Annotated in this window: 39 protein-coding genes, 1 tRNA gene and 1 pseudogene (1 of these 41 running past the window's edge); 18 read left to right on the top strand and 23 right to left on the bottom strand. The window is 71.5% G+C overall.

Going from position 1 to position 46,826, the window contains the following annotated elements; translation table 11 throughout:
- Window positions 1-138: 138 nt before the first annotated feature.
- The 7 genes from Sfr03f_RS26275 to Sfr03f_RS26245 all read right to left on the bottom strand — a co-directional run bounded on the left by Sfr03f_RS26275 (window position 139) and on the right by Sfr03f_RS26245 (window position 6,985).
- Entirely contained in the window at window positions 139-555 is a 417-nt protein-coding gene (locus Sfr03f_RS26275) for a DUF2752 domain-containing protein (RefSeq protein ID WP_245967759.1), read from the bottom strand.
- A gap of 34 nt (window positions 556-589) precedes the next feature.
- Window positions 590-1,612 carry a class II fructose-bisphosphate aldolase gene (gene fbaA / locus Sfr03f_RS26270; protein ID WP_108956632.1) on the bottom strand — a complete coding sequence of 341 codons (1,023 nt, stop codon included), beginning with the start codon at window positions 1,610-1,612 and terminating at the stop codon, window positions 590-592.
- A gap of 197 nt (window positions 1,613-1,809) precedes the next feature.
- Window positions 1,810-2,358 carry an orotate phosphoribosyltransferase gene (gene pyrE, locus Sfr03f_RS26265; RefSeq protein ID WP_108956631.1) on the bottom strand — a complete coding sequence of 183 codons (549 nt, stop codon included), beginning with the start codon at window positions 2,356-2,358 and terminating at the stop codon, window positions 1,810-1,812.
- A 34-nt stretch (window positions 2,359-2,392) separates the two neighbouring features.
- A complete protein-coding gene (locus tag Sfr03f_RS26260; protein WP_108956630.1) occupies window positions 2,393-3,202 on the bottom strand; it encodes an aldose epimerase family protein in 810 nt (269 codons plus the stop codon).
- A gap of 39 nt (window positions 3,203-3,241) precedes the next feature.
- A complete protein-coding gene (locus Sfr03f_RS30415) occupies window positions 3,242-4,504 on the bottom strand; it encodes a hypothetical protein (RefSeq protein ID WP_159105737.1) in 1,263 nt (420 codons plus the stop codon).
- 103 nt (window positions 4,505-4,607) lie between these two features.
- Window positions 4,608-6,290, bottom strand: a complete 1,683-nt coding sequence (locus tag Sfr03f_RS26250) for a polyamine aminopropyltransferase (RefSeq protein WP_245967758.1) — start codon at window positions 6,288-6,290, stop codon at window positions 4,608-4,610.
- A gap of 137 nt (window positions 6,291-6,427) precedes the next feature.
- The gene (locus Sfr03f_RS26245; protein ID WP_108956628.1) at window positions 6,428-6,985 is read right to left on the bottom strand and encodes a DUF2617 family protein; all 558 of its coding nucleotides are present in this window, start codon (window positions 6,983-6,985) and stop codon (window positions 6,428-6,430) included.
- 254 nt (window positions 6,986-7,239) lie between these two features.
- Between Sfr03f_RS26245 and Sfr03f_RS30410 the strand changes: the two genes are divergently transcribed.
- The 3 genes from Sfr03f_RS30410 to Sfr03f_RS26230 all read left to right on the top strand — a co-directional run bounded on the left by Sfr03f_RS30410 (window position 7,240) and on the right by Sfr03f_RS26230 (window position 10,445).
- On the top strand, window positions 7,240-7,551 hold the full coding sequence (locus Sfr03f_RS30410; RefSeq protein WP_159105736.1) for a hypothetical protein: 312 nt from the start codon (window positions 7,240-7,242) through the stop codon (window positions 7,549-7,551).
- Between the two features lie 264 nt (window positions 7,552-7,815).
- Complete coding sequence (locus tag Sfr03f_RS26235) at window positions 7,816-9,021, top strand: pyridoxal phosphate-dependent aminotransferase (protein ID WP_108956627.1); 1,206 nt, start codon at window positions 7,816-7,818, stop codon at window positions 9,019-9,021.
- 182 nt (window positions 9,022-9,203) lie between these two features.
- Entirely contained in the window at window positions 9,204-10,445 is a 1,242-nt protein-coding gene (locus tag Sfr03f_RS26230; protein ID WP_245967772.1) for a hypothetical protein, read from the top strand.
- Window positions 10,446-10,483: 38 nt separating this feature from the next.
- On the opposite strand, the gene Sfr03f_RS26225 is transcribed toward Sfr03f_RS26230, so the two are convergent.
- A complete protein-coding gene (locus Sfr03f_RS26225; protein WP_108956626.1) occupies window positions 10,484-11,014 on the bottom strand; it encodes a type III secretion system chaperone family protein in 531 nt (176 codons plus the stop codon).
- Between the two features lie 140 nt (window positions 11,015-11,154).
- Between Sfr03f_RS26225 and Sfr03f_RS26220 the strand changes: the two genes are divergently transcribed.
- Window positions 11,155-11,649, top strand: a complete 495-nt coding sequence (locus tag Sfr03f_RS26220; protein WP_108956625.1) for a hypothetical protein — start codon at window positions 11,155-11,157, stop codon at window positions 11,647-11,649.
- A 77-nt stretch (window positions 11,650-11,726) separates the two neighbouring features.
- Here Sfr03f_RS26220 and clpB read toward each other — a convergent pair whose 3' ends face one another.
- The 3 genes from clpB to Sfr03f_RS26205 form a co-directional block, all read right to left on the bottom strand.
- Window positions 11,727-14,321, bottom strand: a complete 2,595-nt coding sequence (gene clpB / locus Sfr03f_RS26215) for an ATP-dependent chaperone ClpB (RefSeq protein WP_108956624.1) — start codon at window positions 14,319-14,321, stop codon at window positions 11,727-11,729.
- A 238-nt stretch (window positions 14,322-14,559) separates the two neighbouring features.
- Window positions 14,560-14,892, bottom strand: coding sequence for a Rieske (2Fe-2S) protein (locus Sfr03f_RS26210; protein WP_108956623.1), 333 nt, complete (start codon window positions 14,890-14,892; stop codon window positions 14,560-14,562).
- Window positions 14,889-15,089, bottom strand: a complete 201-nt coding sequence (locus tag Sfr03f_RS26205; protein ID WP_108956622.1) for a hypothetical protein — start codon at window positions 15,087-15,089, stop codon at window positions 14,889-14,891. The genes Sfr03f_RS26210 and Sfr03f_RS26205 overlap by 4 nt, the downstream gene beginning before the upstream one ends.
- Before the next feature lie 168 nt (window positions 15,090-15,257).
- On the opposite strand from Sfr03f_RS26205, the gene Sfr03f_RS26200 reads away from it, so the two are divergent.
- Window positions 15,258-16,217, top strand: a complete 960-nt coding sequence (locus Sfr03f_RS26200) for a helix-turn-helix transcriptional regulator (RefSeq protein ID WP_108956621.1) — start codon at window positions 15,258-15,260, stop codon at window positions 16,215-16,217.
- A 42-nt stretch (window positions 16,218-16,259) separates the two neighbouring features.
- Here the strand turns inward: Sfr03f_RS26200 and Sfr03f_RS26195 are convergent, their stop codons facing one another.
- Entirely contained in the window at window positions 16,260-17,294 is a 1,035-nt protein-coding gene (locus Sfr03f_RS26195) for a helix-turn-helix transcriptional regulator (RefSeq protein WP_108956620.1), read from the bottom strand.
- Window positions 17,295-17,414: 120 nt separating this feature from the next.
- The gene (locus Sfr03f_RS26190; protein ID WP_245967757.1) at window positions 17,415-18,476 is read right to left on the bottom strand and encodes a sugar ABC transporter substrate-binding protein; all 1,062 of its coding nucleotides are present in this window, start codon (window positions 18,474-18,476) and stop codon (window positions 17,415-17,417) included.
- Between the two features lie 344 nt (window positions 18,477-18,820).
- Here Sfr03f_RS26190 and Sfr03f_RS26185 point away from each other — a divergent pair, with 344 nt between their 5' ends.
- Entirely contained in the window at window positions 18,821-20,818 is a 1,998-nt protein-coding gene (locus Sfr03f_RS26185; RefSeq protein WP_245967756.1) for a fibronectin type III domain-containing protein, read from the top strand.
- A gap of 87 nt (window positions 20,819-20,905) precedes the next feature.
- Here the strand turns inward: Sfr03f_RS26185 and Sfr03f_RS26180 are convergent, their stop codons facing one another.
- From Sfr03f_RS26180 to dnaK, 4 genes are read right to left on the bottom strand one after another with little or no spacing between them, the layout of a single operon-like run.
- The gene (locus tag Sfr03f_RS26180; protein ID WP_108956618.1) at window positions 20,906-21,352 is read right to left on the bottom strand and encodes a heat shock protein transcriptional repressor HspR; all 447 of its coding nucleotides are present in this window, start codon (window positions 21,350-21,352) and stop codon (window positions 20,906-20,908) included.
- A gap of 4 nt (window positions 21,353-21,356) precedes the next feature.
- A complete protein-coding gene (dnaJ, locus tag Sfr03f_RS26175) occupies window positions 21,357-22,550 on the bottom strand; it encodes a molecular chaperone DnaJ (protein ID WP_108956617.1) in 1,194 nt (397 codons plus the stop codon).
- Between the two features lie 60 nt (window positions 22,551-22,610).
- Complete coding sequence (gene grpE / locus Sfr03f_RS26170) at window positions 22,611-23,312, bottom strand: nucleotide exchange factor GrpE (RefSeq protein WP_108956616.1); 702 nt, start codon at window positions 23,310-23,312, stop codon at window positions 22,611-22,613.
- Window positions 23,309-25,156: a molecular chaperone DnaK gene (gene dnaK / locus Sfr03f_RS26165; protein WP_108956615.1), complete on the bottom strand. Its 1,848-nt coding sequence runs from the start codon at window positions 25,154-25,156 to the stop codon at window positions 23,309-23,311. The genes grpE and dnaK overlap by 4 nt, the downstream gene beginning before the upstream one ends.
- Window positions 25,157-25,515: 359 nt before the next feature.
- On the opposite strand from dnaK, the gene Sfr03f_RS26160 reads away from it, so the two are divergent.
- From Sfr03f_RS26160 to Sfr03f_RS26125, 8 genes and pseudogenes are all read left to right on the top strand, one after another.
- Complete coding sequence (locus Sfr03f_RS26160; protein ID WP_108956614.1) at window positions 25,516-27,798, top strand: (Fe-S)-binding protein; 2,283 nt, start codon at window positions 25,516-25,518, stop codon at window positions 27,796-27,798.
- Window positions 27,799-28,235: 437 nt separating this feature from the next.
- Window positions 28,236-29,693 (top strand): FG-GAP-like repeat-containing protein, encoded by a 1,458-nt coding sequence (locus tag Sfr03f_RS26155; protein ID WP_108956613.1) that lies wholly within the window; start codon window positions 28,236-28,238, stop codon window positions 29,691-29,693.
- Window positions 29,694-29,892: 199 nt separating this feature from the next.
- Window positions 29,893-31,368: an FG-GAP-like repeat-containing protein gene (locus Sfr03f_RS26150; RefSeq protein WP_108956612.1), complete on the top strand. Its 1,476-nt coding sequence runs from the start codon at window positions 29,893-29,895 to the stop codon at window positions 31,366-31,368.
- A 190-nt stretch (window positions 31,369-31,558) separates the two neighbouring features.
- Window positions 31,559-33,028: pseudogene (locus tag Sfr03f_RS26145) on the top strand (FG-GAP-like repeat-containing protein).
- Window positions 33,029-33,235: 207 nt separating this feature from the next.
- Entirely contained in the window at window positions 33,236-34,723 is a 1,488-nt protein-coding gene (locus Sfr03f_RS26140) for an FG-GAP and VCBS repeat-containing protein (protein WP_108956611.1), read from the top strand.
- Between the two features lie 353 nt (window positions 34,724-35,076).
- Window positions 35,077-36,576 carry an FG-GAP and VCBS repeat-containing protein gene (locus Sfr03f_RS26135; RefSeq protein ID WP_245967755.1) on the top strand — a complete coding sequence of 500 codons (1,500 nt, stop codon included), beginning with the start codon at window positions 35,077-35,079 and terminating at the stop codon, window positions 36,574-36,576.
- A 185-nt stretch (window positions 36,577-36,761) separates the two neighbouring features.
- Window positions 36,762-38,249, top strand: a complete 1,488-nt coding sequence (locus tag Sfr03f_RS26130; RefSeq protein ID WP_108956609.1) for an FG-GAP and VCBS repeat-containing protein — start codon at window positions 36,762-36,764, stop codon at window positions 38,247-38,249.
- A 144-nt stretch (window positions 38,250-38,393) separates the two neighbouring features.
- Entirely contained in the window at window positions 38,394-39,422 is a 1,029-nt protein-coding gene (locus Sfr03f_RS26125) for a Yip1 family protein (RefSeq protein ID WP_108956608.1), read from the top strand.
- Window positions 39,423-39,542: 120 nt separating this feature from the next.
- Here the strand turns inward: Sfr03f_RS26125 and Sfr03f_RS26120 are convergent, their stop codons facing one another.
- From Sfr03f_RS26120 to Sfr03f_RS26110, 3 genes are all read right to left on the bottom strand, one after another.
- Window positions 39,543-40,049, bottom strand: coding sequence for a phosphoribosyltransferase (locus tag Sfr03f_RS26120; RefSeq protein ID WP_108956607.1), 507 nt, complete (start codon window positions 40,047-40,049; stop codon window positions 39,543-39,545).
- A 19-nt stretch (window positions 40,050-40,068) separates the two neighbouring features.
- Entirely contained in the window at window positions 40,069-40,644 is a 576-nt protein-coding gene (dcd, locus tag Sfr03f_RS26115; protein WP_108956606.1) for a dCTP deaminase, read from the bottom strand.
- Between the two features lie 71 nt (window positions 40,645-40,715).
- On the bottom strand, window positions 40,716-40,895 hold the full coding sequence (locus tag Sfr03f_RS26110; RefSeq protein WP_174721647.1) for a hypothetical protein: 180 nt from the start codon (window positions 40,893-40,895) through the stop codon (window positions 40,716-40,718).
- A gap of 306 nt (window positions 40,896-41,201) precedes the next feature.
- On the opposite strand from Sfr03f_RS26110, the gene Sfr03f_RS26105 reads away from it, so the two are divergent.
- Window positions 41,202-41,275 (top strand) — tRNA-Gly (locus Sfr03f_RS26105).
- A 662-nt stretch (window positions 41,276-41,937) separates the two neighbouring features.
- On the opposite strand, the gene Sfr03f_RS26100 is transcribed toward Sfr03f_RS26105, so the two are convergent.
- Together Sfr03f_RS26100 and Sfr03f_RS26095 are read right to left on the bottom strand one after the other, a co-directional pair.
- Window positions 41,938-42,288, bottom strand: coding sequence for a helix-turn-helix domain-containing protein (locus tag Sfr03f_RS26100; protein ID WP_108956665.1), 351 nt, complete (start codon window positions 42,286-42,288; stop codon window positions 41,938-41,940).
- Between the two features lie 9 nt (window positions 42,289-42,297).
- Window positions 42,298-42,660, bottom strand: a complete 363-nt coding sequence (locus Sfr03f_RS26095; RefSeq protein WP_170145159.1) for a type II toxin-antitoxin system RelE/ParE family toxin — start codon at window positions 42,658-42,660, stop codon at window positions 42,298-42,300.
- A 1,158-nt stretch (window positions 42,661-43,818) separates the two neighbouring features.
- On the opposite strand from Sfr03f_RS26095, the gene Sfr03f_RS26090 reads away from it, so the two are divergent.
- From Sfr03f_RS26090 to Sfr03f_RS26080, 3 genes are all read left to right on the top strand, one after another.
- Window positions 43,819-45,291 carry an endo-1,4-beta-xylanase gene (locus Sfr03f_RS26090; protein ID WP_108956603.1) on the top strand — a complete coding sequence of 491 codons (1,473 nt, stop codon included), beginning with the start codon at window positions 43,819-43,821 and terminating at the stop codon, window positions 45,289-45,291.
- A gap of 293 nt (window positions 45,292-45,584) precedes the next feature.
- A complete protein-coding gene (locus Sfr03f_RS26085; RefSeq protein WP_108956602.1) occupies window positions 45,585-46,193 on the top strand; it encodes an SUKH-4 family immunity protein in 609 nt (202 codons plus the stop codon).
- Between the two features lie 228 nt (window positions 46,194-46,421).
- Window positions 46,422-46,625 (top strand): cold-shock protein, encoded by a 204-nt coding sequence (locus tag Sfr03f_RS26080; protein WP_028799214.1) that lies wholly within the window; start codon window positions 46,422-46,424, stop codon window positions 46,623-46,625.
- 169 nt (window positions 46,626-46,794) lie between these two features.
- Here Sfr03f_RS26080 and Sfr03f_RS26075 read toward each other — a convergent pair whose 3' ends face one another.
- On the bottom strand, window positions 46,795-46,826 hold the 3' portion of the coding sequence (locus Sfr03f_RS26075; RefSeq protein WP_108956664.1) for a GvpU-like protein. The gene runs 343 nt beyond the window's last position; only the last 32 of its 375 coding nucleotides appear in the window; its start codon lies off the right edge, out of view; it ends in the stop codon at window positions 46,795-46,797.

The raw sequence follows: 46,826 nt of genomic DNA, 5'->3' as shown, positions 1-46,826 counted from the left end.
CCCCCCCCCCCCCCCCCCCCCCCCGGGACCACGAAGCCTAGGTCCCGGCCCGCCCGCTGGGTACACGCTGGAGTGAACGTGTCAAATTCGTGATCGGACCGAGATTCTGACGGCGCTTCAGGACCGGTTCAGGGGGCATCAGAACAGGTTGCGGACCACCGTCCAGGCGACCGCCGTCAGCAGGACGGCCGCCTGCGCCCGCCTGCTCAGCTTCGGCCGCCAGCGGCGCCCGCGCAGTCCTTCGACGGCCCAGCGGCCCAGCATCACCAGCGCGAGGGGCGCGACGAGCAGCAGCACCCGGTTGTCCAGCCAGGCCTGCGCGAGGTGACCGTGCATCAGGTCGTAGACCATGCGGCTGGCCCCGCAGGCGGGGCAGAGCAGCCCGGTGACCCAGTTGAAGGGGCAGCGCGGCAGGAACTGGCCGGCCTGGTGCGGGTCGGTGACGTAGAGGTACGCGGCCCCGACGGCACCGGCGGCGAGCACCGCGAGGGGTGCCGCCGCCGGACGCCGCAACAGGCGGGCGACCCGGTCCACGGGGGAAGACGGTCCGCTCACGACTCCCCGGACCTTCGCACGCCGCCCCGGACCCTTACTTGATCTTCGTGCCCGCCGAGCGCAGGGCCTGGCAGGCCTCGACGATGCGGGCGGCCATGCCGGCCTCGGCCAGCTTGCCCCAGGTGCGCGGGTCGTAGGTCTTCTTGTTGCCGACCTCGCCGTCCACCTTCAGCACGCCGTCGTAGTTGCGGAACATGTGGTCCGCCACCGGACGGGTGAACGCGTACTGGGTGTCGGTGTCGATGTTCATCTTGACGACGCCGTTGTCCAGCGCGGTGGCGATCTCCTCGGCGGTGGAGCCGGAGCCTCCGTGGAAGACGAAGTCGAACGGGTCGGCCTTGCCGTAGCGGGAGCCGACGCCCTCCGCGAGCTCCTTCAGCAGCTCGGGACGGAGCACCACGTTGCCCGGCTTGTAGACGCCGTGCACGTTGCCGAAGGAGGCGGCCAGCAGGTAGCGGCCCTTCTCGCCCAGGCCCAGCGCCTCCGCGGTGCGGATCGCGTCGTCGACCGTGGTGTAGAGGGAGTCGTTGATCTCGTGCGTGACGCCGTCCTCCTCGCCACCGGTCGGGGTGATCTCGACCTCGAGGATGATCTTCGCGGCGCGGGCGCGCTCCAGCAGCTCCTCGGCGATGGCCAGGTTGTCGGAGAGGGTCTCCGCCGAACCGTCCCACATGTGCGACTGGAAGAGCGGGTGGCGGCCGGCCTTCACGCGCTCCTCGGAGACCGCCAGCAGCGGACGCACGTAGCCGTCCAGCTTGTCCTTGGGGCAGTGGTCCGTGTGCAGGGCGACGGTGATGTCGTACTTCGCCGCCACGATGTGCGCGAACTCGGCCAGGGCGACGGCGCCGGTGACCATGTCCTTGTTGTGCTGGCCACCCGCGAACTCGGCGCCGCCGGTGGAGATCTGGACGATGCCGTCGCTCTCCGCCTCGGCGAAGCCGCGCAGGGCCGCGTGCAGGGTCTGGGAGGAGGTCACGTTGATGGCCGGGTAGGCGAACTTGCCTGCCTTCGCCCGGTCGAGCATCTCGTTGTAGACCTCGGGGGTTGCGATGGGCATCCTGTCCGCTCCTTGGTGGTTCTGCGGGTTTTGTCCTTGCCAGCCCTGACCTTGGTGACGTCGTCGTCGGGGCCCATCTTTCCAGACGCGGGCGCCGGCCCGGACGCGCGTCTCGGACAGTGGCACCCGCGCCGGGCGTACCGGGCGTTTCCCGGCGGAGCGGCCCGCCCCGGGAGGCCGGGGCGGCCGGGGCGGCCCTAGTCCAGGCCGAGGTCGTCCTTGGAGTAGGCGAAGCGGTAGGGGACGCCGGCCTTGTCCTGGATGATCTCCGCGGCCCCGGTGGCGCGGTCGACGATCGTCACGACGGCGACGACCTCGGCGCCGGCCTCCCGGACCGCCTCGACGGCGGTCAGCGGCGAGCCGCCGGTGGTGGACGTGTCCTCGACGACCAGCACGCGGCGGCCGGCGATGTCCGGGCCCTCGACCCGCTTCTGCAGACCGTGCGCCTTGGCCGCCTTGCGGACCACGAACGCGTCCACGGTCCGGCCGCGCGCGGCGGCCGCGTGCAGCATCGCGGCGGCCACCGGGTCGGCGCCCATGGTCAGGCCGCCGACCGCGTCGAACTCCAGGTCCTCGGTGAGGTCCAGCAGCACCTGGCCGACCAGCGGGGCCGCCGTGCCGTCCAGGGTGATGCGGCGGAGGTCGATGTAGTAGTCGGCCTCCAGCCCGGAGGAGAGGGTCACCTTGCCGTGCACCACGGCCTTGTCCTTGATCTGCTGCAGCAGCTCGCCGCGAACGTCGCTCATGCCCGCCAGCCTAGTTCGCCCGGCCGAGCGGCCCTCACAGCCGCCGCCACCGCCAGGTGGTGGTGGCCTCCAGCGGTTCCAGCGGCGTCACCAGGCGGGGAGCGGTGTTGAGACCGTTGGGCGGGCCGGTCTGCGGCTCGACGCACAGGGCGGCGTCCTGCTCGTCGTAGAGCACCACCCACTTCTCCGGGCTGGTCACCCGCAGCTCCAGCCGCTCGGGCCAGACGACGGCGACGTCCACGCCCCCGGGCATGCCGAAGCAGTCGTCCCACGGGCCGGGCAGCGGCTTCTCCAGGCGGCGGCCGGTGGGGAGGTGGTCCTCGCCGCGCTCCTCCTGCCAGGCGGCGTCGAACTCCAGCCGCGCGCCCTCGCCGCCGCCGAGGGGACCCTCCAGTGTCCGGTTGAACCAGGGGTGCCAGCCGAGCTGCGCCGGGAAGGAGGACCCGTGGGTCTCGATCGCGAGGGTGAGGGTCAGCGACTCCTCGGTGAGGGCGACCACCTGGGTCAGGCGGGCCGGGTAGGGCCACGGGTCGGCGAGGTCGAGGGTGATCACCGCCTCGTCCGCCCCCTTGCGCGCGGTGCGCCAGGCGTGGTCGCGGGCGGTGCCGTGGATGGCGTGCGGCGGGGCGTTCAGCGGCATCTGCTGCGTGGTGCCGCCGTCGAGGAACCGCCCTTCGCGGATCCGGCCGCACCAGGGAGCCATCGGGAAGCAGCCGTACCGCTCCCCCTGGCGCAGGAGTTCGACGCCGCCGATGCGCAGGCTGGTGATCCGTCCGCCGTTGCGGGGGCTGACGGTCGCCTCCGCGTCGCCGGTGGTCAGGGTGAAGTCGTCATGGGTGCTCACGGCCCACGACCCTACTGGGGACGCGCCCCGGTCGCGCGATCACCGCTGACGGCGCAGCGCCCGGGTGACGGCGATCGCGCCGGCGGCCACGGCGAGCGCCGCGGCGGCGGGGGCCGCCCACCGCAGGGTCCGGTCCGCCACGCCGGACTGCGGGGCCGGCACCGGGGCGTACCGTCCGCGCGGCGGGGCGTGGTCGACCTCCTCGGCGCTGCGGCCGATCATCGTCCGCCGGGCCTGCGCGGGGTCGGCCATGGCGTCGCCGTCGGGGTCCTCGGGGAACAGCGCGGCGTCGTCGAGGCCGTCACCGTCCGTTTCGTCCTCGTCCGCTTCGTCCTCGTCGAAGTCCGCCCCGGGGTCCAGCGACGGCGGCGGCACCGGCACGTCGAACACCGTCCCCCGGGGCCCCGCCCCGGCCCCCTCGTCCGTGCCGGCGTCCTCGCCGCCCTCGTCCGCGCCCTCGGCCTCCGCGCCCTCGCCCGCATCCGGTGCCTCGGCGCGGGCGGCCTCCGCACCGCCCTCCGCACCCTCGGTGTCCTCGGCCTCCGCCTCGTCGTCCGCGCCCGGCTGCCGGGCCTCGGACTCCGCACCGGTCCCGCGGGCCTGCGGCTCGGCCCCGGCCCCGGTCCCACCGGCCTCGGGGACCTCTTCCCCGGCCTCGCCCGCGTCCGCGTCGTCGCGCGCGGTGGGGGTCTCCTCGGTCGTGCCGGTGGCCGCTTCGGCGGGGGACGCGTCGTCGGCGTCGGGGCGGGCGTCGAAGTCGCCGTCCGCGCCGGGGGCGAACTCGGGGACCAGGGGCTCACCCGCGCCGGGGATGACCTCCTCGTGGCCGTCGCTCGTCACCGCCGCGCTCCCCTCCGCCGGGCCGTCCGCGTCCTCTCCCCCCTGCCCCGGGAGGTCCTCGGCGAACCGTTCCAGCAGACGGGTCAGCGCCCCGTGCACGGCGTCCGGCTCGAAGTCGGTGATGCGCCCGGTCGCGGTGGCGGAGGCGTCGAAGTGCAGCACCGTCCCGTCGGACCGGGGGCGCAGGGTCAGGCGGACGGTGGCGCGGACCGTGCCGTCGCCGCGGGACTCACCGCCCTCCGCCTCGGCGACGAAGACGCCGTCGTCCTGCCGGGTGACGTCCAGGGAACCGCGGTACGTCACGCTGCTGCCCGCGACCCGCAGCTTGAGCCGGCCGACGAGGCCCTCGGCCGCCGCGGCGTCCCGCTGCAGGCCGTGGACGGCCCGGGCGACCCGCTCGCGGTCGGCGAGCGCGGCGGCCAGGCGGCCGGCGGGGACCGGAACGAACACCTCATGCTCCATGTCTCCCGACACTACCGAGGGGAACGCGAACCGCACCCCGGCCGGAAGCCGTTCGGCACAGCTTTTCCATGCCCACGGAGCGCTTCGCGGGCCGTCCGCGCCGTCAGTAGCGCGGGTGCGCCAGCGTGGAGGCCGGGAGCCCGGCGACCCTCGTGCGCCCGGCGGCCCGCTCCGCCGCCATGAGGGAACCTTCCTTCAGGGTGCGCGGCCGCGGTCCCCCGGGCGCCAGCCCGAGCCGCGGCGCGGCCGGCCCGCCCGAGGCGAGGAACAGTCCCCACTCCCGGCCGGCCGCCCCGGTGACCCGGTACGCCGCCGCCCGCAGGCCCGCCGCCCGCAGGGTCGCCCCGACCGTCCAGTACGCCCGGGGGCTGCCCGCCGCGGACCCGGCGTGGACCGCCAGCCGCCCGTGCGGCGCCATCACCCGCCGCGCCAGCCCGTAGAACTCACGCGAGTACAGCTTGGCGCTCGCGGTGTTCCCCGGGTCGGGGAGGTCGGCGATCACCACGTCGTACGGCCCGCCCCGCCCCGCCCTCAGCCACTGGAAGGCGTCCGCGGCGCCGACCCGCACCCTGGGGTCGTCGTACGCGTGCCCGTTGAGCGCGGCGAGCCCCGGATCGGTGCGCGCCAGCCGGACCAGCCGCGGGTCGGCGTCGACCACCTGGACCTCCCGCACCCCCCGGTGACGCAGCACCTCCCGCAGGGCCAGGCCGTCCCCGCCGCCCAGCACCAGCACCCGCTCCGCCGGGCCGTTCATCGCCGGGTGCACCAGCGCCTCGTGGTACCGCCGCTCGTCCCGCCCGTCGACCCGCAGCCTGCCGTCCAGGTAGAGGCCCAGCGGCCGCCCCGGCCCGCCCCCGGTGAGCGCGACCACCTGCCCGTCGGTGCGCAGGGACACCCGCAGGCCGTCGCCGTACAGCGCCCGCCCCGCCGCCCGCTCGAAGTCGTCGGCGAGCACGGCCGCCGTACCGAGCAGGGCCAGCACCAGCACGTTGGCGACCAGCAGCGTCCGCCGCGCCCGGCGGCCGAGGTCCCGGCCGAACAGCCCCAGCACCAGCGCCGCCCCCACCACCGCGTTGACCCCGCCGGTGAGCAGCGCCCCGGTGAGCTGCCCGAATCGTGGCAGGAGCAGGAACGGGAAGGCGAGGCCGCCGACCAGGGCGCCCACGTAGTCGGCGGCGAACAGGTCGGCGACCGCCCCGCCCGGGTCCTGCCGCCGGATCCGCTGGATCAGCTCCATCAGCAGCGGCACCTCGACGCCGATCAGCAGCCCTGTCGCCAGACAGACCGCGACCAGCACCACGCTGGGGCCGTCCCGCCACAGACCGCCCCAGGCGCCGGTCCAGGCGAAGACCGCGTACAGCGCCATGGCGCTGCACCCGCCGACCAGCGCGAGGGCGGCCTCCACCGCCCCGAAGGCCGCCGCGGCACGGCGACGCAGCCGCTTGGCGGCCAGCGAGCCCAGGCCCATGGCGAAGACCATCACCGACAGCACCACGGACGCCTGGGTGACCGAGTCGCCCATCAGGTACGAGGCCATGGCGACCAGTTCGAGCTCGTACACCAGCCCGCAGGCGGCGCAGACGAACACGCCCGCGAGCACCAGGAACCGCGCCGTCCCGGGGGGCAGCGGCAGCCGCGCCGCACACCCCTGACCGCCACCGCCGCCCCGGGCCGCACGGTCCGGTCCCTGCCGCGGGCCGCGGCCGTGGTCGTCGCCGGTCCGCCCCTCAGCCCTCTTCTCAGGTCGGTGGGCCGGTGGTGCGGGTGGGGCGTGCGGTTCGATCACATGACGACCGTACGTCATCGATCGAACACCCATCGTCACCCACCCGGGTGGTACTGGCGCACTCGCGGCGCGTTGGCTCCGACCACGCGCCCACCGCGTGCGCAACGGTCGTACGGGCCGGCGCGGGGCGTGCCGGGTCAGCGCAGGGCGCCCACCGGCAGCCGGCCCATCCCGGTGACCGTCTCGGCGCCGACCCCGAGGCCGACCGTGGTGCGGGTCGCCACCAGCTGTCCGTCCTGCGGATAGGCGTGCCAGGTGCGCCAGACGGTCTCCCCCTGGGTGCGCTGCGCGAGCAGCGCGGTGAAGGCGTGGGGACTGCCGGGGAAGACGCCCACCAGCCCGTTCGGATGGTCGGACACCAGGGCGATCAGCTCCTGGGCCCGCCCCGCGAACGCCCCCGGGGAGAGCACCTCCACCCGGGCCGCGAACTGGTACTCCCAGCCGCTCACCCGCTTGGCCACGCCCAGCGGCAGCGGCGTGCTGGAGCCGGGGATGCAGGCGACCGTCTCCGAGCAGGCGCCGTCCTCCCGCTCGAGGATCACCTGGTGGGAGGCGCCGAGCAGCCTCAACTGGATTCGCACGTCGGTGAGATCGAGGTCGAGCGCGGCCAGGGCGGGCAGCGGTTCACGCCCGAGCGCCCAGGCCAGGTCGGACGCACGCGTGTCGCTGTACGGGGTGTTCAGGGTCGTGAGCATGGGTCGGCTCCGCTAGCGCGCAGAAGGGGATGAAGGACCGGCGCCCCTGGGGCCGGCACCAGGGGAGGACGGCTCTGCCCCGGCCGGGAAGGCGGCCGCTTCAGGTGGCGCGGCCGTCCGCGGGGCTGCGTCGGCGAGTAGAGAAAAGCACGAACGTCGGTGACGCCACAGCGTTTTTACCCAACTTCGTCGGCTTTCCATCCTTCGGTGGGTTCTTCAGCTCAACTGTTCAACGACGAACCCTGATCGCCCAGTTGTCCGAATCCACGACGACGTCCGCCGCGGCTTCGCACCCCGGCGGACGTCCACGACCCGCGACGGCTCAGCTTCCGCCGCCGCACCCGCCGCCGCCCCCGCAGGAGGAGCTGCTCCCGCACGACGAGGAGCTGCTCCCGCACGACGACGAACCGCTTCCGCAGGACGACCTGGAGGAGTCGCCGGAGTCGCCGGACGACGACCCGCTGTCGGCGGCCCACCAGCCGCCGGCGCCGGCGTCGGCTCCCGAGTGCGAGGAGCTCGAGCTCGAGGACCTCGACCGCGAGGACGACCCCGACACGCGGCCGTGACGGACGCTCCCCACCCTCCGGTCGACGACGGCGGCGGCCCGCCTGTTCACGGCGATCGCGAACCCCACGAGAAGAACCACCGGCACGATCACCACGAACACCACGATCACGCCCACACCGACGGCACTGAACACAGTTCCGCCCTCCTTCCACGCTCCCCCGAAGCGCCCCCCGTGGGCCCCTCTCTCCGCAGCGTGTCCCGGTGATGCCCGACGCCGCAACGGCTCAACACAGAGTTGAGCAAGGCCAGAGGTTGGGCGCAGGATGGCCGCCATGAGCATCCCCGACCGGGCGGTCCGCCCCCTCCTCAACCGCCGTCTCGCCGAGTTCGGGACGACTGTCTTCGCCGAGATGTCCGCCCTGGCGGCGTCCACCGGCTCCATCAACCTGGGCCAGGGCTTCCCCGACACCGACGGCCCGGAGGAGGTCCGCGAGGCGGCGGTGCGGGCCCTGCGGGACGGCCGGGGCAACCAGTACCCGCCCGGTCCCGGCGTCCCCGAGCTGCGCCGGGCGGTGTCCGAGCACCAGCGGCGGCGCTACGGCCTCGCCGTCGACCCGGACACCGAGGTGCTGGTGACCGCCGGGGCCACCGAGGCGATCGCCGCGGCCATGCTCGCCCTGGTGGAGCCGGGCGACGAGGTGGTCGCCCTGGAGCCGTACTACGACTCGTACGCCGCCTGTGTGGCGATGGCCGGAGGCCGCAGGGTCCCGGTGACGCTGCGGCCCCACGAGGGGACGTTCCGCCTCGACCTCGACGAGCTGCGCGACGCCGTCACCGACCGGACCCGTCTGCTGCTGGTCAACACCCCGCACAACCCCACCGGCACGGTCCTCACCCGCGAGGAACTGGCGGCCGTGGCCCGGCTCGCCGTCGAGCGCGACCTGCTGGTGGTCACCGACGAGGTGTACGAGCACCTGGTCTTCGACGACGCCGAGCACGTGCCGCTCGCCTCCTTCCCCGGCATGCGGGAGCGCACGGTCACCATCTCCTCCGCGGGCAAGACGTTCTCCTTCACGGGCTGGAAGGTCGGCTGGATCACCGGCTCGCCGGAGCTGGTCACGGCGGTCCGCTCGGCCAAGCAGTTCCTCACCTACGTCTCGGCCGGGCCGTTCCAGTACGCGGTGGCCGAGGCGCTGGCCCTGCCGGACTCCTACTTCGACGGCCTGCGCGCCGGCCTCACCGCCAAGCGGGACCTGCTGACGGCCGGGCTGGAGGAGGCGGGCTTCGGCGTCTTCCGCCCGTCCGGCACCTACTTCGTCACCACCGACATCCGCCCGCTCGGCGAGAGCGACGGCGTCGCCTTCTGCCGCGAACTGCCCAAGCGGGCGGGCGTGGTGGCCATCCCCACCGCCGTCTTCTACGACGACCGGGAGGCGGGCGCGCCGTTCGTCCGGTTCGCCTTCTGCAAGAAGGACGAGGTCCTGCGGGAGGCGGCCACCCGCCTGGCCTCCCTCGCCGACCGACGCTGACGGGCTGCGCCGGCACCGCCCGGCGCCGACGACGCCCGCCCTGACGCCCGGCGCGGTACCGGCGACGGCTCGGCCACGCGGCGCCGGCGCTGAGGGACGCACGGGCGGGAACCCCGGCGGCACCCGGCGTGCCGTGACCGTTTTCGGGCGAATCGCCCTGCATCGTGCGTGGTGTGAACCCGATGCTCGCCGCCCTCGTACCGTCGCCCGCCCGCCGGAGGACCACCCAGGCGGAGCCGCCCGAGCCGCCCGGGTCGCCGGAACCCCCGGTGTCCGGCGGGCGGGCACGCCGCGCCGTCCCCACCGTGGTCACCGCGGTGGGGCTGTTCGCCGCCGCCCGGCTCACCGGCGTCCTGGTCCTCACCCTGCTGGCACACGCCCACGGCAAGGACGCCACCACGCTGCTCGGTCGCACCTGGGACTCGCTCTGGTACATCGGCATCGCCGCCGACGGCTACGGCGAGGTCCGCCAGTACACCCGGCTGGTCCTCGACGACCTGGCGTTCTTCCCGCTCTATCCCTGGCTGATCCGGGCGGTGACCGCCGTGCTGCCGATCAGCGGCGGCGCGGCCGGGGTGCTGCTGTCCTGGGGCGCGGCGGCCGTGGCGGCGGCCGGGATCTACCTGGTCGGCCGCCGGGTGCACGGCCGTGGGGCCGGCGTCCTGCTGGTGCTGCTGTGGGGGCTGACGCCGCACTCGGTGGTGCTGGGCCTGGCCTACACCGAGCCGCTGCTGACCGCCCTGGCCGCCTGGGCGCTGTACGCCACGATGACGCGGCGCTGGCTGTGGGCCGGCGCGCTGGCCTGCCTGGCCGGGCTCTCCCGGCCCAACGGCCTGGCCGTCGCGGCGGCGGTGGCGGCGACCGCCGCGTGGCAGGTGGCCGTGCTGGCGCGCCGGCGGAGCCTGTCCGTCCACACCCTGTGGAAACCGGTGGCGGGGACGGCTCTCGCTCCCCTCGGGTGGGTGGGCTTCTTCCTCTGGGTGGGCCTGCGGCGGGGCGATCCGCTGGGCGGCTACTTCGAGGTCCAGCGCAAGTGGGGGTCCGCCTTCGACCTCGGCCGGGGGAACCTGGAGTTCGTCGGTCACCTGCTGCGCCACCCGGACAAGCTGGTGTTCACGGTGGCGCTGGTGATCGTGCTGCTGGCGGTGCTGCTCCTCGGGCTGCTGATCGCGGACCGGGCGCCGCTGCCGCTGATCGTGTACAGCGCGGTCCTGCTGCTGATCGCACTCGGCGGGTCCGGCTACTTCGCGTCCAAGCCGCGGCTCCTGCTGCCCGCCTTCCCGCTGCTGCTGCCGCTCGCCGCGGCGCTGACGCGGACGGCGCGAGCCCGGCCCCGGCACGCGACGCTGGTGGTCGCGGCCCTGGCCGGGCTCTCGTTCGCCTACGGGGCGTACCTCGTCGTCATGGCGACGTCGCCCCTGTGAGGCCGCCGGGCGGGACGTCGCCCGCGCGCGGCGGACGCTCAGGCCTCGTCGTCCGGCTTCTCGGACTCGTTGACGTCCTGCTCCAGGCCCAGCTGCTCCACCAGCCACTTGTCGAACTCGATGGCGGCGCGGACCCAGCTGACCGTGGAGGACACGAAGTGCTCCAGGCTGACGCCCATGCCGATCAGCATCTGCGCCTCGCCGATGAGGCGGACGGTGCCGTCGTCGTGGGTGTGGGTGTAGACCTTGGGCCACAGGGTGCGGCGGTTCCAGTCGTCGATGGACTCCAGGAGCTGCGGCTTGGCCTCGATCTCGTGCGGGCGGTCGTAGAACGTCCGCACCGAGAAGATCGCCTGTTCGTTCTCGCCACGGAACATGAAGTACGTGCGGAAGCTCTCCCACGGGGCGGCGAGGTCACCCTCGTCGTCCACCACGTACTTCAGCTCCATCTGCTCGAGAAGCTGCTTCACCAGGTCCTGATCCGGGACAACGGGGCCCGCCGGTCCCTGGGGCTGCGGCTCGGGCTGCTGGCCCCCGAAGTTCGGAATCGAGGACGGGTCGATGCTCACCGTAATTTTCCCTTCGTATGGATCTCCGGCCAGTCTCCCCCACGGGGGGAGGGGGGCTGCAACCCCTGGGCCGCGCGGGACGTCGTGTATGGCGTGATCCGACCCGGTTGGCGGTCGGCGCGACACGGGAGGGGGCCGGCGTGGCGGACGCCCGCGGACGGAAGACCTGGCGGGTGGTCCTGATCGCCCTCGCCGCGGCGCTCGGGTGCGCGGCCCTGGCGGCCGCCTGGTACGCGGGGGCCGCGGCCGACGCCCCGGACGACCGGGACGCCCGGGACGCCCGGGACGCCCGGGACCAGCGGGGTGCCACCGCCCAGGAGGCCCCCTGCGCCGAGGCGCTCGCCTTCGCCGGCGGCACGCTCCCCTCCGGCGCCACCGACGCCAGGTGCACGGTGCAGACGTGGTTGGACACCCACTACCGGGCCGACTTCCGGATGCCGCGTGCGGAGGTGGCCGACTGGACGGCCCGGAACTGGCCCGCGATCGAGACCCGCACCGAGTTCTGCCATCCGGAGTCCGCCGCGCTGTGCGCCTCGACGGACAGCACCGGCGGCCGGGCACACGCCCTGAACGTCACGGTCACCTACGAGGACGCCGGCACCGCCCGGGTCCGCCTCGAGGCGTTCACCACCTGACCGGGCCGGAGCCCGCTCCGCGACGAGGGCCGTGCCCCCGCGCGTACGGCGGAGGCACGGCCCTGGGGCTCGGTCCGTCAGCCCGCGGTGACCGTGAGGCCGGCGCCGGGCTCGGGGGCGCGGTCGACGCGGACGGTGTCGCCGTCCTTGATCTCCCCGGAGATGATCTCCTTCGCCAGGGTGTCGCCGATCGCCGTCTGGATCAGGCGGCGCAGCGGACGGGCGCCGTACGCCGGGTCGAGGCCCTTCTCGGCGAGCCAGGCCAGCGCGGGCGGGGTGATGTCCAGCGTGAGGCGGCGCTCCGCGAGCCGCTTGGACAGGCGGCCGATCTGGAGCTCGGCGATCCGCTCCAGCTCCGCCTTGGTGAGGGCGGAGAACACCACCAGGTCGTCCAGCCGGTTGAGGAACTCCGGCTTGAAGGACGCCCGCACGACCTCCAGCACCTGCTCCCGCTTGGTCTCCTCGCTGCTCAGCGGGTCCACCAGGAACTGGCTGCCCAGGTTGGAGGTGAGGATCAGGATGGTGTTGCGGAAGTCGACCGTGCGGCCCTGGCCGTCGGTGAGGCGGCCGTCGTCGAGGACCTGGAGCAGGATGTCGAAGACCTCCGGGTGGGCCTTCTCCACCTCGTCCAGCAGCACCACGCTGTACGGCCGCCGCCGTACCGCCTCGGTGAGCTGGCCGCCCTCCTCGTAGCCGACGTAGCCGGGGGGCGCGCCGACCAGCCGGGCCACGCTGTGCTTCTCGCTGTACTCCGACATGTCGATGCGGACCATCGCCCGCTCGTCGTCGAAGAGGAAGTCGGCGAGCGCCTTGGCGAGTTCGGTCTTGCCGACGCCCGTCGGGCCGAGGAAGAGGAAGGAGCCGGTCGGCCGGTCCGGGTCGGCGATGCCGGCCCGGGTGCGACGCACGGCGTCGGAGACGGCGGCGACGGCCTGCTTCTGGCCGATGAGCCGGCGCCCCAGCTCGTCCTCCATCCGCAGCAGCTTGTGCGTCTCGCCCTCCAGCAGGCGCCCGGCGGGGATGCCCGTCCAGGAGCCGACCACGTCCGCGATGTCGTCCGGGCCGACCTCCTCCTTGACCATGGTGTCGTCGCGGGAGGCCTCCGCCTCCGCCTCGGAGGCGGCCTCCAGTTCCCGCTCGAGGGTCGGGATCTCGCCGTAGAGGAGCTTGGAGGCGGTGTCGAAGTCGCCGTCGCGCTGGGCGCGTTCGGCCTGGCCGCGCAGCTCGTCCAGCTTCTCCTTCAGCTCGCCGACCCGGTTGAGGGACTGCTTCTCCTTCTCCCAGCGGGCGTTGAGGCCGCGCAGCTCCTCCTCCTTGTCGGCGAGGTCGCGCCGCAGCCGCTCCAGGCGCTCCTTGGAGGCCTGGTCGGTCTCCTTGGACAGGGCCAGCTCCTCCATCCGCAGCCGGTCGACGGAGCGCTGCAGCTCGTCGATCTCCACCGGGGAGGAGTCGATCTCCATGCGCAGCCGGGAGGCGGCCTCGTCGACCAGGTCGATGGCCTTGTCCGGCAGGAACCGGGAGGTGATGTAGCGGTCGGACAGGGTGGCCGCGGCGACCAGGGCGCTGTCGTTGATCTGCACCTTGTGGTGGGCCTCGTAGCGGCCCTTGAGGCCGCGCAGGATGGCGATGGTGTCCTCGACCGACGGCTCGGCCACCAGCACCTGCTGGAAGCGCCGCTCCAGGGCCGGGTCCTTCTCGATCCGCTCGCGGTACTCGTCGAGCGTGGTCGCGCCGACCATCCGCAGCTCGCCACGGGCCAGCATCGGCTTGAGCATGTTGCCCGCGTCCATCGCCGAGTCGCCGCCGGCGCCCGCGCCGACCACGGTGTGCAGCTCGTCGATGAAGGTGATGATCTGCCCGTCCGAGTCCTTGATCTCGGCGAGCACCGTCTTGAGGCGCTCCTCGAACTCGCCGCGGTACTTGGCGCCCGCGACCATCGCGCCGAGGTCCAGCGACACCAGCCGCTTGTTCTTCAGCGACTCGGGCACGTCCCCCTTCACGATCCGCTGGGCGAGGCCCTCGACCACGGCGGTCTTGCCCACGCCGGGCTCGCCGATGAGGACCGGGTTGTTCTTGGTGCGGCGCGACAGCACCTGCACCACGCGGCGGATCTCGTGGTCCCGGCCGATGACCGGGTCGAGCTTGCCCTCGCGCGCGGCGGCGGTGAAGTCGGTGCCGAACTTCTCGAGTGCCTTGTACTGACCCTCCGGGTCCGGGGTCGTCACCCGGCGTCCTCCCCTGATCTTCTTGAACGCGTCCAGCAGCTTCTTCGCGTCGGCTCCCTGCCGGGACAGCACGTCCCCGGCCGCACCGCCCTTGGCGGCGACGCCGATCAGCAGGTGTTCGGTCGAGACGTACTCGTCGCCCAGCTCCTTCGCCCGCTGCCCGGCGTCGGCCACCACCGCGAGCAGGTCGCGGCTGGGCTGCGGGGGCGCGACCGTCGAGCCGGTCACGCTGGGCAGGCCCGCGAGCACCTTCTCGGCGCCCTGCCGCACGGCCGCGAGGTCGGCCTCGACGGCGGCCAGCAGGTCCAGGATGTTCTCGTTGTCGGCACCCTCCAGCAGGGCCAGCAGGAGATGTGCGGGCGTCAGGTCCGGATGTCCCTCGGTCACCGCGCGGCTGCTCGCCGCGTTGAGTGCCTCCCGGCTCCTGTTGGTCAGCTCGGCGTCCACGTCCGGTTCTCCTCCCTTGCCCGCCCGTACGGCCCGTGCGGATGTCACGACGCATCCAGACGTCGGTTACCCGCTCTGACGCGGCCAACGTCCACAAACTTGAGTCTATTCCACTCAAGGCGGTGGGAGGCGGAGGAGTTCCCGGGCACACGACAGCGGCGCCACCGTGTTCAGGTCACGGTGGCGCCGCTGCCGGGGGGAAGCACCTGAGGCGATCTTTGACGTTGGGGGTATCGCGTCAGGCGCTGCGGGGGGTGGCTGTCGAGACGTCCGGGAGTTCGTGGGGGGCGAACTCCCGATGGTCCCTTTGGTCCAGGTTCACGAAGATCATTCCATATCGGATCGCGCAGCGGACCGGCTGCGGCGCTCCGCGGGGGCGGCGCAGGCACCGGAACGCCCGCACGTCCTCCTCCTCGTCGCGCGTCACCACGACCGGCTCCCCGAAGACGGTGACCATCAGGGAGTCACCGGCGTGGGGGAGCGCGGTGACGAGGTCGACGAAGTGCCAGCCGGACCGGTAGGCCACGGCCATCTCCCGGCGGAACGAGCGGTCGTCCGGCGGCGTGCTCATGCTTCCGTGCCCGCCTGGACGGCGCCTCCGGCGGGGCTGGCCTCGACCCGGTCCCAGACCACGTCCCCCGCGTGCACAGATGTGCCGCGGCCGACGGACGGGCCGTCCCAGACGACGTCCGTCAGGGAGGCGGCACCGATGATCGCGCCCGCCGAGAAGGCCACAGCAAGCGCCGAGTGAAGCAATCTCTTGCACATGGTGGACTTCGTCCTCACTTCCCAAATTCGGTCCCTCGCCGCATCAGACGATGACCCATACCGGCACACGATGGCCAGTTCGAAGATGCATCATGTTCCTGCACGTTCATGACCCTGGGGGGCGGAGATATGGAACATACCGACATAACAAGGACACATCCCCACGGGATGGAGGCAATGTGCGAGGACGGCAGGCGGCTCTACGCCGATGCCCTCAGCCGCGGCCGCATCCAGCGCTCCGAGGCCGAAACCGCACCGTGCCTGCTCGAGTTCGCCCTCCTCCAGCCCGACCCCGACGACTCCGCCTGGCTCAGGCCGCTGCCGCCGGCGACCGCCCTGTCCCAGCGGCTGCTGCCGCTGGAGCGGGAGATCCAGCGGCACCGGGAGCAGGCCGTCCAGCTCACCCACGCCTTCGAGCCGTTCCTCTCCATCGCCGCGCACAGCCGGCCCACCCACGCGATCAACGTGCTGGAGGGCGTGGACCGGATCAACGAGGCGATCCAGGTGGCGCAGGCCAACTGCCGCTCGGAGATCCTCTCCGTCCAGCCCGGCGGCGGGCGCAGCGAGCCCACGCTCACCACGGCGTTCCGGCTCGGCCAGGACGTGCTGGAGCGCGGTCTGTCGATGCGGGTGCTCTACCAGCACACGGCCCGCCACAGCCCCGGCACGCTCACCTACGCACGGCTGATGAGTGACGCGCACGTCGAGTTCCGCACCGCGCGGGAACTGGTGGACCGGCTGACGATCTTCGACCGGTCGGTGGCCTTCATCCCCGCCCAGGACGACCGCAAGGTGGCCCTGGAGCTGCGCCACCCGGGCCTGGTCGACTACCTGATCAAGGTCTTCGACCAGCAGTGGCGCAGCGCCGTCCCGCTCTTCCAGGAGAGGCCCGACGAGGCCTCCGTCGACGGCATCACCGAGGTCCAGCGGACCATCGCCCGGCTGCTGATCGAAGGTCAGGTGGACGAGGCCATCGCGCGCCGTCTCGGCATGAACGTCCGCACCTGCCGCGCCCACATAGCCAAACTGGCCGCCGCCCTCGGCAGCGGCAGCCGGGCCCAGCTCGGCTACCTCATCGCCCGCTCCGGGCTCCTGGACGACGACGCAGCGCCGCCCGACGCCGGCTGAGGCCGCAGGAGGCCTCCACGGCCCCTAGGGCCCCTACGGCCCCTACGGCAGCCCGTCCGCCCCCGGCGGGCGGTCCAGCCCCGCATGGGCGATCCGGACGCCGAGCTGGGTCCGGCTGGTGGCCCCCAGCCGCTCGCTCAGGCGGGCGATGTGCGCCCGGCAGGTGCGCACGCTGATGCCGAGCCGCTCGGCGATGGCGGCGTCCTGGTGGCCCTCGGCGAGGAGCGCGGCGATCGACCGCTCGCGGTGGGAGACCCCCACCCCGCCGTCCTCCGGCGCCGGTACGGGCGAGCCGACCGGGACGGCCAGTCGCCACAGCCGCTCGAAGACGGTGGCCAGGTAGTCCACCAGGGCGGGGTGCCGCAGTTCCAGGGCCACCGAGCGGCGGGTGTTGGCCGGGACGAAGGCGACCGTGCGATCGAAAAGAATCAGCCGTTCCGGCACCTCGTCGAGGGTGCGGGCCTCCACCGCGTCACCCATCAGTTCCAGATAGCCCAGCAGCCCCTGTCCGTGCCGGGCGACGTGCGTGTACAGGTCCCGCATCCGCACGCCGCGGTGCCGCAGCTCCATGGCGCGCGGCAGGCCCTCGCTCAGCTCGTGCTCGGGGCGGATGCCGCCCGGCTGCACCGTGAGCACCTCGGTGACGCAGGCGGCGGAGGCCTCGTCGATGGCCGTCTGGATCCTCGGCAGCCCGTCCAGCACCCGCAGCGACGCCTCGCTGCCCAGCGGCCCCGCCCCGCCCGCCGGGCGCAGCCGGCTGCCGAGGCCCGCGTAGCGGTCGGCCGCCGAGAGCGCCGAGTCCATCCGCCGGTGGGCGTCGCCCATCTCGGCGCACAGCTCGCGCAGCAGCCGGGTCATGACCTCCTGCGGCGCCGTCGGCACCAGCCAGTCCATGTCGTCCGGGTCGGGGTGCAGCAGGCCGAGGTCCAGCAGGCAGGGCACCGCCTCGGAATCGCGGCGCGGCACCCGCCCCCGCCGGACGGCACGGGCGTACACCCGGTCGCCCTCCTCGCACAGGCGCTCGGGACCGTGCGGATGCTCCTGGGCCGCACGGACCGCGGCAGCCTCACCGGACATTCAGTTCTCCACCCCCGGTAGCGCCGCCTGTTCGCAGCGCCACTATGCGTGGCCGCGGACCCGCGCCGCAATACGCCACCGGCCCCGAGGGGGCTCGGGGCCGGCCGGTGCGTCAGGACGTCAGAGCAGCTTGGCGGCCTTGCAGGCCTCGCGAATTTCAGCCACGCAGATGTCGTCGACCTTGTGGATGCCGTCGGCGACGACGGTGTCCTTGATGTTGTCCCGGGTCAGTTCGATCACGGGGACGAGCGCCGCCGGAATGTCCTTCTTGGTCGGGCTGTCCACCGAGTCACGGGTCAGCGCGTCGAACTGGATGTCGTGGCTGCGGACCTTGGCGACGGCCATCTCCGCGGCGGCCTCGGCCTCGTTCGGGTACGGCTTGTAGACCGTCATGTACTGCTCACCGGTGACGATGCGCCGGACGGCCTCGATGTCCGCGTCCTGGCCGGTGATGGGCGGCATGTCGGTGACACCCGCCTCCTTGAGAGCCTCGACCACGCCGCCGGCCATGCCGTCGTTGGCGGAGAGCACGCCGTCGATCTTGGACACGCCCAGTGCCTCGATCGCGTCCTTCATGTGCTTCTTGGCCTTCTCCGGGTCCCACCCCTCGGTGTCGTACTCCTTGACGGACTGGCCGTTCAGCTCGATCCGTGCGCCGTCCCGGAACATCTTGGCGTTGGGGTCGGTGGGCGAGCCGTTGATCATCACGATGCTGCCACCGGGGACGGCCTCGGCCAGGGACCGGCCCTGGACCTCGCCGACCACCGTGTTGTTGAACGACACGTACGCGTCGACCGGACCCTCGGCCAGGCGGTCGTAGGCGATGACCGGGACGCCCGCCTCCTTGGCGTACTTGACCTCGGGGGCCACCGCCGCCGCGTCCACCGCGTCCACGACGATCACGTCGACCTTGGCGTCGACCATCGAGCGCATCTGCCGGTTCTGCGTGTCCTGGTCGCCGTCGGCGTTGGCGTAGCGGACCACGCCCTGGCCGTCGGTGAGCTCTTCGACCTTGTCCTTGAAGATCGGGAAGTCGAAGGCCTCGTACCGGGAGATCTTCTTCTCCGGCATCAGCAGACCGATCGTGATGTCGTTCAGGTCGGACGGAGCGGCGTCGTCGCCGTCCTTCCCCTGAGCACCCCCGCACGCGGCGAGCGAGAAGGACAGCGTGACGGCGGCCATGGATATGGCATAACGACGCATTCGAAAGCCCACTTCTGCGTTCGGTTAAGGGCGGGGCGTCCCACCACGATCCGGGCCGACGACGGCGTCACGGGCGGAACGGCACGAAGGGGAATCGGCCGTTGCCGTGACCGGGACGATGTTCTGCGGCTCGTGTGAAGACAGAGCGGAATCATAGCCAGTGTGCCTTCACACGTCTCCCTGGGTGTCCCGCGCATATCTGCGGTGATCACACACAGTAGGCACGGGCCGGCGTACAACCTCGTCCGTCCCCGGTGAGTCATGGTTCACGGCCGTACCCCGCGAACGGCCTTCTTCACGGACCCTCCAGGAGTTCCCCGATCGTGAACCGCATCTCCACGGCACGCGCCGCCACCGCCACCGCGGTGGTCCTCGCCACCACCGGTGGCCTGATCGGCGTGGCCGCCTCCACCTCCTCCGCGGCGGTGACCTGTGCGTCCCCGGTGTTCAAGCGGCAGTTCTTCGCGAACACCTCGTTCTCCGGCACGCCGAAGAAGACCGACTGCGACAGCGCCATCGACCAGAACTGGGGGACGGGCGCGCCGGCTTCCGGTCTGCCCTCCAACTACTTCGGCGTCCGCTGGTCCGTCACCCGCGACTTCGGCTCCGGCGGTCCGTTCGCCTTCACCGCGTCCTCGCGCGACGGCATCCGCGTCTACCTCGACGGCGTCCGCAAGGTCGACCTCTGGAAGAACGTCTCCACCACGGTCTCCAAAACGGTCAACCTCACCATCCCCCAAGGCAAGCACTCCCTGCGGATCGACTTCGTCAACTGGACCGGCTCCGCCGACGTCAAGTTCGCGTACGCGCCGCGCACCTCCGCGACGGTCGACACGGTCAAGCCGCTCACGCCCGGCGGTGCGGCCCTGACCTACAGCACCAGCACCTACAAGTCCAAGCTGTCCTGGACCAGGAGCCCCGAGATGGACCTCGCGGGCTACCAGGTCTACCGCCGCGTCTCCGGCGGCTCGTACCCGGTGAAGCCGCTCGCCGTCGCCACGGCGTCGGCGACCTCGTACACCGACACCCCGCCGATGGACGGCAAGCTCTACTACTACGAGGTCCGCGCCTACGACAAGGCCGGCAACACCTCCGCCGGCACCGCCGACAAGGGCGTCACGACGACCAAGGTCGCCACCCCGGCCGGCGTCACCGCCACCGCCACGGACACCGCCGTCGGGGTGCGGTGGAACCCGGTGCCCGGTGCCTCCGCCTACAAGCTGTACCGCAACGGCACCACGCTGACGACGGTCAAGGGCGCCACGGCGTACAGCGACACCGCCGTGGCCCGTTCGGTGTCCGCCTCCTACCGGGTGGCCGCCGTCGACACGACCGGGACCGTCGTCTCGCCCCTCTCCACCGCCTCGGCGGCCGTGCGCCGCCCGGTGGCCGCGCCGCGGTCGCTCACCGCGACGCCCGGTCTGGTGAAGGCCTCCCTGAAGTGGTCTGTCCCCGCCGACGGGGGCTCCTACGCCGGGTTCCACGTCTACCGCTCCACCTCGGTGACCGTGGACACCACCGGCGAGCCGCTGGACTGCACGGTCAAGGGTCCGGTGACCGAGGGGGACCAGCGGTACTGGACCTGCGTGGACAACACCGCCGAGGGCGGCGTCACCTACCACTACGTGGTGAAGGGGTACGACAGCGCCGGCACCGAGTCCGCCGCCTCCGGCGCCGTCCAGGTCACGCCCGAGAGCCGCGACCTCACCGCGCCGGCGGCCCCGACCGGGCTCACCGTCACCCCCACCGAGTACGGCTTCACCCTCGACTGGGACGACAACACCGAGGCGGACCTGCACCGTTACGGCATCTACAAGGGCTCGCTGTACGACGACGGCGACGGCGGTCAGGTCTGCCTCGCCCACCTCGTCGACCACACCTTCGCCGACACCTCGGAGCTCGAGTACCGGGCGGCGGCCGACGGCGAAGAGGTCTGCTTCCTGGTCAGCGCGATCGACACCGCCTGGAACGACAGCTTCAGGTCCACCGGGGAGGGCAAGGTCGTCCAGGTGCGGGAACTCGACCTGAGGCCCTCGGAGGAGACGCCCGCATCCGGTTCGCCGGTCGACGTCACCGTGGTCGACGACGGCGGCGAGATCTCCCTGAGCTGGTACGGCGGCGAGGACGCCACCGGGTACCGGGTCCACCGCTGGGACGGCACGTCCTACGTGCTGGTCCACACGCTGGACGGCGGGGGCCGGGTGTCGTGGACCGACCCGTCGGCACCGCGGGGCACCACGTCCTTCTACCGGGTGACCGCCGTCCTCGCGGACGGCACGGAGACCGCACCGGCCGGCGTGGCCGTCGCGCTGCTGCCCTGATCCGGGGACGGCGCCGCGACCGGTGGTGACGCCGAAGGGCCGGGAGACCGTGCGGTCTCCCGGCCCTTCGGGCACGTCGAGGCGCTGTCACTGCCCCCGCGCCGGCGGGCGCCACACCACCAGGGCGCTGGTGCGGGTCGCCTCCTGGTACGGGACCAGGTCCCGGCGGTAGGAGGCGTGCACCGCCGCCTCGCGGGCCCGGATCGTCGCCGCCGCGCCCTCGACCGCGGACTGCAGCTCCGCGACGCGGGACTGGAGGGCGGCGACCTGGTTCTCCAGCTCGATGATCCGCTTGATGCCGGCCAGGTTGATGCCCTCGTCCTGCGACAGCTGCTGCACCTGGCGGAGCAGCTGGATGTCGCGGGCCGAGTAGCGCCGGCCCCGCCCGGCCGTGCGGTCCGGGGAGACCAGGCCGAGGCGGTCGTACTGGCGCAGTGTCTGCGGGTGCAGGCCGGAGAGCTGGGCCGCAACCGAGATGACGTAGACCGGGGTGTCCTCGGTCAGTTCGTACGGGTTGCGCCGACGGCCGTCCATCTCGTCATGCTCCCTTCGCGGCTTCGAACAGCTCCGCTCGCGGGTCCTCCCCCGCGGTCGCCTCGCGGTACGCCTCGAGGGCGTCCCGGGCCTTCCCCGACAGGTCCTTGGGAACGCTCACCTCGACGGTGACCAGGAGGTCGCCGCGGGTGCCGTCCTTGCGGACCGCGCCCTTGCCCCGGGCGCGCATGGTGCGCCCGTTGGGCGTGCCGGGAGGCAGTTTCAGGGTGACCGGCGGTCCGCCCAGCGTTGGCACCCGGATCTCGCCGCCGAGGGCGGCCTCCGTGTACGTCACCGGCACGGTCACCGTCAGGTTGTCGCCCTTGCGGCCGAAGACCGGGTGGTCGTCCACGTGGACGACCACGTACAGGTCGCCGGCCGGTCCGCCCCGCTCGCCGGGGGCGCCCTTGCCGCGCAGCCTGATCCGCTGGCCGTCGCTCACGCCGGCCGGGATGCGGACCTGCATGGTGCGCGAGGACTTGGCCCGACCGGAGCCCTTGCAGACGTCGCAGGGGTTCTCGGCGATGAGGCCGCGGCCCTTGCAGTCGGGGCACGGGTCGGTCAGCGAGAAACCGCCGCCCGAACCGCGGGCCACCTGCCCGGTGCCGACGCAGGTCGGACACACGCGGGGCGTGCCGTTCTTGTCGCCGGTGCCCGAACAGGCCTTGCACGCCTGCTGGCTGGACATCCGCAGCGGCACCGTGGCGCCGTCCACCGCCTCGGTGAAGCTGAGCGTCACCTCGGACTCGATGTCCTGACCGCGCCGCGGCTGGGTGCGGGCGCCACCCGGCGCGCCGCCCCGGTTGCCGAACAGGCCGCCGAAGACGTCGCCGAGGCCGCCGCCCCCGCCGAAGCCGCCGCCCCCGCCGCCGGCGCCGCCCTGAGTGCCTCCGAAGAGGTCGCCCAGGTCGAAGTTGAACGTTCCTCCGGCACCCGGGCCCGGACGGAAGCCGCCACCGTTGCCGAACAGCGCGCGGGCGTCGTCGTACTCCTTGCGCCGCTTGGGGTCGCCGAGCACGTCGTTGGCCTCGGAGATCTCCTTGAAGCGCTCCTCGGCCGCCGCGTTGCCCTTGTTGGCGTCCGGGTGGAACTCGCGGGCGAGTTTCCGGTACGCCTTCTTGATCTCGGCCTCGGTGGCGTCCTTCGGGACGCCGAGAACCTTGTAGTAGTCCTTCTCGATGAAGTCCTTGGTACTCATCCCCGACGTCCCTCCTTCCGTCCGTCACCGGCGCGCCGGTTACCGGCGCGCCGCCTCACGTCAGCCCTCGTCCGGGCCACCGTTCTCCTTGTGCTCGACGTGCTCGGCGTTCTCGGTGCCGGCGGCACCGTCGGACGCCTTCTCGCCCTCGGCCGCGGACTCCTCGGCCTCCGCCTGCGCACCCGGCTGCGGTTCGGCCACGGCCACCCGCGCGGGGCGGATGATCCGGTCGCCGATCTTGTACCCGGGCTGCAGAATGCCCACGCAGGTGGTCTCGGTGACGTCCGGCGCGTAGCTGTGCATCAGCGCCTCGTGGATCGTCGGGTCGAAGGGCTCGCCCTCCTTGGCGTACTGCTGCAGCCCCATCTTGGCCGCGACCGTCTCCAGCGACTCGGCCACCGACTTGAAGCCGCCGACCAGTTCACCGTGCTCACGGGCGCGCCCGATGTCGTCGAGCACCGGCAGGAGCTCGGTCAGGAGGTTCGCCACGGCGATCTCCCGGACCGCGATCCGGTCGCGCTCGACCCGGCGGCGGTAGTTCTGGAACTCCGCCTGGAGCCGCTGCAGGTCCGCGGTGCGCTCGGAGAGCGCGGTGCGGGCCTGGTCGAGCTGCGCCGTCAGGCCTGCGGTCTGTGCCGCGTCCCCGGCCGGGGCCGCCGGCTCCTCCTGGGAGGAGTCGGCGGCCTGCGGCTCGGCGTCTTCGGAACCGCTGCCGGAAGGGACGTCGGGCTTCTCGTCAAAACCCGGGGTCTCCTCCGTCACGCGGCACCGTCCTTGCGCTCGTCGTCGACGATCTCGGCGTCGACCACGTCGTCCTCGGGAGCACCGGAGGGGGCGTCACCGGCGGAGGCGCCGCCGGCGGCCTGGGCGCCCTGGGCGTCGGCGTACATGGCCTGGCCGAGCTTCTGGGAGACGGCCGCGACCTTCTCGGTGGCGGTGCGGATCTCCGCGATGTCCTCGCCCTTGAGCTTCTCCTTCAGCTCGGCGATCGCACCCTCGACCTCGGTCTTGACGTCGCCCGGGACCTTGTCCTCGTTGTCCTTGAGGAACTTCTCGGTCTGGTAGACGAGCTGCTCGCCCTGGTTGCGGGTCTCGGCGGCCTCGCGACGCTTGTGGTCCTCCTCCGCGTAGCGCTCGGCCTCCTCACGCATGCGGTCGACCTCGTCCTTCGGCAGCGAGGAGCCGCCGGTGACGGTCATCTTCTGCTCCTTGCCCGTGCCCAGGTCCTTCGCGGTCACGTGCATGATGCCGTTGGCGTCGATGTCGAAGGAGACCTCGATCTGCGGGACGCCGCGCGGGGCCGGCGGGAGGCCGGTCAGCTCGAACATGCCGAGCTTCTTGTTGTACGCCGCGATCTCGCGCTCACCCTGGTAGACCTGGATCTGCACGGACGGCTGGTTGTCCTCGGCCGTCGTGAAGATCTCGGAGCGCTTGGTCGGGATCGTGGTGTTGCGCTCGATCAGCTTGGTCATGATGCCGCCCTTGGTCTCGATGCCGAGGGACAGCGGGGTGACGTCGAGGAGCAGGACGTCCTTGACCTCGCCCTTGAGGACACCGGCCTGGAGCGAGGCGCCGATGGCGACGACCTCGTCCGGGTTGACGCCCTTGTTGGCCTCCTTGCCGCCGGTCAGCTCCTTGACGAGCTCGGCGACGGCGGGCATGCGGGTCGAGCCGCCGACGAGGACGACGTGGTCGATCTCGCTGAGCTGGATGCCGGCGTCCTTGATGACGTTGTGGAACGGCACCTTGCAACGCTCGAGCAGGTCGGAGGTGAGCTGCTGGAACTGGGCGCGGGTGAGCTTCTCGTCCAGGTGCAGCGGGCCCTCGGCGGAGGCCGTGATGTAGGGCAGGTTGATCGAGGTCTCGGTGGACGAGGACAGCTCGATCTTCGCCTTCTCGGCGGCCTCGCGCAGACGCTGCAGGGCCATCTTGTCCTTGGCCAGGTCCACGCCGTGGGCGTTCTGGAACTGCTTGACCAGGTAGTCGACGACGCGCTGGTCCCAGTCGTCACCACCGAGGTGGTTGTCGCCGTTGGTGGCCTTCACCTCGACGACGCCGTCGCCGATCTCCAGCAGCGAGACGTCGAAGGTGCCGCCACCGAGGTCGAAGACCAGGATGGTCTGGTCGTCCTTGTCGAGGCCGTACGCCAGGGCGGCCGCGGTGGGCTCGTTGACGATGCGCAGGACGTTCAGGCCCGCGATCTCGCCGGCCTCCTTCGTCGCCTGACGCTCGGAGTCGTTGAAGTACGCCGGGACGGTGATGACCGCGTCGGTCACCTTCTCGCCCAGGTAGGCCTCCGCGTCCCGCTTCAGCTTCTGCAGGATGAACGCGGACATCTGCTGCGGGTTGAAGTCCTTGCCGTCCAGGTTGATCTTCCAGTCGGTGCCCATGTGGCGCTTGACCGACCGGATGGTCCTGTCGACGTTGGTGACGGCCTGGCGCTTGGCGACCTCGCCGACGAGCACCTCGCCGTTCTTGGCGAAGGCGACGACGGACGGCGTGGTCCTGGCGCCCTCGGCGTTGGTGATGACGGTGGGCTCACCGCCCTCCAGAACGCTGACGACCGAGTTGGTCGTACCCAGGTCGATGCCGACCGCACGTGCCATGGTGATCTTCCTCCAGCTGACTTGAGTGGAACAGACTCAAGTGTGCACGACCTCGCGGCGAGAGGCAACAGACCTGAGCCGGACGGACTCAACTTTACGGAGGCGGGGTCCGCATGGCGGCGCCGAGGCCGCTCGGGCGGGGCAACCGGGGGACGCGGCGGGCGGTGCGGGGAAGGGCGGACGCACCCACGCCCCTGCCCGGGGAGATACTGAGGCAACCCTCAGCGACGCAGATCACCGCTCCGACGGCTGCGGGCGGCGCTGGATATGGATAGTCTCGAACGGACTGGATAAGTTACCGCTTAGTAATCTGCTCCGTTCCTTAGTCTTCACACCCTCGCAGGCCCGAGGAGCCTCCCATGCAACTCGCCGCGATCATCGTGTCGCTGGTCCTGACCGTGGTGGGCGTCGCCTTGCTCGCACGCGCCGTCGGTCAGTTCGTCCGGTACTTCAAGCTGGGCCAGCCCGTGCCCGCGGGTGCCCGGACCGACAACCCCTACCAGCGCAGCGTGACGCTGGTGAAGGAATTCCTCGGCCACACGCGGATGAACCGCTGGGGGATCGTCGGCATCGCCCACTGGTTCGTCGCCGTCGGCTTCTTCTCCCTGGTGCCCACGCTGATCACCGCGTTCGGCCAGCTCTTCAAGGCCGACTGGGCGATCCCCTTCATCGGGCACTGGACGCCGTTCGAGATGTTCGTCGAGTTCATCGGCACGATGACGACGCTCGGCATCCTCACCCTGATCGTGATCCGCCAGCTCTCCAAGGCGACCCGCCCCGGCCGCAAGTCCCGCTTCGCCGGGTCCAACGCCGGCCAGGCGTACTTCGTCGAGACGGTCATCCTGACCATCGGCCTCGCGATCATGATGCTGCGCGGCCTCGAGGGCGCCCTGCTGGACATCCCGCACTACGAGCCCGCGTACTTCGCCTCGTACCCGCTGGTGCTGGCCTTCAAGGGCCTGGGCGTGACCACGCTGCAGAACCTGATCTACCTGTTCGCGATGATCAAGATCGGGACGTCCTTCATCTGGATGATCGTGGTCTCGCTGCGCACGGACATGGGCGTCGCCTGGCACCGCTTCCTGGCCTTCCCCAACATCTGGTTCAAGCGCAACGCGGACGGCTCCACCGCCCTGGGCGCGCTGCAGCCGATGACCTCCGGCGGCAAGGAGATCGACTTCGCCGACCCCGGTGACGACGACGTCTTCGGCGTCTCCCAGGTCGAGCAGTTCTCCTGGAAGGGCCTGCTGGACTTCTCCACCTGCACCGAGTGCGGCCGCTGCCAGTCGCAGTGCCCCGCCTGGAACACCGGCAAGCCGCTCTCCCCGAAGCTGCTGATCATGTCGCTGCGCGACAACATGCACGCCAAGGCCCCGTACCTGCTGGCCGGCGGCGGCAAGACCATGGAGGGCGAGGAGAAGGCCTCCGAGGAGCAGCTCAAGGACGTCCCCGCGGCCGCCCTCGCCGAGGCCGAGCGCCCCCTGATCGGGACGCTCGAGGAGAACGGCGTCATCGACCCGGACGTCCTGTGGTCCTGCACCACCTGCGGCGCCTGCGTCGAGCAGTGCCCGGTGGACATCGAGCACGTCGACCACATCGTCGACATGCGCCGCTACCAGGTCATGATCGAGTCGGCGTTCCCGTCCGAGGCGGGCACGATGCTCAAGAACCTGGAGAAGAAGGGCAACCCCTGGGGCCTGGCGAAGAAGCAGCGCCTGGAGTGGCTCAAGGAGGTCGAGTTCGAGGTCCCCGTCGTCGGCAAGGACATCGAGGACCTCACCGAGGTCGAGTACCTCTACTGGGTCGGCTGCGCCGGCGCCCTGGAGGACCGCGCCAAGAAGACCACCAAGGCCTTCGCCGAGCTGCTGCACATCGCGGGCGTCAAGTTCGCGATCATGGGCGGCGACGAGAAGTGCACCGGTGACTCCGCCCGCCGCCTGGGCAACGAGCCCCTGTTCCAGGAGCTCGGCATGGAGAACGTCATGGCGCTGAACATGGCGTTCGGCGAGGAGACGGACGACGACGGCAAGGTCACGGCCGAGTCGAGGAAGCCGAAGTCGGCGAAGAAGATCGTCGCCACCTGCCCGCACTGCCTCAACACCATCGGCAACGAATACCCGCAGCTCGGCGGCGACTACGAGGTCATCCACCACACCCAGCTGCTCCAGCACCTGATCGACGAGGGCAAGCTGGTCCCGGTCACCCCGGTCGAGGGTCTGATCACCTACCACGACCCCTGCTACCTGGGCCGCCACAACAAGATCTACACGCCTCCGCGCGAGATCATCGCCAACGTCCCGGGCCTGCGGAACGAGGAGATGCACCGCCACAAGGAGCGCGGCTTCTGCTGCGGCGCCGGCGGCGCGCGGATGTGGATGGAGGAGCGGATCGGCAAGCGCATCAACAACGAGCGCGTCGACGAGGCCCTGTCCCTCAACCCGGACATCGTCTCCACCGCCTGCCCCTTCTGCCTGGTCATGCTGACCGACTCGGTCAACGGCAAGAAGAACGACGGCAAGGCCAAGGAGTCGATCCAGGTCGTGGACGTCGCCCAGCTCCTCCTGGAGTCGGTCAAGACCCCCGCCGACCCGGCGGGCGAGGCGGAGACCGAGGACACGCCGGAGCCGCAGCCGGCGCAGTAGCGTCCCTCCTCCTCGGAGCCCGAAGGCCCGGCCGAGCACCACGCTCGGCCGGGCCCTCGGCGTTTCGGCGGCCCACGCAACCCTGCCCGCGACCGGCGGGGAAGATCTCCGCGACGGGTTCGCGTCCGATCTCTCCGACCTCGGTCGGTGTGTCCACCACGGGCTTCCCCGGCTTCGGTGGGACCTTCGCCGACCGACGCCGCCGCCGGTGAGGGCCGGGGGCCGGGCGCCGGGCGCCGGGCGCCGGGCGCCGGGGCCGGACGCCACCACGGCCTCCCTGCCCCGGGGGCGTCTCACGCATCGAACACGTCACCGTTCCCGTACAACCATTCCCACCCCGCACCGGTCTGAGAACCGCCGACCTCCCCTGCTCGGCCCAGTTCTTCCCCGGGGACCCGGCGCACCGCCGTTCCCCGCACGGCACTCGAGGGACCCGCATGCACAGAAACACCCGTACCACTCTCGCGACCGTCGCCGCCGCCGCGGTGACCGGCGGGCTGCTCACCTTCGCCGCCTCGGCCACCGCGGTCGCCGTCGACGGCACCGTCGCCTCGCAGGCCGACTTCGACAACGACGGCATCGCGGACGTGGCGTCCTCGGCGACGGCCACCGTCGCCGGCAAGGCGGAGGCGGGTGAGGTCGTCGTCGCCTACGGCGTCCAGGGCACCGGCCTCACCTCCACCAGGAGGAGCCTGGTCAGCCAGGACACCTCCGGCGTCCCGGGCTCCGCCGAGGCCGGCGACCGGTTCGGCGACGAGACCGCCTACGCCGACTTCGACGGCGACGGCTACGACGACCTGGCCGTCGGCGCGCCCGGTGAGGACCTCGGCACCGACAAGGACGCCGGCATGGTCACCATCCTCTGGGGCTCCGCCAACGGCATCACCGGCGCCGGCGCCGTCCAGATCGACGACCCCGCCTCCAGCTCCCACGACCAGTGGGGGCGGCTGCTGGCGGCCGGCGACTTCGACGGCGACGGCAGGCAGGACCTCACCGTCGGCACCAGCAAGAGCAAGGTCTACGTCTTCAAGGGCGGCATCAACCGCAAGGGCACCTACGGCAGTCGCCAGACCGTCCAGACGCCGATCATGACGGACGCCACTCCGTTCAACCTCACCGCCGGCGACGTCAACGGCGGCGCCACCGACCTGGTCGTCAGCGGCTACGAGCCCACCGAGGGCTGGACCCGCAACTTCCTGCTGTTCGGCACCGCCTCCGGTCTGGACGCCGCCGGCGCGCAGGAGCTGCGCCCCGGCATCATCAGCGGCGTCGGCGACATCAACCACGACGGGTACGGCGACGTCGTCAGCGGCGCGATGTGGAACGCGACCAACGAGGACGGCACGACCGTTCCGTACTCCGCCAAGGGCGGCAAGGTCTGGATCACCTACGGCAGCGAGTACGGCGTCGGCACCGTCCAGGGCATCACCCAGGACACCTCCGGCATCCCCGGCGCCAGCGAGTCCAACGACATGTTCGGCCACGAGCTGGACCTGGGCGACGTCAACGGCGACGGCTTCCTCGACCTGGCGATCGGCGTGGCCGGCGAGAACGTCGACGGCGTGACCGACACCGGCTCGGTCCTGGTCCTGTACGGCAAGGCCTCCGGCATCACCGGCACCGGCGCGCAGTACATCGACCAGAACACCGCGGGCGTCCCCGGCTCCAACGAGAAGGGCGACATGTTCGGCATCGACGTGAAGCTCGACGACGTCAACGGCGACGCCAAGGCCGACCTGGTGGTCGGCAGCGGCGAGAACGACTACAACGGCGCCATCACGTATGTGCCGTCCACCGGCGGGAAGATCAGCGGCACCGGCCGCTCGCTCTCCCCGTCCGCGCTCGGCGTCTCGACCGCGGGCCGGCCGGGGGTCGGCGTGAACTTCGCCGACTGATCCACCCCGTTCCCCACTCGGAGGCCGGGACGCCGTGACGGCGTCCCGGCCTGCGGCGTTCCGGCCCGTCGGCTTCTCGTGCGGGTTCCGTACAACCAACCCCACCCGTCGCAGGTCTGATCACTGCCACCACCCCACGCCCGTCCTTCTTCTCCCCGGGGCGCAGCACCCGCCCCCACGTGGTTCTAAGGGGATCCGCATGCACAGGAAGACCCGCACCACCCTCGCGACCGTCGCAGCCGCCGCGGTGACCGGCGGGCTGCTCACCTTCGCGGCCGCCACGCCCGCGCTCGCCGTCGACGGCACGGTCGCCTCGCAGGCCGACTTCAACGGCGACGGCGTCGGTGACGTGGCGTCCTCCGCCGACGGCGCGTACGTCTCCGGCAAGGCGAACGCGGGCCAGGTCGTCGTCGCGTACGGCGTCGAAGGCTCCGGCATCACCGCCTCCCAGCGCTCCGTGATCAGCCAGGACACCTCCGGCGTCCCCGGTGGCGCCGAGACCGGGGACGGCTTCAGCAGCGACACCGCCTACGCCGACTTCGACGGCGACGGCTACGACGACCTGGCCGTCGGCGCACCCTGGGAGGACCTGGGCGACGACCAGGACGCCGGCATGGTCACCATCCTCTGGGGCTCCGCATCCGGCATCACCGGCGCCGGCGCCGTCCAGCTCGACGACCCGGCCCCCACCTCGCACGACCAGTGGGGCCGCCTGCTCGCCGCCGGCGACTTCGACGGCGACGGCAAGCAGGACCTCACCGTCGGCACCAGCAAGACGAAGCTGTACCTGTTCAAGGGCGGCATCTCCCGCAACGGCACGTCCGGCAGCCGTCAGACGGTGCAGGCGCCGATCTCCACCACCCGGCCGCTGTACAACCTCACCGCGGGCGACGTGAACGGCGACCACCGCACCGACCTGGTGGCCAACGGGTACACCCCGGAGTCCTCGAACGGTTACTACTGGGACCGCAACTTCCTGCTGTTCGGCACCGCCTCCGGCCTGGACGCCGCCGGCGCGCAGGAGCTGCGCCCGGGCATCATCAGCGGCGTCGGCGACATCAACCGTGACGGCTACGGCGACATCGTCAGCGGCTGGCACCGGAACAAGGTCCAGGACGGCGTCACGGACCCCTACGCCGCGGACGGCGGCAAGGTCTGGATCACCTACGGCAGCCAGTACGGCGTCGGCACCGTCCAGGGCATCACCCAGGACACCTCCGGCGTCCCCGGCTCCGCCGAGCTGAACGACATGTTCGGCTACGAGCTGGACCTCGGCGACGTCGACGGTGACGGTTTCCTCGACCTGGCGGTCGGCGTGGCCGGCGAGAACGTCGACGGCGTCACCGACACCGGCTCGGTCGTCGTCCTCCACGGCACCGCCTCCGGCATCACCGGCACCGGCGCCCAGTACGTCGACCAGAACACCGCGGGCGTCCCCGGCTCCAACGAGAAGGAGGACTACTTCGGCTCGGACGTGAAGCTGGACGACGTCAGCGGCGACGGCAGGGCCGACCTGGTGGTCGGCAGCGGCGAGAACGACGGCAACGGCAGCATCACGTACCTGCCGTCCTCCGGCGGCAGGATCACCGGCACCGGATCCCGTGCGCTCTCCCCGACGGCGCTCGGCGTCTCCACCTCGGGGACGCCGTACGTCGGCTACAACTTCGCCGACTGATCCACCCGTCGACCGCCCCCGGACCCGCACCACCACGGACCCGGCCCGGGGGCGGACATCTTCACCACTCCCGTACAACCATTCCCGTCGGTCACAGATCTGATCACTGCCGACCGACCGGGCTCGGCCTTGTTCCTCCCGGGGACCCGCGTTTCAGCGCCGCTCCTCGCACGGCATTTGAGGGAACCGCATGCACAGGAAGACCCGCACCGCCCTCGCGACCGTCGCCGCCACCGCGGTGACCGGCGGGCTGCTCACCTTCGCCGCCGCGACCACCGCGGTCGCCGTCGACGGCACCGTCGCCTCGCAGGCCGACTTCGACAACGACGGCATCGGCGACGTCGCCACCGTGGCGTACTCCACCGTCTCCGGCTAGAGCTACGCCGGCCAGGTCGTCGTCACCTACGGCGTCAAGGGCACCGGCATCACCGCCACCAAGCGCGCGCTGATCAGCCAGGACACCTCCGGCGTGCCCGGCAGCGCCGAGACCGAGGACAGCTTCGGCGACGACACCGCCTACGCCGACTTCAACGGCGACGGCTACGACGACCTCGCCGTCGGGGCGCCCGGGGAGGACCTCGGCACCGACAAGGACGCCGGCATGGTCACCGTCCTCTGGGGCTCCGCCAACGGCATCACCGGCTCCGGCGCCGTCCAGATCGACGACCCGGCCCCCACCGCGCACGACCAGTGGGGCCGCCTGCTCGCCGCCGGCGACTTCGACGGCGACGGCAAGCAGGACCTGGCCGTCGGCACCAGCAAGAGCAAGGTCTACGTCCTCAAGGGCGGCATCACCAAGTCCGGCTCCTACGGCAGCCGCCAGACGGTGCAGACGCCCATCATCACCTCCGCGGCGCCCGCCAACCTCACCGCCGGCAACGTCGACGGCGACGCGGCCACCGACCTGGTGGTCAGCGGCTACGAGACCGACAGCGCCGAGGGCTGGAACAGCAACTTCCTGCTCCTGGGCACCTCTTCGGGCCTGAACGCCACCGGCTACCAGAAGCTCCGCCCCGGCGTCATCAGCGGCATCGGCGACATCAACCACGACGGCTTCGGCGACATCGTCAGCGGTGTCAGCTGGAACGCGGTCACGGACGACGGCACGCCCATCCCCTACTCCGCCAAGGGCGGCAAGGTCTGGATCACGTACGGCAGCCAGTACGGCGTCGGCACCATCCAGGGCATCACCCAGGACACCTCCGGCGTCCCCGGGTCCAGCGAGACCAACGACCAGTTCGGCCACGAGCTGGACCTCGGCGACGTCAACGGCGACGGCTTCCTCGACCTCGCGATCGGCGTGGCCGGCGAGAACATCGGCTCCGCCACCGACACCGGCACCGTGCTCGTGCTCTACGGCAACGCCTCCGGCATCACCGGCTCCGGCTCCCAGTCCTTCCACCAGGACACCGCGGGCGTCCCCGGCTCCAACGAGAAGTACGACATGTTCGGCATGGACGTGAAGCTGGACGACGTCACCGGCGACGGCAAGGCCGACCTGGTCGTCGGCACCGGCGAGAACGACGGCAACGGCAACCTGGTTTACCTGCCCTCCAACGGCAGCAAGATCACCGCGACCGGCTCCCGCGCGATCTCCCCGAGCGCGCTCGGCGTCTCGACCGCGGGCTACCCGGTGGTCGGCGCCAACTTCGCCGACTGACCCACCCGTTCCTCGTCCCCCGGGGCCGGGGCGCCGTCACGGCGCCCCGGCCCCGGTCCGTTACCCGACCGTTATCCCGGGTTCACGATTCCCGCGCAACCAACCCCACCCGTGACGGGTCTTGATCAACGCCGACCACATCTGGCCGGCTTCGGCACCCCGCGGAGAAGGCGCGTCCTGCCTCCCGCGTGGCATAGGGGGAATCACATGCACAGGAACACCCGCACCGCCCTCGCGACGGCGGCGGCGGCCGCACTGACCGGCGGCCTGCTGACCTTCGCCGCCTCGACGACCGCCGTCGCGGCCGACAGCACCGTCGTGGCGAAGGCGGACTTCAACAAGGACAAGAAGGGCGACATCGCCACCTCCGCGCCCTACGCCTATGTCGGCGGCAAGGACGCGGCCGGCCAGGTCGTCGCCCTCTACGGCACCAGCACGGGCGTCGTCTCCACCAAGCGCACCGTCATCAGCCAGGACACCGCCGGCGTCCCCGGCGCGGCCGAGACCGACGACCTCTTCGGCCTGGAGACCGCTTACGCCGACTTCAACGGCGACGGCTACGACGACCTCGCCGTCGGCGCGCCGGGCGAGGACACCACCGCCGGCGACGACGCGGGCTCCGTCACCATCCTGTGGGGCACGTCCTCCGGTCTGACCGGCACCGGCGCCGTCACCCTCGCGGACCCGACCCCCGGCGAGTGGCGCATGTGGGGCTGGACCATGGCGGCCGGCGACTTCGACCACGACGGGAGGACCGACCTCGCCGTCGGCGGCGCCGGCAACTCCCTGTACGTCTACAAGGGCGGCATCGGCAAGACCGGCGCGACCGGCGGCGGTTACACGGTGGACCTGCCGCTGCACGACAGCGCCTGGAACCTGCAGGCGGGCGACGTCAACGGCGACAAGGCCACCGACCTCGTGATCAACGGCGACACGCTGCCCCAGCTCGAGTACCCGACGGGCGGGATCGACGAGTACGTTCCGGACCAGAACATCCTGCTGTTCGGCGGCGCCTCCGGCCTGACCGCCCAAGGCGTCCAGACGCTGCGTCCGGGCTACATCACCGGCATCGGCGACATCAACCACGACGGTTACGGCGACATCGTCAGCGGCTTCGGCTGGGACGCCACGTACGACGACGGCGGTACCATCCCGTGGGCCGCCAAGGGCGGCAAGGTCTGGATCACCTACGGCTCCGCCGCGGGCGCCGGCCGGATCACCGGCATCACCCAGGACACCGCCGGCGTCCCCGGCGCCTCCGAGAAGGAGGACGGCTTCGGCGCGGACCTGGACCTCGGCGACGTCAACGGTGACGCCTACCTCGACCTGGTCGTCGGCGTGCCCGGCGAGGACGTCGACGGCTACGAGGACACGGGCAGCGTCGTCGTCCTGTACGGCACCGCCAGCGGCATCACCGGCACCGGCGGCCAGTCCTTCCACCAGGGCAGCGCCGGTGTCCCGGGCAACAACGAGCACGGCGACGTGTTCGGCATCGACGTGAAGCTCGACGACCTCACCGGCGACGGCCGGGCCGACCTGGTCGCCGGCTCGGACGAGAACGGCAACGGCTCGGTGACGTACCTGCCGTCCGGCGGCGGCAAGATCACCGCGACCGGTTCCCGCTCGATCTCCCCGTCCTCGGTCGGCGTCTCCACGACGAACTTCCCGGGCTTCGGCTGGAACTTCGCCGACTGACGCCTCCCTCCGGCGCGGGCCCGCACGGCCGGGGCCCGCGCCCCGGCCGTGCGGCCGGGGAAATCCCGCCCCACCCGTACAACCCGCACCGCCCTTCACGTGTCTCACCCACGCCGGCCCGTCGAGGGCGGCGGCACCGTCCCGTCCCGCACGGCCTGGAGCTCCGGATGCACCGCACGACGCGCACGGCCCCGGCGGGCACCGCCGCGGCCGCTCCCGCGGGTGGCGGCGCCCGGCTCCCCGCCTCCCGGCCGGACGCCGCCGACCGCCACGGTCCGGCCGCCCGTGACACCGCCGGCACCGCACCGGACCGCACACGTACGCGCCGAGCGCGTCGGGAGGAACCGAACCTCGTGAACCACCTCAGGAACCGCGCCTCGCGCACCGCCCTGGCGACCGCCGCCGCGGCCGTCCTCACCGGCGGTCTGCTCACCGTGGCGTCCGCCCCCGCCGTCGCGGCCGACTCGGCCACCACGCTGCGGCCGGACTTCAACTGTGACAAGAAGGGCGACGTCGTCACCGGCGTGACCTGGGCGACCGTCGGCGGCAAGGCCGAGGCCGGCCAGATCGTCGCCCTCTACGGCACCGGCACGGGCGTCGTCTCCACCAAGCGCACCGTCATCAGCCAGGACACCGCCGGCGTCCCCGGCGCCGCCGAGGCCGGGGACTTCTTCGGCCAGGACACCGCCTACGGCGACTTCGACAAGGACGGCTGCGACGACCTCGCGGTCGGCGCGCCCGGCGAGGACGTCACGGGCGACGCCGACGCCGGCTCGGTCACCATCCTGTGGGGCTCCACCTCCGGCCTGACCGGCACCGGCTCCGTCACCGTCAAGGACCCGGCCTCCTCCTCGCACGACAAGTGGGGCCTGAACCTCGCGGTCGGCGACTTCGACGGCGACGGCAGGAACGACCTGGCGGCCACCACCACCAAGACCAAGCTGTACGTCTACAAGGGCGGCTTCACCCGGACCGGCGCCAACGGCGGCTGGTACGGCGTCGAGACCCCGCTCTACACCGGGGAGCCCGACCCGGAGAACGTCCCGCCGCCGTACAACCTGCAGGCCGGCGACGTCACCGGAGACGGCGCCACCGATCTGGTGATCGACGGCATGGAGTTCGACGAGTTCGACGGCTACCCGCACAACTTCCTGTTCCTGGGCGGCAAGTCCGGCCTCCAGAAGGAGAGCTACCAGGAGCTGCGTCCCGGCGTCGTCACCGCGATCGGCGACATCGACCGCGACGGCTTCGGCGACATCGTCAGCGGCGCCGAGTGGAACGAGTCCGACGAGTACGGCGACACCCCGTACGGCGCCCGCGGCGGACAGGTGTGGATCACCTACGGCACCGGCACCGGCGTCGACGAGATCACCGCCATCAACCAGGACACCTCCGGCGTCCCCGGCTCCTCCGAGACCGACGACATGTTCGGCTACGAGCTGGACCTGGGCGACGTGAACAAGGACGGCTACCTCGACCTCGCGGTCGGCGTCCCCGGCGAGGACGTCGACGGCCACGAGGACGCCGGCAGCGTCGTCGTCCTCTACGGGTCCGCCGCCGGCATCACCGGAACCGGCTCCCAGTCCTTCCACCAGGGCTCGACGAGCTTCCCCGGCGACAACGAGGCCGGCGACAGCCTCGGCATGGACGTGAAGCTGGACGACCTCACCGGCGACGGCCGCGCCGACCTGGTCGCCGGCTCCTGGGAGAACGGCAACGGTTCGATCGTGTACCTGCCGGTGAACACCACCACCGGGAAGATCACCGCCACCGGCTCGCGCTCCATGTCCCCCTCCGCCGTCGGCGTCTCCACCGCCGGCAACCCCGGCTTCGGCGTCAACTTCGCCGACTGACCGGTCCTTCGGACGAGGCCCCCGGCAGGGCACGGCGGTGTCCTGCCGGGGGTCTTCCACGTCCGCGCTACAACCAACGGGGGCTCCGCGGTGTCCACCAGTCAGCCGTGCCGTCCGGCGCACGGCCTTCCTTCCGGGCGCCGTGGCCCCCCACGCGGTACCCGCGTGGCTTTGGAGACGCGCAGATGAACCGGAGAACACGCACCGCACGCGCGGCCGCCGCCGCGGCAGCCCTCACCGGCGGGCTGCTCGCCCTCACCCCGGCCGCCCCCGCCGTCGCCGCCGACTCGGCCACCGTCGACCGCCCCGACTTCGACGGCGACGGAAAGGGCGACATCGCCACCTCCGCCGCCGGCGCGTACGTCGCCGGTGAGCACCGGGCCGGGCAGGTCGTCGTCCTCCACGGCGCCCGCGGCGGCGTCTCCCCCGCCCGGCGGACCGTGATCGGGCAGGACAGCGCCGGCGTCACCGGGACGCCGGAGCGGCTCGACGGCTTCGGCCACGACCTGGCCCACGGCGACTTCGACGGCGACGGGTACGACGACCTCGCCGTGAGCGCCCCGGGGGAGGACACCTCCGGCGACAGCGAGGCGGGCATGGTCACCCTGCTATGGGGGTCGCCCGCCGGGCTCACCGGCAAGGGCTCCCTCGTGCTCCCGGACCCCGCCCCGCGCACCCACGACCGGTGGGGCCACTCGCTCGCGGCGGGCGACTTCGACGCGGACGGCACCACGGATCTGGCCGTCGGCTCCGACACGGCGACCGTGCACGTCCTCGAGGGCGGCTTCGGCCGGACCGGCCCCCGCGGCGGCTGGTACGCCCTCGCCGCCCCGCTCGTCACGCAGCGCGCGGGCTACGAGTTCCGCGCGCCCGAGCTGCACGCGGGCGACGTCACCGGGGACGGCGCCACCGACCTGGTGGTCAACGGCTACACGCAGGGCGAGACCCACCCGTACACCGACAACCTGCTCTTCCTCGGCGGAGCGTCCGGGCTGCGGACCGAGGGCCAGCGGGACCTCCTGCCCGGCGTCGGCACCACCGTCGCGGACATCGACCGTGACGGTTACGCGGACGTCGTCAGCGGCGCCTCCACCCGTGAGCCGGGCGAGGGCTGGGAGACCCCGCACGGGGCGCGCGGCGGCATCGTGTGGATCACCTACGGCTCCCCCGGCGGCCTCGACCCCGCCCGGACCACCGGCATCCACCAGGACACCCCCGGCGTCCCCGGCGTGAGCGAGCGCGGCGACCGGTTCGGCGACTCGGTGGACCTCGGCGACGTCGACGGGGACGGCTACCTCGACCTGGCCCTCGGCGTGCCCGGCGAGAGCGTCGACGGGGTGACGTGGGCGGGCCGGGTGGTCGTCCTGCGCGGCGGCCCCGGCGGCATCGTCACCGCGGGCGCCCGGTCCTTCCACCAGGGCACCACCGGCGTGCCCGGGGCCCCGGAGCCGTACGACCAGGTCGGCACGGCGGTCGAGCTGGACGACGTCACCGGCGACGGCCGCGCCGACCTGACCACGGGCTCCTACGAGAACGACCACAACGGCGGCCTCCTCCACCTGCTCTCCGCCGGCGGCCGCATCACCACCACCGGCGCCCGCGCCCTCTCCCCCACCGCCGTCGGCGTCTCCCCCGTCGACACCCCGGCCCTCGGCCACACCTTCTCCGACTGAGACCCGGGCCTGCCCGCCTCCTCCTGGCAGCGGCCGGTGAGGCGGGTGGGCCGGACGTGACGCCCCCGGCCGGGGGCCGGTGCTCCGCGGGCGGGGGAAAGGCCGGGGCGCCCCGGAGGTCGCCCTGGGGATTCCCCTTACGGGATGTCACATCTCGGCAGCAAAGGTGTCCCCATCCCCCTCGCCGGCGCACGCCGGACCGCCGGAGCAGGTACGTTCGAAGACGTGGCTGGATTCAGGAGCGGACGCGGCGGACGGGGCAACCGTCCCGCGCAGGGACAGCAGGCGTACGGACAGCAGCAGCCCTACGGGCAGCAGGGTCCGCCCGCCGGGCAGCCGTCGTACGGGTACCCGCCCCAGGGCGCCCCGCGGCCGCCCTACGGCGGTGCGGGCGGCGGCTACGGCGCGCCGGGCGGTGACGGACCGGAGTACTTCGACGACGGGCCGCACCACCCGCACCACCAGGGCCCGGCGTACGGGGGCGGCCACCCGCAGGGGCACGGCCGTGCCCCGCACCGGCCCGACCCCTACGCGGCGAACAACCCGGGGCACACCCAGGCGTTCTCGGTGGACCCGAACGCGGACCCCTACGCCGGCCAGTACGGCGAGGAGGCCCCGTCGGGCCCGATCGGCCCGCCGCTGCACTGGAAGGAGCTGCTGAAGGGCATCGTCCTGTCGCCCAACCAGACCTTCCTGCGCATGCGTGACTACCGCATGTGGGGCCCGGCGATCACCGTCGCGTTCGTCTACGGCCTGCTCGCCGTCTTCGGCTTCGACGGCGCCCGCGAGGACGTCATAGACGCCACCCTCAGCACGGCGATCCCGATCGTGCTGGCGACCGGCCTGGCGATGATCCTGAGCTCCTTCATCCTCGGCGTGGTCACCCACACGGTCGCCCGCCAGCTGGGGGGCAACGGCGCCTGGCAGCCGACGGTGGGCCTGTCCATGCTGATCATGTGCCTCTCGGACGCGCCGCGTCTGCTGGTCGCCATGTTCATGGGCGGCGACGCCCCGGTGGTCCAGGTCCTCGGCTGGCTGACCTGGCTGGGCTGCGGCGCGCTGCTCACCCTGATGGTGACCCGCTCCCACGAGATCCCCTGGCCGAAGGCGCTCGGCGCCTCCGCGATCCAGCTGATCGCCCTGCTCTCCATCGTGAAACTCGGCACCTTCTGACCCGGCCGCCCTCCGGCCGTCCTCCGGCGGCGCACGGACACGGCAGAGGCCCCCGACCGCCACGCGCGGTCGGGGGCCTCTTCAGCTCACGGGCCTCTTCGGCCGGCTGTCTGGGCGGGGTCAGGCGTCCAGGACCTGCCCGTCACGGCCGACCACCGGCTTGTCCACGCTCCACGGGAAGTTGATCCAGTCGTCCGTGCGCTTCCACACGTACTCGCACTTCACCAGGGAGTGCGACTTCTCGTAGATCACCGCGCTGCGCACCTCGGCGACCGTGTCCAGGCAGAAGTCGCGGACCAGCTTGAGCGTCTTGCCGGTGTCGGCGACGTCGTCGGTGATCAGGACCTTCTTTTCGGAGAAGTCGATCAGGTTGGGCACCGGGGCGAGCATGACCGGCATGTCCAGGGTGGTGCCCACGCCGGTGTAGAACTCGACGTTCACCAGGTGCAGGTTCTTGCAGTCCAGCGCGTAGGCCAGGCCGCCCGCGACGAAGACGCCGCCGCGGGCGATGGACAGCACCATGTCGGGCCGGTAGCCGTCCTCCGCGATGGTGTGGGCCAGCTCCCGCACCGCGACGCCGAACCTCTCGTAGGTCAGGTTCTCGCGCACGTCCGTCGCGTCAGCCATGGTGCTCTCCTGCCTCTGCTCAGACCTGGGTGCGGTGGAAGTTCAGGAAGGACCGCGACGGCGTCGGGCCGCGCTGCCCCTGGTACCGCGAGCCGTACCGCTCGCTGCCGTACGGGAACTCGGCGGGCGAGCTCAGCCGGAACATGCACAGCTGGCCGATCTTCATCCCGGGCCACAGCTTGATCGGCAGCGTGGCGAGGTTGGACAGCTCCAGCGTCACGTGACCGGAGAAGCCGGGGTCGATGAAACCGGCGGTGGAGTGGGTGACCAGACCGAGACGGCCCAGCGAGCTCTTGCCCTCCAGCCGGGACGCGATGTCGTCCGGCAGGCTCACCACCTCGTAGGTGGAGGCGAGCACGAACTCGCCCGGGTGGAGGATGAACGGCTCGTCCTCCTCCGGCTCCACCAGCCGGGTCAGCTCCGGCTGCTCGACCGCCGGGTCGATGTGGGGATACCGGTGGTTCTCGAAGACCCGGAAGAGGCGGTCCAGCCTGACGTCGATACTCGACGGCTGCACCATGGCGGGGTCGAACGGGTCGATCGTCACCCGGCCCTTGTCGATCTCGGCACGGATGTCCTGGTCTGAGAGAAGCACGCTGCAAGAGTACGCGGGGGGCCCCCGGCCCTGCCGGACGACCCCCGCGCTCACGCCTGCCTGCGCGCCGCCTACTGCTTCTGCAGCACACCCGCCGACACCGGGACCACGCTGCGCAGCCGCGCACAGCGGGGACACCGCATCAGCCGGCCGGGGCCGAGACGCTCGGCCTGCTGCATCGGGAACGAAGCCGCGGTGAACACGTGCCCTTCGGCACAGCGGACGACGGTGCTCTCCATCAAGTCGTTCAAGTCCCTTCCCCAAGAACCGCGCCGGACCGGAAGACCCGACGAGGAAAGCCACATTACGGGATCAAAGGGACGGCCTTCCACGCGGCACTCCGACCCCCTCCGGCGCCGCCGGAAGACCGGGCCGGCCCCGCCGGGGCCCTCCACGCGCGGCCCACCGTACGCCCCAACTCCGGTGCCCCGCACACCGCTCCACACACCTGTGAGCCACGCCGCAGCCCCGACGCCACGAGGCCCCGCGCGACAGCACGCGGAGCCTCGGATGGGGTACAGTAAGGGCGCCGACACCGGTACAGATCCGGCGTCCAGGCGGGTGTAGTTTAATGGTAGAACATCAGCTTCCCAAGCTGAGAGCGCGAGTTCGATTCTCGTCACCCGCTCCAGAGAGAAACCCCAGGTCAGCGACCTGGGGTTTGTTTATTGTCTAGACCATTTTCAGGCTCCGTGCCCTCCGCGTGCCCAAAGTCGAGGCCAGGCGCCTCACGGGCGTCCCTCCTGCACTGAAATCCAGCAAAGCGCCAGTTACTGGGACCGCACGTGGTGACCGATGGCAGAGTGGGCAGGTGCTTCCACCACTTGGGAAACGACTCAGGGCTCAACAAAGGAACAGCTACCTGACAGCCGTTCGAACGCGGCTTTGCGGACGGGGACGAGTGCACGTGGCAGCAGCTCCTCGACCTCAGCCCTGAGCCCTCGGCCCCTTCCTTGGAGGGATATCTGGAGGCGGCAACCACAGACAACTACCTAGCAGTCGATGAGACAGCTCTCGATCTGGAGGCGCGGTGACACGCCATCACCACGCACTGCTGTCACCAGTCCCGCGTCGGCCCCATGAAGGAGTGATGTCTCCAAGCGAAACGCACCTCGCACAACAGTCGAAGTGCTCACGGTGAGCGCACTTCATTCTCACGTCCGCGCTTTGGGGCAGCGTAAACAGGCCCGTGGCACAATCGCTGGCAATCCGACAGTCATCGAATCCGCAGCCCAGCAGTTCATCACAGCCGACGGTGATTGTGGTACCTCCCAACACACACGGAAGCCGCAGCTACGCTGCCGCGGCACCCTGCTCACCGCTGGCCGGCATACGCAGGGTGTGGTCGCCGAAGTCGGCGACCAGGTCGAGCCTCCCGCCGAGCGCTTCGACGTAACGGGCGATGACGTCCAGGGTGGCGCTCTCGCCGTGCTCGATCTGGGACACCCTCGCGACGCTGACCCCCATCCGGGTAGCGACGTCACGCTGGGCAAGGCCGGACTGCCGCCGCGCCTCTGCCAGCTGGTGACCGCGTGCCTCGGCCAGGAGGCGCCGGGAGCCGGCTTCCACATCGGCGGGCTTCACACCGGCCTCGTACAGCTCCTGCTCCAGAACTTCCCAGTCCTGTGCGACCTTCTTGGGCATGGCCACTCCTCAGTCCTCGTCGTCGCTGACGTACTCGCGGTAGAGCTGTTCCGCCAGCGGGATGTGGTCGCGATACCAACGCTCCCAGTTTCCTGCCTTGTCTCCGCCGAGAAGCAGCAGGGCGGAGCGCGTCGGGTCGAAGGCGAAGATGATCCGGATCTCGGAGCGTCCACCGGAACCGGGCCTCAGCTCCTTCAGGTGGTGCAACTCGGAGCCCTTCAAGCGGTCGACAAGCGGACGCCCCAACGTCGGGCCGACCTCGCGCAGTGCGGCCACGGCTTGAGCGACCTGGGAGGCCGATCCCAGGTCCTCTTTGATCAGGACCCTGAACCACTCCGCGTACTCATCAGTGACCTTGACAGACCAGCTCAAGACAGCTCTCCTCGACACCTGGTAACGAGGTTAAGTAATTCCTTAAGTCGCGGCAAGCCGTCAAGCCCACGGGCTGAAGATCCCCGTACGCAGTCGCAACCCGGCACCGATGGTCCGCCTCCTGCACAACTCTGAGCAGGCACTCCAGGTCACCCCGCCCGGCTCTCGGCCAAGTGCCCGGGCGCGTGCCCTCACCGTGCCCGTACGAGCGGAGAACCACGGTCTGCAGCGGTGTCTCCCGACACCTGCATCGGAAGCCACACCCGGCGAAAGCGCAGGTCACAGACCCGAGCCCGCCCAAGCGCCGTCGCCTCCCAAGCTGAGAGCGCGAGTTCGATTCTCGTCGCCCGCTCCACAGTCGAACCCCAGGTCATCGACCTGGGGTTCGTTTGCTGTCTGGACCTTTTCCGGAGGGCTCCGCGCCCTCCGCGCGCCCGCCACCTCGCGCAACGTGTGCGCCCGTCACCGGCGGCGAAGACGCGTCGAAATGTTTCGAAGAAGGCTCGGACATCTCGATATCGCGGCCCGCGTGTTCCCAGTTCTGCGGCCGGATTTCGCACCGGTGCGGCAGATCCCCGCGAGGGGAGGAGTGGGTGAGCGGCGGCCTTTCCCTGTCTCCACCTGGCCTGACTGACGCGTGGGCCGGAGCACCCGGAACGCCCACCGGAACACCGGTAAATCGAAAGTTTCGGTCGGCGGAGAGAAATGTTTTTCTGCCGAGTGTATTGACGGCCCCTTGCGGCACCACAATCATCCTCCACTGGAACGACTGGCCACAGACGACCACAGGTGCCCCTGCAGGCACCACAGACCCGCACCGCAGCACGCGCACGACCGCCCCCCACACATCACCTGGTCCGGTGAGGTTCGCACCAGGGCGTCCTGTCTCTTCGCACGGAGAGCAGACAGGCACGCCGCGTGCGTTCCCTCCGGCCGAGCCGCGACGGTGAGGTACGCCATGTTCGTGTCACAACACTGCCGGCGATCGCCGCAGGTCCCTCTGGTCCCTGACGGGCCATGACCCCGCGTCACCCGCTTCCGGTCCGCACCGCCCGCCCCAACAGGGCCACCAGGGGCCTGCGGTCCAGCCCCTCAGCCCTCGGCGTCAGTTCTTCCGTTCCGCCGTTCATCCGCGATACCTGCAATGGAGGCACAGTCATGGGCTCGTACGCCCTCCCCACATCCGACATCCGCCGAAGGATCCGCGGCCCGGTGCTGGCACTGGTCGTCGGCGCCGTCGGCCTGGCCACCGCACTGGTCGGACCGTCGAACGCGAGCGCCGCCGAGAGCACGCTCGGTGCCGCCGCGAAGCAGAACGGCCGCTACTTCGGCACCGCGATCGCCTCGGGCAAGCTGGGCGACTCGACGTACACGTCGATCGCGAACCGTGAGTTCAACATGGTGACGGCCGAGAACGAGATGAAGATCGACGCGACCGAGCCGCAGCGCGGTCAGTTCAACTTCACCTCCGCCGACCGCGTCTTCAACTGGGCGGTGCAGAACGGCAAGCAGGTGCGCGGCCACACCCTGGCCTGGCACTCGCAGCAGCCGAGCTGGATGCAGAACCTCAGCGGCAGCACCCTGCGCCAGGCGATGATCGACCACATCAACGGCGTGATGGGCCACTACAAGGGCAGGATCGCCCAGTGGGACGTCGTGAACGAGGCCTTCGAGGACGGCAACTCCGGAGCGCGGCGCGACTCCAACCTGCAGCGCACCGGCAACGACTGGATCGAGGTGGCGTTCCGCACCGCGCGTGCCGCCGACCCGTCCGCCAAGCTCTGTTACAACGACTACAACGTCGAGAACTGGACCTGGGCCAAGACCCAGGCCATGTACAACATGGTCAAGGACTTCAAGCAGCGCGGCGTGCCGATCGACTGCGTCGGCTTCCAGTCGCACTTCAACAGCGGCAGCCCTTACAACAGCAACTTCCGCACCACGCTGCAGAACTTCGCGGCCCTCGGCGTCGACGTGGCGATCACCGAACTCGACATCCAGGGCGCCTCGTCCACGACCTACGCCGCCGTGGTGAACGACTGCCTGGCCGTTTCGCGCTGCCTGGGCATCACCGTCTGGGGCGTGCGTGACAGCGACTCCTGGCGGTCCGGGGACACGCCGCTGCTGTTCAACAACGACGGCAGCAAGAAGGCCGCCTACACCGCCGTCCTCAACGCGCTCAACAGCGGTTCGTCCAACCCCGGCCCCACCCCGACCCCCACGCCGACCCCGACGCCCACCTCTCCCTCGGGCACCGGTCCGATCAAGGGCGTGGCCTCGGGTCGTTGCGTGGACGTGCCCAACTCCAGCACCACCGACGGCACGCAGGTCCAGCTGTACGACTGCAGCAACGGCACCAACCAGCAGTGGTCGTTCACCGCGGCCGGTGAGCTCAGGGTCTACGGCAACAAGTGCCTGGACGCCGCCGGCACCGGCAACGGCGCCAAGGTCCAGATCTACAGCTGCTGGGGCGGCGACAACCAGAAGTGGCGCCTCAACTCCAACGGCTCCATCACCGGCGTCCAGTCCGGCCTCTGCCTCGACGCCGTCGGCGCCGGCACCGGCAACGGCACCCTGATCCAGCTCTACTCCTGCTCGGGCGGCAGCAACCAGAGCTGGACCCGTAGCTGAGCGGAGCACGTCCCGCACAAGGTGCCCGACCCGGTGAGACAGGGTCGGGCACCCCGGGATACCGGTGCGGCGCGGCCGGTCAGCTGCCGGTCACAGCGCCGAGCCCGCCCAAGCGCCGTCGCGTCCCGAGCTGAGAGCGCCCCAGGTCGATGACCTGGGGTTGTTCGTTGTCCGGATCACGCAGAGGCCGCACGCCCTCCGCACGCTGTCGCCGTGAGGACTTGGGTCCACCCATACTTGGGTCCACCAATACTCGTGTCGCGACGCGGAGTTCGGAGTTCGGAGTTCTGACAGTGCTTTTCGGCGTCACCCGCGGCGAACTCGCCGGCCTCTTCGGCGAGGACCGGCTCACGACCCTTCCCGCCACCGCCTTCCCGCCCGCCGTGGCGGACACCGAGGGCGCCCGCCTGCTGCGGACCGTCGGTGTGCCCACCGGGGTGGTCACGCTGTACCGCCCCGGCGGGGAGTCCGGCCGGCTGTCCCTCGTGCGGGAGACCGTCCATCTGGAGGACTTCGAGGACGCCCCGGAGGGCGCGGGCGAGTGGCCCGTCATCGGCTGGCTGCTCAACGCCCACCTCGCCCTCGATCCCGGGTCCGGCAAGGTGTTCGCCTTCGACTCCGACGAGGAGACGGCGCAGGCGCTCCACACGGACGTCTCCTCCCTCGTCCAGGTCGCCGCCCGGATCCAGCGCCTGCTCGAGGAGTTCACCTTCGACGGCGATCAGGAGACCGGCTTCGCGCTCCTGGAGCACGAGGTGGAGCGGATCCGCCAGGAGACCGGCGACGTGGACCCGCTCCCCTTCCATGACGACGAGACCGTCTGGTCGGTGATCGGCGACGAGATCGCCATGGGACAGCGCTTCACGGCCGGCAGCCCCGGAGGACGCGCTCTGTACGGATGACCCGGTGATTTCTGTCGTGCAGAAGTGAGAATTCCGGGCGGCACGCACGGGAAGTAATTGTCCGGGAGCGGGCGGCGCACATTTCGCATCACTTAGGGACAACCGCAGCGTGCTACTGTCGAATCAGTTGCAGGTGTGGTTGCCAGAAGGTTTTCCGACGGCTGATCAACACGGCGACACGGAAATGCGCACTCCGCGTGTTCCTGACACCGTCCGAAGGAGAAGAACATGGCTACCGGCACCGTGAAGTGGTTCAACGCCGAAAAGGGCTTCGGCTTCATCGAGCAGGACGGCGGTGGCGCCGACGTCTTCGCCCATTACTCCAACATCGCCACCCAGGGCTTCCGCGAGCTGCTGGAAGGCCAGAAGGTGTCGTTCGACATCGCGCAGGGCCAGAAGGGCCCGACGGCCGAGAACATCGTTCCGGCCTGACGCGTCGGCACCGGCGATATCGTCGAACTGGGGTCCGCACCTTGTGGTGCGGACCCCAGTTCGCTTTGTTTTCCGGCAATGCGAGCTCTGATTTCCGGCCCGTCCCGGCGGCGTTCTTTCCACGGCCGCGGGCGTGCGCATGCCGCACGCCCGGGATTCACGGCTCACCTCACTGGTCGGAGTAGCTGAAGTCCCCGACGG

The sequence above is a fragment of the Streptomyces fragilis genome, from assembly GCF_003112515.1.
Lineage (GTDB): Bacteria > Actinomycetota > Actinomycetes > Streptomycetales > Streptomycetaceae > Streptomyces > Streptomyces fragilis.
The sequence above is the reverse complement of the archived record's forward strand: the minus strand, read 5'-3'. Positions and strand labels throughout refer to the sequence as shown.

Bases quoted from the DNA above. Each gene is read 5' to 3' on its own strand.
- fbaA (WP_108956632.1), bottom strand. From the start codon at position 1,612: ATGCCCATCGCAACCCCCGAGGTCTACAACGAGATGCTCGACCGGGCG.
- pyrE (WP_108956631.1), bottom strand. From the start codon at position 2,358: ATGAGCGACGTTCGCGGCGAGCTGCTGCAGCAGATCAAGGACAAGGCC.
- Sfr03f_RS30415 (WP_159105737.1), bottom strand. From the start codon at position 4,504: ATGGAGCATGAGGTGTTCGTTCCGGTCCCCGCCGGCCGCCTGGCCGCC.
- Sfr03f_RS26245 (WP_108956628.1), bottom strand. From the start codon at position 6,985: ATGCTCACGACCCTGAACACCCCGTACAGCGACACGCGTGCGTCCGAC.
- Sfr03f_RS26235 (WP_108956627.1), top strand. From the start codon at position 7,816: ATGGCCGCCATGAGCATCCCCGACCGGGCGGTCCGCCCCCTCCTCAAC.
- Sfr03f_RS26230 (WP_245967772.1), top strand. From the start codon at position 9,204: ATGCTCGCCGCCCTCGTACCGTCGCCCGCCCGCCGGAGGACCACCCAG.
- Sfr03f_RS26210 (WP_108956623.1), bottom strand. From the start codon at position 14,892: ATGAGCACGCCGCCGGACGACCGCTCGTTCCGCCGGGAGATGGCCGTG.
- Sfr03f_RS26205 (WP_108956622.1), bottom strand. From the start codon at position 15,089: ATGTGCAAGAGATTGCTTCACTCGGCGCTTGCTGTGGCCTTCTCGGCG.
- Sfr03f_RS26200 (WP_108956621.1), top strand. From the start codon at position 15,258: ATGGAGGCAATGTGCGAGGACGGCAGGCGGCTCTACGCCGATGCCCTC.
- Sfr03f_RS26195 (WP_108956620.1), bottom strand. From the start codon at position 17,294: ATGTCCGGTGAGGCTGCCGCGGTCCGTGCGGCCCAGGAGCATCCGCAC.
- Sfr03f_RS26190 (WP_245967757.1), bottom strand. From the start codon at position 18,476: ATGGCCGCCGTCACGCTGTCCTTCTCGCTCGCCGCGTGCGGGGGTGCT.
- Sfr03f_RS26180 (WP_108956618.1), bottom strand. From the start codon at position 21,352: ATGGACGGCCGTCGGCGCAACCCGTACGAACTGACCGAGGACACCCCG.
- dnaJ (WP_108956617.1), bottom strand. From the start codon at position 22,550: ATGAGTACCAAGGACTTCATCGAGAAGGACTACTACAAGGTTCTCGGC.
- dnaK (WP_108956615.1), bottom strand. From the start codon at position 25,156: ATGGCACGTGCGGTCGGCATCGACCTGGGTACGACCAACTCGGTCGTC.
- Sfr03f_RS26160 (WP_108956614.1), top strand. From the start codon at position 25,516: ATGCAACTCGCCGCGATCATCGTGTCGCTGGTCCTGACCGTGGTGGGC.
- Sfr03f_RS26155 (WP_108956613.1), top strand. From the start codon at position 28,236: ATGCACAGAAACACCCGTACCACTCTCGCGACCGTCGCCGCCGCCGCG.
- Sfr03f_RS26150 (WP_108956612.1), top strand. From the start codon at position 29,893: ATGCACAGGAAGACCCGCACCACCCTCGCGACCGTCGCAGCCGCCGCG.
- Sfr03f_RS26140 (WP_108956611.1), top strand. From the start codon at position 33,236: ATGCACAGGAACACCCGCACCGCCCTCGCGACGGCGGCGGCGGCCGCA.
- Sfr03f_RS26130 (WP_108956609.1), top strand. From the start codon at position 36,762: ATGAACCGGAGAACACGCACCGCACGCGCGGCCGCCGCCGCGGCAGCC.
- Sfr03f_RS26125 (WP_108956608.1), top strand. From the start codon at position 38,394: ATGTCACATCTCGGCAGCAAAGGTGTCCCCATCCCCCTCGCCGGCGCA.
- Sfr03f_RS26120 (WP_108956607.1), bottom strand. From the start codon at position 40,049: ATGGCTGACGCGACGGACGTGCGCGAGAACCTGACCTACGAGAGGTTC.
- Sfr03f_RS26100 (WP_108956665.1), bottom strand. From the start codon at position 42,288: ATGCCCAAGAAGGTCGCACAGGACTGGGAAGTTCTGGAGCAGGAGCTG.
- Sfr03f_RS26090 (WP_108956603.1), top strand. From the start codon at position 43,819: ATGGGCTCGTACGCCCTCCCCACATCCGACATCCGCCGAAGGATCCGC.
- Sfr03f_RS26080 (WP_028799214.1), top strand. From the start codon at position 46,422: ATGGCTACCGGCACCGTGAAGTGGTTCAACGCCGAAAAGGGCTTCGGC.